The organism is Turicimonas sp. TL08, assembly GCF_054660695.1.
Genome location: NZ_BAAGDP010000012.1, coordinates 55,801 through 105,020, shown reverse-complemented (window position 1 = coordinate 105,020; position 49,220 = coordinate 55,801). Strand labels below are relative to the sequence as shown.

45 protein-coding genes and 1 other RNA gene (1 of these 46 running past the window's edge) are annotated in these 49,220 nt (G+C 45.4%); 30 read left to right on the top strand and 16 right to left on the bottom strand.

The features are described 5' to 3' along the window. Positions 1-392 precede the first annotated feature (392 nt). The 4 genes from dcuC to ACYQ4O_RS07935 all read left to right on the top strand — a co-directional run bounded on the left by dcuC (position 393) and on the right by ACYQ4O_RS07935 (position 4,335). Entirely contained in the window at positions 393-1,658 is a 1,266-nt protein-coding gene (gene dcuC, locus ACYQ4O_RS07950) for a C4-dicarboxylate transporter DcuC (protein ID WP_460175261.1), read from the top strand. A 12-nt stretch (positions 1,659-1,670) separates the two neighbouring features. After that, the gene (locus ACYQ4O_RS07945) at positions 1,671-2,918 is read left to right on the top strand and encodes a M20/M25/M40 family metallo-hydrolase (protein WP_308514784.1); all 1,248 of its coding nucleotides are present in this window, start codon (positions 1,671-1,673) and stop codon (positions 2,916-2,918) included. A gap of 152 nt (positions 2,919-3,070) precedes the next feature. Beyond that, entirely contained in the window at positions 3,071-3,487 is a 417-nt protein-coding gene (locus tag ACYQ4O_RS07940; RefSeq protein WP_460175260.1) for a cyclophilin-like fold protein, read from the top strand. A 5-nt stretch (positions 3,488-3,492) separates the two neighbouring features. Then, the gene (locus ACYQ4O_RS07935) at positions 3,493-4,335 is read left to right on the top strand and encodes a DUF3737 family protein (protein WP_308515096.1); all 843 of its coding nucleotides are present in this window, start codon (positions 3,493-3,495) and stop codon (positions 4,333-4,335) included. A 35-nt stretch (positions 4,336-4,370) separates the two neighbouring features. On the opposite strand, the gene ACYQ4O_RS07930 is transcribed toward ACYQ4O_RS07935, so the two are convergent. Further along, a complete protein-coding gene (locus ACYQ4O_RS07930; RefSeq protein ID WP_308515098.1) occupies positions 4,371-4,535 on the bottom strand; it encodes a hypothetical protein in 165 nt (54 codons plus the stop codon). 67 nt (positions 4,536-4,602) lie between these two features. On the opposite strand from ACYQ4O_RS07930, the gene ACYQ4O_RS07925 reads away from it, so the two are divergent. Then, positions 4,603-5,160, top strand: a complete 558-nt coding sequence (locus ACYQ4O_RS07925; protein WP_308515100.1) for a flavodoxin — start codon at positions 4,603-4,605, stop codon at positions 5,158-5,160. Between the two features lie 35 nt (positions 5,161-5,195). On the opposite strand, the gene ACYQ4O_RS07920 is transcribed toward ACYQ4O_RS07925, so the two are convergent. The 7 genes from ACYQ4O_RS07920 to ACYQ4O_RS07890 form a co-directional block, all read right to left on the bottom strand. After that, positions 5,196-6,851, bottom strand: a complete 1,656-nt coding sequence (locus ACYQ4O_RS07920) for a M20/M25/M40 family metallo-hydrolase (RefSeq protein WP_308515102.1) — start codon at positions 6,849-6,851, stop codon at positions 5,196-5,198. A 64-nt stretch (positions 6,852-6,915) separates the two neighbouring features. Further along, entirely contained in the window at positions 6,916-8,304 is a 1,389-nt protein-coding gene (locus ACYQ4O_RS07915) for an MATE family efflux transporter (RefSeq protein WP_308515104.1), read from the bottom strand. 17 nt (positions 8,305-8,321) lie between these two features. Further along, positions 8,322-10,055 (bottom strand): ArnT family glycosyltransferase, encoded by a 1,734-nt coding sequence (locus ACYQ4O_RS07910; protein ID WP_460175259.1) that lies wholly within the window; start codon positions 10,053-10,055, stop codon positions 8,322-8,324. Between the two features lie 98 nt (positions 10,056-10,153). Next, complete coding sequence (locus ACYQ4O_RS07905) at positions 10,154-10,450, bottom strand: type B 50S ribosomal protein L31 (protein WP_066593479.1); 297 nt, start codon at positions 10,448-10,450, stop codon at positions 10,154-10,156. Between the two features lie 283 nt (positions 10,451-10,733). Further along, positions 10,734-11,996 carry a transcription termination factor Rho gene (rho, locus tag ACYQ4O_RS07900; RefSeq protein WP_066593477.1) on the bottom strand — a complete coding sequence of 421 codons (1,263 nt, stop codon included), beginning with the start codon at positions 11,994-11,996 and terminating at the stop codon, positions 10,734-10,736. 94 nt (positions 11,997-12,090) lie between these two features. Next, positions 12,091-12,411 (bottom strand): thioredoxin, encoded by a 321-nt coding sequence (gene trxA, locus ACYQ4O_RS07895; protein ID WP_308515109.1) that lies wholly within the window; start codon positions 12,409-12,411, stop codon positions 12,091-12,093. 221 nt (positions 12,412-12,632) lie between these two features. Next, the gene (locus ACYQ4O_RS07890) at positions 12,633-13,805 is read right to left on the bottom strand and encodes an MFS transporter (protein ID WP_460175258.1); all 1,173 of its coding nucleotides are present in this window, start codon (positions 13,803-13,805) and stop codon (positions 12,633-12,635) included. 186 nt (positions 13,806-13,991) lie between these two features. Between ACYQ4O_RS07890 and ffs the strand changes: the two genes are divergently transcribed. The 7 genes from ffs (at position 13,992) to ACYQ4O_RS07855 (ending at position 20,245) form a co-directional block, all read left to right on the top strand. After that, an RNA gene (ffs, locus tag ACYQ4O_RS07885) (signal recognition particle sRNA small type) lies at positions 13,992-14,087 on the top strand. Positions 14,088-14,211: 124 nt separating this feature from the next. Then, positions 14,212-16,218 carry a DNA polymerase III subunit gamma/tau gene (dnaX, locus tag ACYQ4O_RS07880; RefSeq protein WP_460175257.1) on the top strand — a complete coding sequence of 669 codons (2,007 nt, stop codon included), beginning with the start codon at positions 14,212-14,214 and terminating at the stop codon, positions 16,216-16,218. A gap of 34 nt (positions 16,219-16,252) precedes the next feature. Next, entirely contained in the window at positions 16,253-16,561 is a 309-nt protein-coding gene (locus ACYQ4O_RS07875) for a YbaB/EbfC family nucleoid-associated protein (RefSeq protein ID WP_066595809.1), read from the top strand. A gap of 4 nt (positions 16,562-16,565) precedes the next feature. Beyond that, entirely contained in the window at positions 16,566-17,177 is a 612-nt protein-coding gene (gene recR, locus ACYQ4O_RS07870) for a recombination mediator RecR (protein WP_308515148.1), read from the top strand. 327 nt (positions 17,178-17,504) lie between these two features. Beyond that, positions 17,505-18,545, top strand: a complete 1,041-nt coding sequence (locus tag ACYQ4O_RS07865; protein ID WP_066593468.1) for an ABC transporter substrate-binding protein — start codon at positions 17,505-17,507, stop codon at positions 18,543-18,545. 60 nt (positions 18,546-18,605) lie between these two features. Beyond that, complete coding sequence (locus tag ACYQ4O_RS07860; protein WP_066593467.1) at positions 18,606-19,418, top strand: ABC transporter ATP-binding protein; 813 nt, start codon at positions 18,606-18,608, stop codon at positions 19,416-19,418. Next, positions 19,415-20,245, top strand: coding sequence for an ABC transporter permease (locus ACYQ4O_RS07855; RefSeq protein WP_066593465.1), 831 nt, complete (start codon positions 19,415-19,417; stop codon positions 20,243-20,245). Before ACYQ4O_RS07860 ends, ACYQ4O_RS07855 begins: the two co-directional genes overlap by 4 nt. Positions 20,246-20,383: 138 nt before the next feature. Here ACYQ4O_RS07855 and ACYQ4O_RS07850 read toward each other — a convergent pair whose 3' ends face one another. Continuing rightward, a complete protein-coding gene (locus ACYQ4O_RS07850) occupies positions 20,384-20,635 on the bottom strand; it encodes a hypothetical protein (RefSeq protein WP_066593463.1) in 252 nt (83 codons plus the stop codon). Between the two features lie 215 nt (positions 20,636-20,850). Here ACYQ4O_RS07850 and ACYQ4O_RS07845 point away from each other — a divergent pair, with 215 nt between their 5' ends. Beyond that, positions 20,851-21,207 (top strand): NirD/YgiW/YdeI family stress tolerance protein, encoded by a 357-nt coding sequence (locus ACYQ4O_RS07845; RefSeq protein WP_066593461.1) that lies wholly within the window; start codon positions 20,851-20,853, stop codon positions 21,205-21,207. A 187-nt stretch (positions 21,208-21,394) separates the two neighbouring features. Further along, positions 21,395-21,754 carry a NirD/YgiW/YdeI family stress tolerance protein gene (locus ACYQ4O_RS07840; RefSeq protein ID WP_460175256.1) on the top strand — a complete coding sequence of 120 codons (360 nt, stop codon included), beginning with the start codon at positions 21,395-21,397 and terminating at the stop codon, positions 21,752-21,754. 60 nt (positions 21,755-21,814) lie between these two features. On the opposite strand, the gene ACYQ4O_RS07835 is transcribed toward ACYQ4O_RS07840, so the two are convergent. From ACYQ4O_RS07835 to ACYQ4O_RS07820, 4 genes are read right to left on the bottom strand one after another with little or no spacing between them, the layout of a single operon-like run. Then, positions 21,815-24,127, bottom strand: a complete 2,313-nt coding sequence (locus ACYQ4O_RS07835; RefSeq protein ID WP_460175255.1) for a RelA/SpoT family protein — start codon at positions 24,125-24,127, stop codon at positions 21,815-21,817. Between the two features lie 44 nt (positions 24,128-24,171). Further along, entirely contained in the window at positions 24,172-24,372 is a 201-nt protein-coding gene (rpoZ, locus tag ACYQ4O_RS07830; RefSeq protein ID WP_066593457.1) for a DNA-directed RNA polymerase subunit omega, read from the bottom strand. 22 nt (positions 24,373-24,394) lie between these two features. Beyond that, complete coding sequence (gene gmk / locus ACYQ4O_RS07825; protein ID WP_460175254.1) at positions 24,395-25,027, bottom strand: guanylate kinase; 633 nt, start codon at positions 25,025-25,027, stop codon at positions 24,395-24,397. Positions 25,028-25,048: 21 nt separating this feature from the next. Then, positions 25,049-25,993: a transaldolase gene (locus tag ACYQ4O_RS07820; protein WP_374041559.1), complete on the bottom strand. Its 945-nt coding sequence runs from the start codon at positions 25,991-25,993 to the stop codon at positions 25,049-25,051. 297 nt (positions 25,994-26,290) lie between these two features. On the opposite strand from ACYQ4O_RS07820, the gene carA reads away from it, so the two are divergent. From carA to greA, 5 genes are all read left to right on the top strand, one after another. Continuing rightward, on the top strand, positions 26,291-27,475 hold the full coding sequence (gene carA / locus ACYQ4O_RS07815; RefSeq protein WP_460175253.1) for a glutamine-hydrolyzing carbamoyl-phosphate synthase small subunit: 1,185 nt from the start codon (positions 26,291-26,293) through the stop codon (positions 27,473-27,475). Between the two features lies 1 nt (position 27,476). Then, positions 27,477-28,070 (top strand): SIS domain-containing protein, encoded by a 594-nt coding sequence (locus ACYQ4O_RS07810; RefSeq protein WP_460175252.1) that lies wholly within the window; start codon positions 27,477-27,479, stop codon positions 28,068-28,070. A gap of 13 nt (positions 28,071-28,083) precedes the next feature. Beyond that, complete coding sequence (carB, locus tag ACYQ4O_RS07805; RefSeq protein ID WP_460175251.1) at positions 28,084-31,305, top strand: carbamoyl-phosphate synthase large subunit; 3,222 nt, start codon at positions 28,084-28,086, stop codon at positions 31,303-31,305. A gap of 48 nt (positions 31,306-31,353) precedes the next feature. After that, positions 31,354-32,358 (top strand): ornithine carbamoyltransferase, encoded by a 1,005-nt coding sequence (locus ACYQ4O_RS07800; protein WP_066593437.1) that lies wholly within the window; start codon positions 31,354-31,356, stop codon positions 32,356-32,358. Positions 32,359-32,500: 142 nt separating this feature from the next. Further along, positions 32,501-32,974: a transcription elongation factor GreA gene (gene greA, locus ACYQ4O_RS07795; RefSeq protein WP_066593434.1), complete on the top strand. Its 474-nt coding sequence runs from the start codon at positions 32,501-32,503 to the stop codon at positions 32,972-32,974. A gap of 67 nt (positions 32,975-33,041) precedes the next feature. Here the strand turns inward: greA and yhbY are convergent, their stop codons facing one another. Then, positions 33,042-33,572, bottom strand: a complete 531-nt coding sequence (yhbY, locus tag ACYQ4O_RS07790; protein WP_308513332.1) for a ribosome assembly RNA-binding protein YhbY — start codon at positions 33,570-33,572, stop codon at positions 33,042-33,044. A 41-nt stretch (positions 33,573-33,613) separates the two neighbouring features. Between yhbY and ACYQ4O_RS07785 the strand changes: the two genes are divergently transcribed. From ACYQ4O_RS07785 to ACYQ4O_RS07735, 11 genes are all read left to right on the top strand, one after another. Then, positions 33,614-34,258: an RlmE family RNA methyltransferase gene (locus tag ACYQ4O_RS07785; RefSeq protein ID WP_460175250.1), complete on the top strand. Its 645-nt coding sequence runs from the start codon at positions 33,614-33,616 to the stop codon at positions 34,256-34,258. Between the two features lie 151 nt (positions 34,259-34,409). Continuing rightward, positions 34,410-37,871 (top strand): DNA polymerase III subunit alpha, encoded by a 3,462-nt coding sequence (dnaE, locus tag ACYQ4O_RS07780; RefSeq protein ID WP_460175249.1) that lies wholly within the window; start codon positions 34,410-34,412, stop codon positions 37,869-37,871. A 212-nt stretch (positions 37,872-38,083) separates the two neighbouring features. After that, positions 38,084-40,123: an ATP-dependent zinc metalloprotease FtsH gene (gene ftsH, locus ACYQ4O_RS07775; protein ID WP_308513335.1), complete on the top strand. Its 2,040-nt coding sequence runs from the start codon at positions 38,084-38,086 to the stop codon at positions 40,121-40,123. Positions 40,124-40,186: 63 nt separating this feature from the next. Then, the gene (gene greB / locus ACYQ4O_RS07770) at positions 40,187-40,756 is read left to right on the top strand and encodes a transcription elongation factor GreB (RefSeq protein WP_308513336.1); all 570 of its coding nucleotides are present in this window, start codon (positions 40,187-40,189) and stop codon (positions 40,754-40,756) included. Positions 40,757-40,924: 168 nt separating this feature from the next. Next, a complete protein-coding gene (gene queA, locus ACYQ4O_RS07765; RefSeq protein WP_282195731.1) occupies positions 40,925-41,986 on the top strand; it encodes a tRNA preQ1(34) S-adenosylmethionine ribosyltransferase-isomerase QueA in 1,062 nt (353 codons plus the stop codon). Continuing rightward, positions 41,983-43,116 (top strand): tRNA guanosine(34) transglycosylase Tgt, encoded by a 1,134-nt coding sequence (tgt, locus tag ACYQ4O_RS07760; RefSeq protein WP_066593418.1) that lies wholly within the window; start codon positions 41,983-41,985, stop codon positions 43,114-43,116. The genes queA and tgt overlap by 4 nt, the downstream gene beginning before the upstream one ends. Before the next feature lie 73 nt (positions 43,117-43,189). Then, positions 43,190-43,534 (top strand): preprotein translocase subunit YajC, encoded by a 345-nt coding sequence (gene yajC, locus ACYQ4O_RS07755; RefSeq protein WP_066593416.1) that lies wholly within the window; start codon positions 43,190-43,192, stop codon positions 43,532-43,534. A 71-nt stretch (positions 43,535-43,605) separates the two neighbouring features. Continuing rightward, a complete protein-coding gene (secD, locus tag ACYQ4O_RS07750; RefSeq protein WP_308513337.1) occupies positions 43,606-45,504 on the top strand; it encodes a protein translocase subunit SecD in 1,899 nt (632 codons plus the stop codon). A gap of 2 nt (positions 45,505-45,506) precedes the next feature. After that, a complete protein-coding gene (gene secF, locus ACYQ4O_RS07745; protein WP_308513338.1) occupies positions 45,507-46,442 on the top strand; it encodes a protein translocase subunit SecF in 936 nt (311 codons plus the stop codon). A 75-nt stretch (positions 46,443-46,517) separates the two neighbouring features. After that, complete coding sequence (locus tag ACYQ4O_RS07740) at positions 46,518-46,970, top strand: DUF805 domain-containing protein (protein WP_460175248.1); 453 nt, start codon at positions 46,518-46,520, stop codon at positions 46,968-46,970. A 141-nt stretch (positions 46,971-47,111) separates the two neighbouring features. After that, positions 47,112-47,507, top strand: a complete 396-nt coding sequence (locus ACYQ4O_RS07735; protein WP_308513340.1) for a hypothetical protein — start codon at positions 47,112-47,114, stop codon at positions 47,505-47,507. A 39-nt stretch (positions 47,508-47,546) separates the two neighbouring features. On the opposite strand, the gene ACYQ4O_RS07730 is transcribed toward ACYQ4O_RS07735, so the two are convergent. Together ACYQ4O_RS07730 and hypE are read right to left on the bottom strand one after the other, a co-directional pair. Then, a complete protein-coding gene (locus ACYQ4O_RS07730; protein WP_217983895.1) occupies positions 47,547-48,209 on the bottom strand; it encodes a response regulator in 663 nt (220 codons plus the stop codon). A 50-nt stretch (positions 48,210-48,259) separates the two neighbouring features. Next, positions 48,260-49,220 carry the 3' portion of a hydrogenase expression/formation protein HypE gene (gene hypE / locus ACYQ4O_RS07725; RefSeq protein ID WP_308513341.1) on the bottom strand. 89 nt of this gene lie beyond the right edge of the window, so only the last 961 of its 1,050 coding nucleotides appear in the window; its start codon lies beyond the right edge, outside the window — the gene reads right to left on this strand; its stop codon occupies positions 48,260-48,262.

Sequence of the window (49,220 nt, the reverse complement as noted above, 5' to 3'; positions counted from 1 at the left end):
TCACATGGTGGAATTCGGGCCAGGCTCACATGAACCTGACCATCAAGAACCGCCGTTTTGCCAGATTAGGGTTGTATTCTCTCCGCTTTATGGCGATTTGTTAGTGAAGCGCCCACTACGGAACCGTACGGTGGGTGCTGTGAGAGGGGGACCGGGCAACCCAACCCTCTACTCGATTTTTTTCGAGATTCGTTTCAGTATTATGAAAGTCGTTTTTGGAATATAGAAAATTAATTATTAAAAAAAGTCAAGGACAAAACAAAATTTCTCCCAAAAAAGGCATTTTTTCTCAGGATAAAGCTCTATATCGACTGAAGAAATATCGGTCTATACTCCTTCGTGATACTCAACCAATAAGACGTTAACAACTTTTTTACTCAAGGAGAAAGGAAATGACCTGGACATTCTGGGTCGCTATTGCCGTTGTAATAGCGACAGTTTACGCATTGATTAAGAGATACGAAACAAGATTAGTGCTCTTAACTTCCGGTTTCGTAATGGCTTTTATCTCATTGCAGCCAATGGTGGCATTCAAGCAGTTTGATAAGTCTATGACAAACGGCAGCTTGATCATCGCAATCTGCTCTGCTTTAGGTTTTGCTGCAGTTATCTCATTAACAAAATGTGATATTCATCTTGTAAGCCTCTTAATGAAGCCTTTGAAGAAATTAGGTCTCTTCTTATTGCCGGCTTGTATGATCGTCACAAGCGTGATTTCTACAGCTATCCCATCTATGGCTGGGTTAAGTGCCGCTGTAGGTCCGACAATGATTCCTATCATGATTAGAGCTGGCTTCAGACCTGCAATGGCCGCGGCTGCTGTCGGCGGATGCATGATGCCCGCATATTTGAACCCTGGCGTTTCTCATAACCCGTTTATCTCTAAGCTGGCTTCCATGGATATCATGGAATTCATCGGCGCCCATGCTTCAACCACTGTAACGCTAGGGTTAATCAGCATTATCTGCATTACGATTACTTGCTTTGTACTGGGTGACTTCTCTAAGGCTGCTGCCAATACTCAGCAGGCAATTGAAAAAGCATCCAACGAAGTTGAACATCCGAACATTCTTTTCGCAATTGCTCCTATCGTTCCTGTCGTTCTCTTGGTTGTTGCTTCTATCTGGTTCAAAGAACTGAAGATGTCCGTCGCAACAGCTATGTTGATCGGTACTTTCTACGCACTTGCCGTTACACGTTCCAACCCTGAAGAAGTAACTAAGAAGTTCTTCGCCGGTATGGGTAATGGCTATGCCAAGATTTTAGGTATCATCATTGCCGCTGGTGTCTTCGCCGCTGGTTTGCGCGCAGCTGGCGTCATCGAAGTGTTCGTTAACTATCTGACCCACGCCAATGAAGTTGCAAAACTCGGTGGTTCCATCGGACCATTCGCATTAGCAGTCTTGACCGGCTCCGGCGACGCTGCAGCTTTTGCTTTCAACGAAGCTGTTACACCTCACGCTGCTAAATTCGGTATGCAGATTGATAACTTAGGTTACTTAGCTATGATGGCTGCCGGTATCGGCCGTCAGGCTTCTCCGTTAGCCGGCGGTATCATTCTTCTTTCCGGTATTGCAGCTGTTTCTCCTGTTGAAGTAGTTAAGAGAACTGCTCCTGCAGCTGTGGTGATGTTAATCTCTGTGTACTTCTTGTGCTAAAAAGGAAGACTTATGACAAATCATCCTCCTATTCTTGAACAGTACACAAATACTATTGCTGCTCTTCTGAAGAATAACCAAGTCGAAAAAGCCTTAGGCTGCATTCAGGACCAAACTGAATTGGCAATGCAGGAACAAGTCGATTTGTGCGAAATCAGCGCTCCTACTTTCCAAGAAGAAAAGAGAGCTGACGAATTGGTTAAACGCATGAAACAGTACGGTCTTACAGATGTCTGTAAAGACGGCATTGGAAATGTGCTTGGACGCCGTAAAGGCAAAACCGGAGCTAAAACGATTGCTATCGGCGCTCATATGGACTCAGTCTTTCCGGCCGAAACCGATGTTAAGGTTCGCCGTGAAGGAAATGTCTATTGGGCCCCTGGTATCGGTGATAACTGCTCCGGCTTAAGAGCACTTCTTCAGGTCTTGAGAGCTTTGAATGAAGCCAATATCGAAACTGATGAAGACATTCTGTTTGTTGGCACTGTAGGCGAAGAGGGCAACGGAGATATCCGCGGTTCTAAGTTCTTGTGTGCTAATACCAAATTAGACGCCTTTATCGCTGTCGATAGCACGGATGTCGGCCGCGTTCTTCGTGGAGCTGTCGGTTCTCACCGTTGGAGAATTGCAGTGGATGGTCCCGGAGGCCATTCATTTGCAGAATTTGGAAAGACTCCGAGTGCTATTCATGCAGTTTGCCGTGCAGGTGCCGATATCGCCAAGATTGAAGTTCCGGAGGATCCGAAGACAACCTTTACTATCGGAACAATCAAGGGCGGTACAACAGTCAACACAATTGCTGCACATTGCGAAGTGGACGTAGATATTCGCAGCACGAGCAATACTGAATTGAAGAAGGTCGAAGACGCCGTTCTGGCAGCTTTTGAGAAAGCCGTTAAGGAAGAAAATGCAAGATGGCCGAATGCTTTGCCGGAAACTCACTTAAAGGTGACGACCACTCAAATCGGAAACCGTCCTGCAGGCTTGCGTCCGCATGATTGTCCTGTTCTTCAGTCTGCCCGCGCAGCCCAAAAAGCTTTGGGCATTGAATTGACGAACTACGGACTGTCTTCAACTGACGCTAACGCGGCGATGAGTTTGAATATTCCTTCAACTTGCCTTTGCTCCGGAGGAAAGGGGATTGGAGCTCATACTTTGAAAGAACATTTTGTTTTTGAAAAGACTGAACTTGGTCCGAAACTGATTCTTCTCACAGCACTGGCTTTGGCAGGAACAACAGACACTAAACCGCTTCTTTAAAGATAGCTAATCCAAGAAAAGGCCGCAGAATTTAACCTCTGCGGCCTTTTGGTAGTTATGCATAAAAATAATAAATACTATCTAAAATAAGTATTTCACATTCTTTGCAGGAAGTCCTAAAATTTTTTCATCCCTCCCCTATGGAGTTGAAAATGAAAACAATCAGATTATTGGTCACCCTGCTTGGTATTCTTATTTTTGGTAATAGTATGGCTGCAGAAATCTACTTGGAATGTGACGGAAAAGAATATTCTGTCAGCTTAAATGACAGTCAAGAAGCTAAAGAATTTTTAAAACAGCTTCCCCAAGAATTGAAGTTTGAGGATTACGGCGCTTTTGAGAGGATAGCGTACTTAACAAAAAAACTAACTCCGGCTGGCGCAGCAAATGGTTTTACTCCATTGACCGGAGATTTGACTTACTACGCTCCTTGGGGGAACCTCGCCGTATTTATCAAAGATTTTTGCCCCTCTACCGGTCTCTATTCTTTGGGAACCTTATCTCCGGAAGCTTTGAAAGCCATAAAGGAATCGGGAAGCAGAAAGGTAAGATTTTTTTCAAAGGATTAATCCTAATGTTGAACCATGAAATAAACGGAAAAAGCTTTGACATGGAAAGAGCTCTGTGCAAGTTGGAAGACACGGCTCTGAGAAACTGTATTTTTGCCGGACCGACCGATGGAGAGTCTCCGCTTAAACATCCTCAAAACATTTTGGTTGAGAACTGTTCCTTCTCCTTGAGATATCCGCTCTGGCATGCTGATCGATTTGAGCTATGGAAGTGCAGTCTTGATGAGAGGGCAAGAGCTGGCCTTTGGTACTGTTTTAACGGCAAAATTTTAGATTCTGTTTTAGGAGGCATCAAAGCTCTTCGCGACTGCCAGAACATTCTCTTAGAGCGTTGCCTTATCAACTCTCCTGAGTTTGGCTGGAAGTGCAGAGGAATTACAGTAAACGATTCGACTTTGGAAGCCGAGTATGTGTTCTTGGATACTCAAGATTTGTACTTGAAGAATGTGAAGCAGAAAGGCAAATATTCCTTCCAATACTGCCGGGATATCGTTATTGAAGACTCTGTTTTAGATACCAAAGACGCCTTCTGGCATAGCGAAAACGTCACGGTAAGAAACTCCGTAGTTAAAGGCGAATACCTCGGTTGGTTTTCTACTAATCTGGTTTTGGAAAACTGTGAAATAGAAGGAACTCAGCCGCTGTGCTTTGCAAAGGATCTTATTCTTAAGAATTGCACGATGAAAAACACCGATCTTGCATTTGAAGAATCATCGGTACGTGCTGAAATCCGTGGCTCGGTTCTTTCCGTTAAGAATCCGCTGTCAGGTTCGATTCTTGCCGATGATTACGGAGAAATCATTGAAGAAGAGCCCGGCCGTGCGTCAATTCTAAAGAGAAAAGAATAACTCTGAAGTTAATAATTACTTCTTCCTGTTCAATCTCAAAGAGGCACAGAAAGAAGTCTTCCGGCTGACGGAGTCAGCAAGCGGTTGCGTAAATTCACATTCATCTCATTTGTAAGACGAAGGATGTGAATTTGGCTTAAATCAAAAGTCGTTTTTAGACGGAGCTGCTGGCCTACGTTAACTCTTCCAAATAAAGACATTAGGCATTTGCCTGATGATGGAGAACTTTTACCTTTTTTCTGAGTAACTCAAGTCAAAGAGAAAATTATGTTGAAGCGAAGACAAGTGATAGGAACGGTTTTTTCAGCGGCGGCTCTAAGCATTCTTCCAGTGTCCGCACAAAACGTCCGCAAAGGAATAATCGTTGTGTACTCGAGAACCGGAAATACTTTCGGTCTAGCTCAAAGAATCCACGAAAAGACAGGATATCCGATAATCCGTTTAGAGCTCGTTAAACCATACGCTGAAAACTACAATGACATGACCTATTTGGCAAGAGATGAGATTCGTTCGGATGCACGAAGAGAAATTGCTACAAAAATTCCGGACCTGAGCGGCTATACAGACATCTACGTCGGCGGTCCATACTGGTGGGGCGGCTTAGATGTTCCAATGAGAACTTTTCTCAAAGATCATCCGTTAGATGGCAAACGAATTCATCCTTTCATCACTTCCGGCAGTTCAAGTCCGAGAGGCGCCATAGAAGATATCAGAAGGCTCTGCCCAAAGGCAACAATCGAGCCGCATTTCTACAGCTCGAGTTCTGAAGTTTCCTCAGCCTTGAACAAGCTGGATAAATGGATTGAAGAGTCTCTCAAAGGTTAAATAACATCCTGAGCTCAAGAATTCCACAACTGGAGTTAGCTTAATTTCTCAATGGCAAATCTAAGCAGCTCTGGTGCGGTTCTTAAAGAATAATCCAGCTCAAGTCTTTCGGTCATCTTATGAGCATCTTTGCCGGAAGGGCCTAAATTAGCAATTGGAATGCTTAGCTCCGTTAACTCTTGAATGGGAATCCAAAAAGTTTCGCCCCATCCCGGAAGATTATCCGCAATGAATTCTAAGTCTTTGGGAGTTCCTTCATATCCAAGATAGGACAAATCAGTGATGCCTCCGAATACCTCTATGAAAGTGCTGTCGGAATCGGCCGCCAAATGATTACTCTTGGCAATCACTTCAAGAAGGAGGTCTTTGATTCTACTTTCTTTTTCATTCCTTCTCTTATTAATTCTCGGCGGATAATAGGGCGGAAGAAAACCAACTACAATTTGAGGCTCACTTGAATGACTCAAAGAGATAATCGCTTCAGTGATTCGGATGGCTTGTTCCCGTTCATCGAAAGAATCTTGTCTCGATGACAGTTCTTTCTTTAACGTCCGATCGAAGGTTTCGTTGTCTTTAAACTGAGCCCTAACTTTATTCAGAAGTTCGGAATAGCTGAGAACTTTTATCTTCGGAAGGGGGCTCGATGTTCCTCCTCTTCGAATAAAAGTTTCTTCGGATGTCTTTAAAGTTTCTAAAGTTGAACTTGCGGCATCTTGGGCAAGCCCCACGCAGAAGGATAAGATTTCTTGAGGAGTTTTTTCTATAGTTAGAAGATTGAAATAGCAAACGGTTCTTTCAGGGAGCGTGACTGAATAACCGTTTCTTCTAATTTCGAAGCCCAGACAGGTAGGAGGAGAAAGAAGCCAACTACCTTGTCCTTCAAGGAAGGCCGGATTCGCTTCCATCTTCGTCACGATTTCTGAAGCTAAGAGAACCGAGTTGAGGCCTTGAAAGTAATCGTTGACGTGCGCTGCCTTCCCGACGCAGTAAAAGAAAGGCATGATTTTTCCCGTTGTGCCGGTGTAATAGGGACGGAATGATTGGCCCGATGCATTGGGAGTGGTCCGGAAACAAGGTTCTCCGGTAAAAGCGGCGAGGACATCCAGTTTCTTTTCTTTGATAAAGGAATTTAGTTTGCGGATAGTGCCTCGCATGCCGGCACTACTGTTCTCTTCATCAGGTACGGCTAGAAACAAGAGATTGACTCCGCAGCCGGATTCTGCATATTCTTTGATCATGGCCAGAAAGAGAGCAAGTCCTCCCTTCATATCCATGACGCCGCGTCCAAAAAGCCAATTCCCAGAATGTAAATCTTTTTTAGCTTCCGGATTAAGCGAACGCTCTCGTAGGAGCTCTGTATACAAGTCCGGTTCAAATGCCTGAGATTTGAGCTCTCCGCAAACATCGGTAGCGACGACATCAAAGTGTCCGGTAAGCAAAATCGTACGCCTCTGAGATTGCGGAGAAGAAAGAAAACCGAGAACAGCTTTTCGATTCCAAGGATCTTTTTCGCAAGGAATTAGTTTTGCTTCTATTGTCTGCGGAGAGGCCGGTTTAATAGACGAGAGATAGTTAAAAGTAAACTCTGCGCATTCATTTTCCTTTTCTGCGTCAGTCGAAACGGAAGCAATTGCACAGAGCTGTTTAGTCAGGAGAAGTATTTCTTCCTTTAAAGCTAATTTGTTGTCCACTTTTTCCTCCTCAGATTTTTCTGATTTTAAGGAAAAAAGCGGACTCAGCTATGAGGAAATTGATTTATTTAAGCCAGACCTTTTTACCTTTAACAGTATTGTTTGCAACCATGACGGCGAGGAATCCGACAACAATACCCGACATCGTCAAACCAATCGTGATAGCACTCCAATAGCCTCTGGCGCCAAGCGGTGCGGCGGTTAATGTATCGGTAAACGTCAAAAGACTTCCTAATCCTAAGCCGATGCCCCAAAGCAATACTCCGTATAGAACCATTGGAGCAACCGTGATGCGATACCCTCTCATGGCAAAAGACCCAATGCAGTTAATGGCGTCAAAGACGTGATAGAACGCGGCAAAAGGAATCAAGAGTGCTGAGATGGCAATGACAGAGGTATTGTCTGTATAGAGTTCTACAAAGAAATATTTGAAGAAATATAGAATCAATGAAACGACAATCGCACAGCAGATGCCGAATTTTAGACAATTAAACGTAGCTCTCCGTGCAGACTCCGCGCTTCCTGCTCCAAGACTCTGTGAGACCAAAACAGAAGCGGTTACGCCGATGGAGAGCGGAAGCATATAGAAAAGAGAAGTTAAATTAGCAACAATCTGGTGACCCGAAACTGTAACCTCTCCTAAACGGGAAATAAAAATTGTCATGAACGTGAATGACGTCACTTCAAAGAATGCCGACAGACCGATAGGAATGCCGAGCTTAAGCTGAGCCGCCATGATCTTCCAATTCGGCAATGAGAACGTTTCCGATCTCATGCGGACATAGAAACTGTCGAAATGCCAAATCCCCCAGAATAATAAGAGGGTGAGCCAAGAAGTAAGGGCAGAGGAGACTGCACATCCGGCGCCTCCTAATGCAGGGATCGGTCCCCAACCGTACATGAAAAGGGCATTAAAGGGAGCTTTTAACGCCAGCATTAGCAGGGAAATCCACATAGCAATCTTCGGACGTGACACTGCAGCATTCAACGCCAAGTAAGCACGTCCAGCCATGGCTCCGGGAAGTCCAATCGCATTGATAATGAGGTATAGGGAAGCAATCTTTGCCGTCTCGCCTTGTGCATTGGTCAAACTCATCCATAACGGCGTATACGTCATAACTAAAACGCCGATGATGGACAGAAAAACGGCAATCCAAAGAGTCTGGTGGAGTTCGGGGCCGATTTTTTCGTGTTTGCCGGCGCCTAAATGGTGAGCTGCAATTGGTGACAAACCTTGCATAATTCCCACTAAACCGACAAAGATTGAGATAGAAACGGCAATACCGATGGCAACACCGGCAAGATCCGTAGGACCTAAGTGACCGGCCATCAAAGTATCGATGGTGCTTCCGCCGACAATTGCTAAATTGGAAACCCAAATAGGCGCGGAAAGCTTGATAATGGACCAATACGAAGTCGATGGCGGCGTTAATCGTGTCGGTGTAACGGACATAAAACTTAAATCAGTATCTAGAAAGGCAAACGTTTGAGAAGCTGATATCGCTCGTCGGAACGGGGACGGCCCGGAACGTTGGTAAGAACTTCCCATTTATCGGTTACGGCACCGGCGGGAGAGCCGCCGAAATCGATTGTCTTTAGTGCGAAAGTGCACTGCTGACCTGGTTTTCCAAACGGAAGATTGGCCAAAGCGTAGAACGCGGCACGATCCGAACTGGATAGGTTAATGGCTTCAATGCAGTCGCCCGGTTTGCTGTTGGCATCAAAAGTTGTCTTGATGGCGGCAACCGTGTATTCCATGGTTCTTGCGCCGTTGAAAATCGGCAGGAAAAGTGAACAAACTACAATAGCAGAGGCTGTCAAACCGCAGGCAGAAAGCCAAGTTCCTCTCCATGCAACCACCGGATGCTTAAATAGTCTCCAGCCGACGACAGCAAGCCAGAAAAGAGTAGCGGCAGCTGCGATTGCTAACAGCAGATACGATGTTCCCGGGGTAACAGCAGGAGCAAGTCGGCGCAAAGAATAAGCCATCTTAGCAAAGTAGCCTGTCGTCCAAGCAAAGTAGTAAATCCAAACGACAATGAGGCCGATGGTAAAGACAATGCCGGAGAACAAATCCAAAATGTTTTCTTTGCTCTTTTTAACGCTGATAATCCCGAAACCTGCTAACACGGCAAGCGATGGAACCAAACAGTACATCGTGGTTCTCGGTTCCAGCCCGGTAAAGAGGATGGAGAACAAAGAAATCGAAAGAAAGCTAAGTGGAACGGAGATTGGTGCACACTTAAGGCTGCCTCTCCATGCGAATACTGCCCAAATGGCAAACGGCCAAGCCGGGAATGTTATCCATGCCATATTCTTTAACAGCCATGGATATTGAGTAATAGATAGAAGAGAAAACTCTTTCGTGCTGGAATGGAGCCAGTTGGTAAACCAGACGGAGGCTTGGTCCGGTACAAAAATGAATACAAATGCAGGCCAAATACAAGTAACGATAAGAGCCGTCACGAAAGTAGTGAGAACGCGTTTTGAGCGGCTGGTATAGTCCGGGGTAAAGATGTAGGCTACCCAAGTCGCAAATGCAAGCCAGATGCTGGCTCCGATAGTCGTTGTTAGGGCGCCGAGGCCGATGCCCAGGCCTGCTAAAAGAGAGCCTCTCTTAAGATCTTCAAGGCTGAGAACAATACCGAAGAAACAAATAGACGCTACAGCCAGAAGGGTAGTTGTCGGAGAAATTTCATGAAAAGGCTCTAACAAGCCGTAAGTACCGATTGTGATCAACAGAGTAATATCCGCCACGACACGACCGTAGTCTTTTCTGGCGGCTTCGCCTCCGAAGGCAAAACTGACGGGTTGAGCTTCGTCTCTCCGGGCTAAAAGATATGTGGAATACCAGATGCAGGCGGTAATAATGGCAAACCAAAGGCCGGAGGTTAGATGAAAAGCACGAACCGGACCGATAATTTGACCAAAAGTTAAGATGCACAATGAACTGACCCAAGAAGTGAGAGGGCCGGTGTCATAAATATACTGGCCTGTGATGTTCGGGATAAGCCAGTCGGACAGGCTGCCGTTGACCATCGTCCAGGCAATGCCGAAACTAGTGAGATTTTTACTCCCTAACAGCTGAGGCGATAAGAGGAAGGGAGCGATGAAACAGATTAAGAGTGCTAGTAAAGCATACCGAGGCAGTTTATGTGCCGCGGCAGCGCTCACAACAGCTGGAGAAGAGCGTTCACTGAGCATATGACTCGAATCTCACAAGTTAAGAATATATAAATTACTAACTATATATAAAAAATAAGGCAGCCGTAGCTACCTTATCGGAACTTTCCGCCGCTAAATTACTTCTTAGCTTTGGCTGCCTTAGCCTGCTCAGCAGAAGCGTTGAGAGCGGCATTCTTAGCAGCAAATTTCTGACGGAATTTTTCTACACGGCCGGCTTCGACGATACGTGTCTGAGCACCGGTGTAGAAAGGATGAGACTCGCTGGATGTATCGAGCTTGACCTGAGGATATGTAACACCATCGATTTCGATTGTTTCACGGGCATCAGCTGTGGAGCGGATGATGAAAGTCTTGCCGATGGACATGTCTGTGAAGGCAACTTCACGATACTGCGGATGAATATTGGTTTTCATTGTTAACCTTAAATAAATCGGTCGCCACTCGCCTTACGAAACCGCTGACCATTGCCAGTCTTACGCTAGGTATGCCAGAACGTGCCTAAAATGAATAAAAACAAACGCGAATTATCTCTCTTTCCTGGAAAAAAGGCAAGTTTAAAAACAGAGTTTCGCAGAGAAAAATCAAATTGATAAGAAAAATTGAAGCGGCTGTCGGGGCCGAATTCCTTTGGTCCTCTGCAGAATTTGTTCCAAAATAAAAAGCTGGAACACATCAGTTCCAGCCTTTGGTATTCAATTAACCTCGTCTGCCCATCATTTCAAAGAATTCGGCATTGTTCTTAGTTGGTTTCATACGGTCAACCAAGAATTCCATAGCCTGGATTTCATCCATTTCGTAAAGAATCTTACGAAGGATCCAAGTTTTCTGCAGAACTGATGGTTCAAGAAGAAGTTCTTCACGGCGTGTACCGCTCTTACGGACGTTAATAGCCGGATAAACACGTTTTTCGGAAAGGTTGCGGTCAAGATGGATTTCCATGTTGCCGGTACCTTTAAATTCTTCATAGATAACATCATCCATTCTGCTGCCGGTTTCGTTAAGAGCCGTAGCAATAATGGTGAGGGAACCGCCTTCTTCTAATTTACGGGCGGCGCCGAGAATGCGTTTCGGTCTTTGAAGAGCATTGGCATCCACGCCGCCGGTTAAAACCTTGCCGGAAGTTGGGACAACGGTGTTGTAGGCGCGGGCCAAACGTGTAATGGAGTCGAGAAGAATGACAACGTCTTTTTTGCTTTCTGCCAAGCGTTTGGCTTTTTCGATAACCATCTCGGCCACTTGAACGTGACGGGTTGCGGGCTCATCGAAAGTGGACGCAATAACTTCGCCCTTAACTGAACGTTCCATTTCCGTAACTTCTTCCGGACGTTCATCAATCAGAAGAACCATTAGAACAACATCCGGATAGTTGGCGGTAATAGCATGTGCGATGTGCTGCATCAAGACTGTTTTACCGCTCTTCGGAGAAGCCACTAAAAGAGCGCGCTGGCCTTTACCGATCGGCGCAATGATGTCGATGATTCTGCCGGTGAGATTTTCTTCGCTTCTAATATCTCTTTCAAGTTTCAGAGGCTCATCAGGGAATAACGGAGTCAAGTTCTCGAAAAGAATTCTATGCTTGAGCTCTTCCGGAGGAAGACCGTTTACTTTATCGACTTTAACTAACGCAAAGTAGCGTTCTCCGTCTTTTGGCGTTCTGACTTCACCTTCAACTGTGTCGCCTGTATGCAGATTGAAGCGGCGTATTTGAGAAGGGGAGATGTAAATGTCGTCAGGACTGGCGAGATAGGAAGAAACCGGAGAACGTAAAAAACCGAAGCCGTCCGGTAAAACTTCTAAGGTACCGTCACCAAAAATTTGTTCACCAGCCTTTGCTCTTTTTTTCAAGATTGCAAACATTAATTCTTGTTTGCGAAGACGGCTGGCATTTTCAACATCTAATTCCAAAGCAATGTCTAATAGCTCGGAAACGTGTTTCTGCTTGAGTTCTGAAAGATGCATTATCTGAAACGAAATCCACAGATAGATTTCGAGGTGTTGTTAAAAGGAAGGGAGTGTTGCGGCTTAATAGAGAACTTAAGCCGCAGGCAGGATTTTATACGAATTGTTTTAAGAAAGCGGCAAATTGAGCAGAATTCATCATGCCGGCTTGCTGGGCGAGGAGCTGGCCGTCTTTATAAACGGCAAGAGTAGGAATACCACGTACTCCGAGTTGCTGAGCAACGCTTTGGGATTCGTCAACATTGTATTTAACGATCTTGACGTGTTCCGGCAGAGTTTCTGCTGCTTTTTCAAGAACTGGTCCTAACATACCGCATGGACCGCACCACGGAGCCCAAAAATCAACTACTACAACGCCTTTTGCATTCAAAACTTGGTCAACGTAGCTGGCGTCATCAACACTTTGTAAGCCCATAATTTATTTCCTTTTTTAAAAAAACTAAATAGGGTCAGCGAAGACTGGTTGTCCTCGGAGAGATAGGGTAATCCTAACACTGATATCAACCGACCCGTTTCCTGACTCCCCAACATGGGAGGCAGAGTGTTCTGCATAAATTAGCATACTTAGAAATACTACACGGTTCGTTTTTGTTTTTATTTATTAACGAAGTTGAAGAAATTAATCGCATTCTGTGCTCAGCGACCTGTCAGCTGATTCGTTCTTTTTCGGCTATAGAAAAAAATACTGACGAATAGAACGGCGGAAGCAAAACCTAGAACGCTGGCGGGGATGGCACATGTTATTGAGGAGTCTGAAACTTTGATAGCTTCTCCTCCCAGCCAAGCACCGATAGCGTTAGCGCTGTTATAAGCGACTTGACCAAGGGCGGCGATAATAATCTTCGCATCTTTAGTGCCTTGAATGATCAGAGCCTGCATCGGACCGGCTAAGAAGTAGTACCCGAATGCGGCTAATGCAAGGAAGAAGACGGCGGTGTACTTGTTTGCGGAAAAGAAGAGGGCGCATAAAGTTGCGATAACGATGAGAGTCTGCCCGAACGCTACTAGGGCTTCATCGCTGAACCGTTTGGTTAAAGGGGCAGAAGCCAGATTACCGAAGAACATGGCGCCCCCGGCAACAATCATCACTAATGTCATTTCTTCAGCAGGCAGGTGCGTAATGGTCTCCATAATTGGATCGGCATAAGAGTAATAAGCATAAAAACCGCCGCTGCCAAGCGCTACACCTCCCAAAATGATCCATGGCCACGGATGCTTGAGAGGTTCGATTTCTCGGGTGAGAGGCTGCTTTTTTACCGGGAGAGACGGAAGCCAAAAACAAAGGGCAACTATGAGAACGGCTGCAAGCGAAGCTATCCCTATAAAAATAAAGCGCCAGGAAAAAGCAAAGCCTACCCAGGCGCCCAAAGGAACTCCTAAAAAGTTTGCCGAAGTCTGCCCGAGGACCATCAAGGTAACATCTCGAGACGCTTTTCCCGGTTCGGCTAATCTTTCACAAGCAACGGCTCCTAGAGCAAAGGAAATCCCGTGAGGCATTCCGGAGACGAAGCGTGCTCCGAGCATCTCAATATCACTTTGCGCAAAGCTGGCGCCGAGATTTCCGCAAAGAATAAGACAGGCTGCGATTAATAAATTTATTTTTATATTAGCGTCCCGTCCGAAGAGCAGGAGGCCGATAATTCCGCCGCAGACGCCTGCAGCATAGGCCGAAACGTACAAACCGGCCTGAGGAATCGTCACATGAAGATCCCGGGCGATATCTGCAAGTACGGGAACAATTCCAAGCTCTGCCGCGCCGAGACAAAAGGTTCCGATAGCAAGTGCAGCGATGTGTTTATCAAAGGCCATCTCGATAATTTGTAAATAATTTTTCTTCCGATGTACTGTATCGGTCCTCGTCGAAGGTGTGGAAGAGAATCAATCTAATTCGGGAAAATGCCTTGGAGAGAAGAAGAAAAACGGAACGGAGAAGGAGATAAAAGTGAAATTTGAGCTGCACTTTCCTTTTTTTTGAATTCTGTTAGAATCTCGCTCTGCGGGCCCCCTCGCATGTGAATGTCGTGAACCTGGTCAGGTCGGGAACGAAGCAGCCATAACGATCCTAGCAGTGCCGAGGTGTGGTCCGCTTTTCGTTTTCTTTCCTTTTTCTTCGCTTGCATAGCGCTCAAATTCATCTAAAATTCTTCAATTCGGAACAGTTTTACCTCCTGCGAAACGATTTGGTTGCGAACCGAATCTTTAAGAGATTTTTTCCATGGCTTATCAGGTTTTAGCTAGAAAGTGGCGTCCACACGATTTTTCTACATTGATCGGGCAAGATCACGTTGTCCGTGCTTTGACTCATGCTTTGACAGAAAATCGTCTTCACCACGCTTATTTGTTTACGGGAACTCGCGGTGTAGGTAAAACAACAATCTCCAGAATTTTGGCCAAGTGTTTAAATTGTGTAGGAGAAGACGGGAAGGGCGGTATCACCGCTCATCCTTGCGGTGTGTGTGAGGCTTGCAGAGCCATTGATGAAGACCGTTTCGTGGACTATATCGAAATGGACGCGGCTAGTACGCGCGGTATTGACGATATGGTATCTCTCCTTGAAAGAGCGAAGTACGCACCTACAAATGCCCGTTTCAAAGTCTACATGATCGACGAAGTTCATCAGCTGACCACCCAGGCATTTAACGCCATGCTTAAAACCTTGGAGGAACCTCCCGAGTACGTCAAATTTATTTTGGCGACAACCGATCCGCAGAAGGTACCGGTTACCGTTCTTTCTCGCTGCCTGCAATTTAATCTTAAGAGCTTGTCTCCGATGTTAATTTCAGGACATATGGAAGAACTTCTTAAAAAGGAAGGATTCCCTTACGAGTTGCCGGCATTACGGATGTTGGCAACCGGAGCACGCGGTTCCATGCGCGACGGCTTGTCTTTATTGGATCAAGCCATAGCCTTCAGTGCCGGTAACCTGACCTTAGAAAACGTCAGAGAGATGCTGGGAACAATTGATTCAACAACCTTGATTCGATTGTTGGGAGCTTTAGCGAATCGAGACCCTGTTCAGGTCATGCAGGTGGCCGATGAGATTGGCGCCCGCAGCTTATCCTATACCCAGGCTCTCAAAGATATGGCATTGCTGTTCCATAGAATTTCTATGGTCCAAATGCTGCCTGCTTCTCTAAACCCGGAAGAACCGGACTCGGACGCTGTCAAATCTCTTGCTCAGGCTTTTGCACCCGATGAAGTTCAGCTCTACTATCAGATTGCTATCCATGCTAGAAACGAGATAAGTCTTGCTCCGGATGAATACTCTGGTTTCACAATGGCTTTAATGCGCATGATGGCATTTGCGCCTGCAGAAACCAAAAATTCGAAAAAACCGGTGGTTGCCCCGATGAAGGGACTGGAGGCCCCCGCTCCTCGGTCGCCGGAAGCTCCGGTTTCAACAGCTCCTGCGGCTGCGGCTCCTAAACCGGAAGCCCAAGTAGCATCTGTCTCTCCGGTGCCCCCTAAACCAACTTCGGTAATGTCCGTTCCGGTTGCGAGCAAAGATCCCGGAGATATTCCTCCTTGGGAAGAAAGTCCTGTGTTAACAGGCTCAAAAAAAAAATTAATTGAGGACAATTCTCCCGCTTCCGCTCCAACCCCGTCAGAGGAAAAGTCTGCGGTTTCAGCTCGAGGTTCTTCCCCGCAGCTTCAAGAGAGTCCGAAAGAACTTCTTCCGCAAGATGATCAAGATGATGTTCCTTGGTCCTATGATGATTATGTATCCGAGGGGGGAGCAGGAGAAAGCGGGGAAGATGAATATATTCCTCAGAAGAGAACCATCGTTCAGGAACGAGATGAGTTTGAAGGTGTGCCTGTTCAGATGAATCCGTGGCTCGAAGCTGCAAAAAAAATAAAGCTCATTGAATCTTCTCAGCCTTTAGTTGATCTGTCCGAACTCGAAAGTTTTGACGGGTCTAACATGGTTCTGACCACAACATTGGAAGCATTGACGCATGAGGAACATGTTTCAGCTCTGCAAAAGGAACTTCAGAAACATTTCGGCCCTCAGCTTCAGCTGAAAGTTAAATTTGTTTCCAAAGGAAAAGGGCAAACACTCAAAAGGCTCAGAAAGCAAGAATTCATAGAAGAAAAAATTGAAAAGTTGGATAGAATCTCGAAAACAAAATTAGTCAAAGAGATCTTGAATACTTTTGGTTCTACGATTTCGATTGACAATGTCACGTTGTATGACAAAAACGACACGCCCCGTGTTATTTGATTTAAAGGAAATATAAATGCGTAATTTCGGTGGAATGGGCCAGATGGGCCAAATGATGAAACAGGCTCAGATGATGCAAAACAACATCAAAAAAGCCCAGGAACTGTTAGCAACTATCGATGTTACCGGTGAAGCCGGCAACGGTGCCGTCAAGGTAACCATGAGCTGCAAGAATGTTTGCAAGAGAGTCGAAATTGATGACTCCCTCGTAGGCAGCGTTGAAGACAAAGATATGCTCGAAGATCTTTTGACTGCTGCTCTTAACGACACTCAAAAGAAAATCGAAGCTGAAGTTGAACAAAAAATGGCTGCTGCAACCGGCGGCATGAAGCTTCCTTTCTAATCTCGTGGCTTCAGTTAGTACCATAGAAGAGCTGATTGATTCTTTGCGGCAGCTGCCCGGCATCGGCCCGAAAGCTGCCCAGAGAATGGCTTATCAGCTTTTAACCTCTGATAAAGAAACGGCTTCTCGATTAGGCAATGCTTTGCTCAACGCGGTGAAGACCGTTAAGCGCTGCCCGCGCTGTAATAATCTGACCGATAAAGATATTTGCAAATATTGCTCCAGCATTCACAGAGATGATTCTCTTCTGTGCGTGGTTGAAAATGTTGCAGATATGATGGTCATTGAGCAAAGCTTATCTTGGAACGGCAGATACTTCATTTTGATGGGCCGTCTTTCACCTTTAAACGGCATCGGACCCAATGAGTTGGAGTTAGGCCATTTAATCGACAGAGCCTCTGAGCCTGAAGTTAAGGAAGTCGTAATTGCCACTTCTTTTACGGCCGAGGGGGAGGCAACTGCCCTTGCAATTACAGAATTGCTGGCAAAACATGCTCCACAGGTCAAAGTAACCCGTATTGCTAAAGGAATTCCCGCCGGTGCGGAGCTCGAATACACCGATGTCAATACGGTAGCTCAGGCGATGCTTAACCGTCGTATACGGGAAAATAATTAGTCAAACTTCTGAAAATCAATAAATTTCTAGGTATTCTGTTACTTAGTTAAACAAATTTATTGGATCTAAAAGTGAATCACACTATTGCGACAATGAGCAGCTCCGGAATGACCGCCGGCGCAGCTATGCCGTGTTTCGTGGGAAACACTGGCGTCGCATTTTCAATGAATTCTGTTTGCAGCGAAAACGGTTTGGGCCTTTTGCTAGGTTTGTTGCGACTTACTTTGCGCAAAAGACGGCTGTTTTTGTAATCCTAGTTGGAAATTGAAATAAAAAGTGGTAGCAGAAACAGTCCGTGAAAACGGACTTTTTTATTGAGGAAAAATTATGAAGTTCACTCGACGTACGATTATTGCAGCCGCAGCAGCCGGAACATTTGCCATGATGGCCCCTGGTATGAGCACTGCTTTTGCAGCAGAAAAAACTGACATCACCATTGCTGTTGGAGGAAAGAGCCTCTACTACTACTTGCCTTTGACAATTGCCGAACAGCTTGGTTATTTCAAAGATGAAGGCCTTAATGTCAAGATCGTCGACTTCCAAGGCGGTTCCCGTGCCCTTCAGGCAGTCGTGGGAGGCAGCGCGGACGTAGTATCCGGCGCATTCGAACACACAATTTCCATGCAGGCCAAGAAACAGGCGATGACCGCTTTCGTTCTTCAAGGCCGAGCTCCTCAGTTGGCAATGGTTGTTTCTACAAAGAAAATGCCGAATTACAAACAGCTTAGCGATCTGAAGGGCAAGAAAATCGGCGTAACCGCCCCTGGCTCTTCTTCTCAGATGGTAGCCAACTATATTTTGGCTAAAGGCGGCCTCGGTCCGAAAGATGTTGCCTTTATCGGCGTAGGTTCCTCCTCCGGTGCCGTTGCTGCTTTGAGAAGCGGTCAGATTGATGCTTTGATCAATTTGGATCCGGTTATCACTCTTCTTACTCGTAACGGCGACGCAAAAGTGGTGGCAGATACACGTAAAGTTGCTGAGTCCGAAAGCTTCTTCGGAGGCACTCTTCCAGCCGGATGCTTATATGCTCCGACTTCCTTCGTAGAAAAGAATCCGAAAGCAGTTCAAGCATTGACAAATGCTATTGTCCGCGCCGACGAATGGTTGTCTAAGGCCACTCCGGAAGATGTCGCAAAGGTTGTTCCTGAATCTTACTTGATGGGCAACAGGGATGTATATTTGGCAGGCTTCGAAGGCAACCGCGAAGCACTCTCTCCGGACGGTAAATTCCCGGAAGGCTGTGCAAATATCTCCTTGAACGCATTGAAGACTGTTAATGACAAAATTGATCCGGCCAAGATTGATTTAAGCAAGGTATATACCAATAAATTTGTTGAAGAAGCTTTGAAAAAATACCCTGCAAAATAATTAAGATATTGGGATCGCACCTGCGATCCCAAGAGTCCTATTAAATTAATCTAAAAGAAAATGAATCATCCTGCTTTGGAATTTACAGAGGTAACGTGCAGTTTTGTTACACCTGACGGGAATCATTACACCGCCGTCAGAGACGTTAATTTAACGATTGGTGACGGTGAGTTCGTTAGCGTAGTCGGGCCGACCGGCTGCGGTAAATCCACTTTATTGAATATGTCCGCTGGACTGCTCTCTCCTTCCAAGGGAACCGTTAAAGTTTTCGGAGAAGAACTTACCGGCCTTAATAAACGTGCCGGCTACATGTTCCAGGCAGAAGCGCTCATGCCTTGGCGTACGGCAATAGCAAATGTTTCAGCGGGTTTGCAGTTTGCAGGGAAACCTCAGAACGAAGTAAAAGAAATGGCCGAGCATTGGCTGGCCAGAGTCGGTCTGAGAGGTTTCGAAGACCGTTACCCGCATGAATTGTCCGGAGGCATGAGAAAAAGAGTCGCTTTAGCACAGACTCTGATTATGGATCCGGACATTATTCTTATGGACGAACCTTTCTCAGCCTTGGATATTCAGACTCGTCAATTAATGGAAAATGAGGTTTTGGATCTCTGGGCTCAAAAGAAGAAAGCCGTCCTCTTTATTACTCATGACTTAGATGAAGCCATCTCTATTTCTGACCGAGTTGTCGTCATGTCAGCCGGTCCGGCTTCCCATCCAATCGGTGAATTCGTTATTGATATCGCCAGACCTCGCGATGTTGCCGAAGTTAGAGTAACTCCAAGATTTATTGAATTGCACAATGCTATTTGGGCTGACTTACGTGAAGAAGTTCTCAAGGGCTACGAAAATCAAAGAAACAAGGTGAAAGCATGAAGAACTCAAGCATCCTTCAGTCAAAAACAAAATTAACTGCCTGTCAGCTTCTTTTGCTTGTTGTCATTTTCTTCTTTTGGTGGTTAATGACCAAACCGGGTCTAATCCCGCCGTTTGTATTTGAAGATGATAATCAGGCTGCTTTTTTCTTCGGAGAGCCTGTACAAATCTGTCAAGTAATTTGGGATTGGTTCTTTGTTAATCTGGAAATTTATCCCAACTTGGCCGTTACGCTGACGGAAACTGTACTTGCCTTTGTATTCGGCACCGTAGCCGGTCTTATCGTCGGTTTATGGCTTGCCTTGGCTCCTACGGCCGCTGCTATCTTAGATCCGTATATCAAGGGCCTTAACTCAATGCCTCGCGTTATTTTGGCTCCTATTTTCGGTGTTTGGTTCGGCTTAGGAATCGGTTCTAAAGTTGCTCTTGGTATCACTCTTGTATTCTTCATCGTTTTCTTCAACGTTTATCAAGGCGTTCGTGAAGTTAGCCCTAATGTTCTGGCCAGCGCCAGAATGCTCGGTGCCAACAAGAGCCAACTCTTGCGCTACGTTTATCTGCCGAGTGCTACAAGCTGGGTGTTCTCCTCTCTCCACTCTTCTGTGGGTATGGCTTTCGTTGGTGCGGTAGTCGGTGAATACTTAGGTTCTGCTATGGGTGTCGGTTACTTGATTCTTCAAGCGGAAAGTACATTTGATATCAACACCGTGATGGCCGGTATCCTAGTGCTGACATTCTGTGCTTTGATTTTGGACCTGATTGTTTCTTTTGCTGAGAAATACGCCATGAAATGGCAGCCTAAGGGCGGTCAAAGCGAGAAGCTCTAGTAGCTTTTAATGCAAAAAAATCGGCTGTCAGCTTTCAGGAAGATTTCCTCGAAACTGGCAGCTGAAATTTTTTTTCGATACAAAAACAAAAGGTTTGGACGACGCCAAACCTAAGTTGTTAAGTCAAATCTGGAACTTCTACACTGTTCCTGTATTTTCGCCTTCAAGAACAGAGGGAAAATCAGAAACATCAATATGTCTCTTATCATGAGGGTAGAAGAGCTTTAATCCGGTCTGGTAAGCCAGCAACAGACTTTGGATATCTTCATCATCAAGGTCTGTATCAACAAAATCTTCTTTGCTGAAAACAAAGCGATAGCCCATTTCGGATTTTTCGAGGAAACGGACTGATTCGAAGTTAACAATCTTATGTTGAAGAATAACTAACATTTATCGTCCTTGGAAATCTTTTTAATTTTGATTGAATTCTGGCAGCAAGACCATTAAAAAGAAATTATAGCTCGAGAAATTTTTTGGCTGACTGAGGTGTTTAGAAGTCGTGAAATTTTTGATTTATTTAACTCAGATTGAGAGTTAACCCGCAATCTTTAGTCAACTATAGAGTACATTGAACTTAACACCATTTTTTAGGAGGGTTATACGAAATGATTTCTAAGACTGTTTTAGCAGCTTTGGTCGCAGGTTCTTTTGCTTTCGGATTACCTGCCGCACAGGCTCAATTCACAGGCGCCGGTGCAAACGTCACTCCTGTGGAAAAGATCCTTTCTCAAGGTAAAGATGATCAATACGTAGCCGTCGAAGGCTATATCGTTCAGAAGGTTGGCAATAAGGACTATATCTTCAAAGATAAGACCGGTGAAATCCGTGTTGAAATCAAAGACAGAGTTTTTGCAAATCAGCCGGTTTCTCCGACGACTAAAGTCTTGTTGGAAGGCGAAGTTGACAAAGACTGGACCGGCCCAATGGAAATCGATGTTAAGAAGCTTACAGTTGTGAAGTAATAACTCTTAACATAAACAAAACCGCTCTGCCGTCAGAAATCCCGTCCGGCCGAGCGGTTTTTCTTTTAGTATCAAAGATGTTTCTAATCTTTTTCTCCTGCCTGAAACGGGGTGATTTAAGAGCTTGCAGTGCGCAATGAGGCTACAGTGAAAACATCAAAAGATTATGTATATAGGAGATTTTCCGATGGTTTCAAAGAAGGTTTTAGGCGCTCTTGCAGCTAGCGTATTCGCTTTTTCTATGGGTGCTGCACAAGCTCAGTTCACAGGTGGCACTCAGCCGCAAGTTACAAGCATTGCTCAGGTTATCAACCAGGCCAGAGATAACCAGTATGTTTCTGTTCAAGGCTATTTGACTCAGAAGGTCGGCAATGAAGAATATATCCTCCGTGACAACACCGGTGAAATTCTTGTTGACATTGACCATCATGTTTTCAGAGGCCAGCAGGTAACACCGCAGACACAGGTTCTCTTGCACGGTGAGGTTGATAAGGACTTCGGTCATCAGGCTGAAATTGATGTTGACAGCCTGCAGATCGTTAGATAGTCAAATCTAGATAAGAAAAGGCGCTCTAATCCGGCGCCTTTTTTAGTGGGCAGAAAAAGTCTATTCTTCTTCTTCGACGTCAACCGGCTTCATAGCTAAATCTTTTTCAAGATGTCTGCTAACCAGTCTTACGGCAGGAATTGCGCGAAGAGCGTTAATGATCTTCTGCAGATGTTTGCCGTCTTTGATTTGTATAGTTAAAGTAACCTTCGAGACCGTAGGACTCAATTCGGTTAAGGAGAAACCGCTGATGCTGGATTGAGCCTTAGCAATCTGACCGGTAATTTTTTCGAGGGTTGCATGAGTCTCCGTAATTTCCGCATCTAGTTTGGCACTGAAAGTTTCTTTGCACGTCGGATTCCACGACATTTCCTGCCAGTTTTCCGGGTCCACACGATATCCTCTTTGACAGTGAGAGCAATCGCTTCTATGGATGTGAACGGTATTCGTAGCTTTAATGAAGTGTCCTTGGATAGGATCCTCCGGAACGGGCGTACAGCACGGGGCAAGATTGTATTCTCTGCCGTGAAGATCGAGTACGGCGGGTTGCTTCTCAGAAGGATCTGAACGTCCTAAGGTAATGGAAGAAGTCAGCTGATGGGCTATCAGCGAGGCATCCTTTAAACCGCGGCCGACAGCTGAAAGCAGTTCATTCTTAGATTCAAAACCATTGCTCTTGCAAACACGCAGCCAATCATGATCAGTGACCTGAGCTAACGGAAGTTTTTGCTGCTTGGATGCATTAGTCAGAAGAATATTGGCCGACTTCACGCTGCCTTCCTCGGAAAGTTGTCTGAGGAACTGACGAATCTCCGCTCTTGCTCGGCCGGTTCTGACTGAGCTGAGCCACTGAGGATTCGGAGAAGGAGTTGGTCCGGTGATGATTTCAACCATTTCTCCGTTCTTCAGCTCTCTGCTTAAAAGAGCAGGTTCGCTGTTAATGCGGCACCCGATGCAAGTGTTTCCCACATCCGAGTGAATTTGGTAGGCAAAGTCAACGGCAGTGGAGCCTTTCGGGAGCTGAAGAATCTTGCCTTTAGGCGTAAAGACATAGACGTGTTCCGGAGAAATATCAACTTTGATGTTCTCCATGAATTCCAAAGAAGTGCCGCTCTGGCGCTGAATTTCCAGAAGGCTTTCAAGCCAAGATTGAGTAGACTTCTGCAGAGAAGAAGATTCGCCGCGATCTTTGTAAAGCCAATGCGCGGTAATGCCGTCTTCACAAATATGATGCATCTCTTCCGTGCGGATCTGGAATTCAACAGGAAGACCTTTGGGACCTAAAACTGTTGTGTGAAGGCTTTGATAACCGTTCGCTTTGGGAATGGCAATAAAGTCTTTGAACCGTCCCGGGACCGGCTTGTAGAGGGCGTGAATCACGCCTAACGCACGGTAGCAGTCATCTCTGGTGGGAACACAAAGCCGGAAGCTGTGAACGTCTAAAACTTCACTGAATTTGATCTTGCGCTCTTTCATCTTCGAATAGATGCGCCACAGACCTTTATTCTTGTCTTGAACGTCGCCTCGGATTTTGTTTCTGGCCAGTGCATCGCTGACTTCATGAGAAATCTGCTCTAAAGCCTGTTTTCTTCGTGCTCTGGATTTTTCTACGGCCTCTTTCAGTACTCGATGACGAATCGGGTACATAAAAGAAAAGCTGACGTCGGCAAGCTCACGATAGACGGAATAAAGTCCCAATCGGTTTGCGATCGGAACATAAATTTCCATCGTTTCTTTGGCAATTCTGAATTTTTTGTGAGGTTTGACGGCGCCTAACGTGCGCATATTGTGAATGCGGTCGGCAAGCTTAATCAAAATGACTCGCACATCGCGGGACATCGCCAGAAGCATTTTGTGAAAGCTCTCTGCCTGGGCTTCCTCATTCGAAGAAAACTTAAGTTTGTCAAGTTTGGAGACACCGTCAACGAGTTCAGCTACTTTAATACCGAACTTTTCGCTCATCTCAATTTTGCTGATCGCTGTGTCTTCTAACACGTCATGCATCAGTCCGGCCTCAATAACTTGAGCATCCATATGCCAGGAAGCAAGAATTTCCGCAACGGCGATAGGGTGAGTGATGTAGGGAGCTCCGGAATTTCTAAACTGACCGAGGTGCGCTTGGTCAGCGTAGCGGAAAGCTTCACGGATTTTGTTGACGTCGGAACTCGACAAATAAAGTCTGCAACGCTCGGCCAATGCATTAGCCGAGGCTACAGGATTAACTTTTTCAGCAGGGATGGCTTCCGCGGGGGGAGCCGGCTGAGGCTCAGGTTTCTTCGGTGTATCCAGACCAACGGCTCTTTTTATTGCGTCAGCCGTCTTTTTTGCGAAACTAAAGGTGTTGTCTTGAACCGAAGAAGCAGAGACGCTCATGAATTATCCCCTTGGCTGAATTTTTGATGTTTAGTTTTATTGTCTTACTTTATCTTATTGAGCATCTCTAAACCGGTTACGCCCTCAGCAATTTCTCTTAGAGCGGCAACACTGGCTTTATCCTTGCATTCAATCTTAGGAGCATGGCCTTGAGACAACTGACGTGCTCTGCATGCTGCTACCAAAACCATTTGGAAACGGTTAGGGATCTTTTTTAAACAATCTTCAACGGTGATACGTGCCATTTAATCAATAGTCCAATAAAAATTAGCTTGGGATACCAAGCTGAATGAAAACATCAGTCCGGCAAGCATACTGCTTCTTAAAGCGAAGTCTGCTTCCGATAACGACAGAACGGAACTCATCAAGAGCCGTTTCAAAAACTTCATTAATTATAACGAACTGGAAGTCCTTAGCATGCACCATTTCAGCACCTGCACCCAACAGTCTGCGGGTAATAGTGTCTTCGGAGTCCTGTCCGCGCTTATGGAGCCTTTCCTCCAACGACTTGATGGAAGGAGGAAGGATAAAAATTGTTACCGCTTCAGGGAAGATATCCCTAACCTGGAAGGCGCCTTGCCAGTCGATTTCAAGAAGAACGTCGGTTCCTTCCTTCATTTTGTCTTCAATCCACTTTTTGCTGGTGCCGTAGTAGTTTCCGTGAACCAATGCGGATTCAAGGAATTCTCCTTTTTCTTTAGCTTCTAGAAATTTTTCAACGGTTGTGAAGTTGTATTCGCGGCCGTCGACTTCACCCGGACGCGGAGCGCGGGTCGTTGTAGAAATGGAAAGTTCAATGCCTTTAACTTTTTCTAAAAGTGCATTGACTAAAGAGGACTTTCCGGCTCCGCTCGGTGCGGATACCAGAAAAAGGGAGCCCTTCATATCAGCTGGAAACATATCTTTCCTCAATTAAATAAATTAATCCTGCAGCGTTAAGAGCAATTCTTTCAGCTTTAAGGTATCGGCTACGAAAGCACAAATTCCTTCGTTAAGCTTTTCAGTTGCCATTTTGTCTGCGCACATTGTAAAGAGGAAATTAGCATGGCTGATTTCTTCGCATTTCAATGAAGGGACTGCTTCTTTGAAGATTCTCTGTTCGACCGGAGCAGAACAATTTTCCAACTCTGAAATTAAAGCAGGAGAAATGGTCAGTAAATCGCAGCCGGCAAGAGCAAGAATCTGTTCCTTATTTCTAAAGCTTGCTCCCATAATTTCTGTCTTAGACCCAACACCCTTGAGTCTTTCAAAAATTAATTTGACGCTCTTAACTCCGGGATCTTGTTCACCTTTGTTGGCTTCTTCATCCCAGTCAGCTCCGGCATTCTTTTTATGCCAGTCATATATGCGGCCGACAAAAGGTGAAATTAGAGTGGCTCCTGCTTGGGAAGCTATTTCTGCTTGCACGACGGAAAAAATTAACGTCAAGTTGCAGTGGATGTCTTCAGCCTGCAAAATCTTTGCTGCCTGCACTCCCTCCCAAGTAGCGGCGATCTTGATTAGCACTCTGTCAGGATCGACTCCGGCTTCTTTGTAAAGCGAAATCAGCTTTCTGGCTTTTTCAACAGTTTTGTCAGTATCGAAAGACAGGCGAGCATCGACTTCGGTCGAGACTCTTCCGCGGACGTATTTCAGAATTTCAGTTCCGAAGTTGACGAGAACTCGATCTGCAGCATCTTCAATATCTTTGCCTTCTTGAACAGCTCGAAGAAGTAATTTTTTATAAGCCGGGTTTTTCGCTGCTTTAAGAATAAGAGAAGGATTAGTAGTCGCATCCTGCGGTTGAATTTTGGCAATGGAGTCAATATCACCGGTGTCGGCAACAATAGTCGTGTACTGAGATAAAGCTTGTAACTGATTCATGATTATTTTGTCTTTTATCAAGATAGAAACTAATCTTTTAATTCTAAAACTTAGAGAAACTCTTTCAGTATGTCAGCAACAAAATTGGGTCTCTTACCGCCTCTCCCCGCTGGGAAAACGCGGAGTGATTAACCTGCAAAGGTCTCGGGAAAATTCTTAGTCGAGAAAAAGGGTTAGGAGGGACCCATTGATATAATCGAAAGGTTTATAAGGCATCCCTATGCCCTATGAACTTTAACAAAATATTTTTATCCTGCGACCGGGACCGAAACGGCGTCTCGGTGGCATTACGGAGTCATGGTGAATAACAAATTAATTAATGACACCCGACCTGAAGCTGCCTTAGTGCTTGCGGACGGAGCTGTTTTTAAAGGAAGGTCTATCGGTGTTCCTGGTATGACGATTGGCGAAGTCGTTTTCAACACTGCAATGACCGGTTATCAAGAAATTCTCACGGATCCTTCTTACAAGGGTCAGCTCGTTACCCTCACTTATCCGCATATCGGCAATGTCGGCGTCAATCAGGACGATGCTGAATCCCGAACCATCTTTGCAAGCGGTTTGATTATCCGTGACGAATCTTCTGTAGTTTCTAATTGGAGAAGTCAGAGAAGTCTCGGAGAGTATTTGAAACAGCATGGAATTGTTTCTATTGCCGATGTTGATACCCGACGTTTAACCCGTATTCTTCGTACTAAAGGGGCTCAACCCGGCTGCATTGTCGCAGCCTCAGAAGGAAAGCTCACGGACGAAGAGCTTGACGCAGCCCGCAAAGCTGCTGCCGATGCCCCTGTGATGAACGGCCAGGATTTGGCCAAAGTGGTGACAAGTGATTACCGATATCAATGGTCCGAGGGCACTTGGCAAATTGATAATGGCTGGGGACGCCCGGGCATGAGACACTTAGATGCCTATCCTTACCGAGTTGTTGCTTGGGATTTCGGCATTAAAGAAAATATTCTTCGTTTGTTGGCAGATCGCGGCATCAAGGTCACCGTTGTGCCGGCTCAAACAACCTTCGAAGAAGCAATGGCATTGAATCCGGACGGTATCTTCTTATCTAACGGTCCCGGAGACCCGGCACCTTGCGACTACGCTATTGAAGTAGCGAAAAAAGCTATCGAAGCAAAACTTCCTTTATTCGGTATTTGCTTAGGTCATCAGATTCTTGGTCTGGCCTGCGGCGGAGACACTCGGAAGATGAAATTCGGTCATCACGGCGCAAACCATCCTGTCGTTGATGTTAAAACCAATAAGGTATATATCACCAGCCAGAACCACGGTTTCATGGTCGATGAAAAAACGCTTCCGGCAAATGCCAAAGTTACCCATAAATCTTTGTTTGACGGTTCCTTGCAAGGTTTTGAACTGACAGATGCTCCCGTCTTCTGCTTCCAGGGACACCCTGAAGCCAGTCCCGGACCTCATGACATTCAAGATCTCTTTGATCGCTTCTTAGACCTTATTAAGCAGGCAAAAAATTAAGATGACAAGCCAGTTAGATACAGTCAAAACAGCGTTAGCTGAGGCAAAAGAGGCACTTGATAATCTCGTTGCAAATGAAAGTGTTCAGCAGGAGATTGTGAGAGCAGCTCAGGTAATGATTGAATCGCTCAAACACGGAGGAAAGATTCTCTCTTGCGGCAATGGAGGTTCTCTATGTGATTCCATGCACTTTGCTGAAGAACTTTCCGGTCGATTCCGCTTAGATCGCGACCCTATCGGAGCGGTATCTATGAGCGACCCTTCGCATATGTCTTGTGTTGGTAACGACTACGGTTACGAAGAAGTCTTCTCTCGCTACTTGAGAGCTGTCGGTAGAAAAGGTGATGTTCTTCTCGCCATCACTACCAGCGGTACAAGTAAAAACGTGGTAAGAGCCGCCGAAGAAGCCCGTAAGCTCGGAATCAAGGTCGTTGCTTTAACAGGAAAGCCTGACAGTCAGATTTGCAGATTGGCTGATGTCGCTGTCGTAACTCCCGGCGGACGATTCGCCGACAGAGTTCAGGAACTGCATATTAAGGTCATTCACATTCTTATCGAATTAATCGAAGGCGGATTAGCCTCAGCAAAGAATTAAGGAATAGAAAATTATGCCAAAGCGCACAGACATTAAGTCTATTCTTATCATCGGTGCCGGTCCTATCGTGATCGGCCAAGCCTGTGAGTTCGACTATTCAGGTGCTCAGGCTTGTAAAGCTTTAAGAGAAGAGGGCTATCGAGTTATTTTGGTCAACAGCAACCCGGCGACCATTATGACTGACCCTCAGACAGCTGATGCAACATATATCGAACCGATTACTCCGGCTGTCTTAGAGAAAATTATTGAAAAAGAAAGACCGGATGCCATTCTTCCGACCATGGGCGGCCAGACAGCCTTGAACTGCGCCATGGAACTTTCTAAATCCGGTGTTTTGGAAAAATACGGCATCGAACTTATTGGTGCTTCTCCGGCCGCTATTGAAAAGGCCGAAGATCGTTTGAAATTTAAAGAAGCGATGGATAAGCTCGGTCTCGGAAGCGCCCGCTCCGGAATCGCTTACTCCTTGGACGAAGCTCTTAAGGTTCAATCCAAGATCGGATTCCCTGCCATTATCCGTCCGAGTTTTACACTCGGAGGCTCCGGCGGCGGAATTGCTTACAACATGGAAGAGTTCGTGCAGATTTGCACACGCGGGTTGGAATTGTCTCCGACTCACGAACTTTTGATTGAAGAGTCTCTTCTCGGTTGGAAAGAGTATGAGATGGAAGTCGTCCGCGATTCTAAGGATAACTGCATCATCGTTTGTTCCATTGAAAACTTAGATCCGATGGGCATTCATACCGGTGACTCTATTACCGTTGCCCCGGCCCAAACGCTGACTGATAAGGAATATCAGATCATGCGTGACGCCTCTATCGCCATCCTTCGGGAAATCGGTGTAGACACCGGAGGATCTAACGTTCAGTTCGCAGTCAATCCCAAAGACGGCCGCTTGGTTGTCATCGAAATGAATCCTCGTGTTTCCCGCTCTTCCGCTTTAGCATCTAAAGCAACCGGGTTCCCGATTGCTAAGATCGCAGCGAAATTAGCCGTCGGTTATACCTTGGATGAACTGAAAAACGATATCACCGGCGGCTTAACTCCGGCATCTTTCGAGCCGACTATTGACTATGTCGTCGTCAAAGCTCCTCGTTTTGCTTTTGAAAAATTCCCGAAAGCAGATAAGCGCTTGACTACGCAAATGAAGTCCGTCGGTGAAGTCATGGCCATCGGCCGTACTTTCCAAGAATCTCTCCAAAAAGCATTGAGAGGCTTGGAAACAGGTAAAGACGGGCTTAATGAGATTTCAACCGACAGAACAACCATCCATCACGAAATCAGCGAACCCGGACCTGAAAGATTATGGTATTTGGCAGATGCTTTCCGTCTCGGCTACAGCGTCACCGATGCCTACCACGCGACAAAGATCGACCCGTGGTTCCTCGCTCAGATTAAAGAATTGGTAGATATCGAAGGAAGAATCAAAGAAACTTCTTTGGATCAGATTACCAAAGACGAAATGTACTTCTTGAAGAGAAAAGGATTCTCTGACAGAAGACTGGCTAAGCTTCTTAATGTTAAAGAAGACGATGTCAGAAACTATCGTCATTCTTTGGGCATTCGTCCGGTATACAAGCGTGTTGATACTTGTGCCGGAGAATTCCCGACGGATACCGCTTACATGTACTCCACTTACGAGGAAGAAAATGAAGCGAATCCGACAAACCGCCGCAAGATCATGGTGCTCGGAGGCGGTCCTAACCGCATCGGACAAGGTATCGAATTCGATTACTGCTGCGTTCACGCTGCAATGGCTCTCCGCGAAGACGGCTATGAGACCATTATGGTCAACTGCAATCCGGAAACAGTCTCCACTGACTACGATACCAGCGACAGACTCTATTTCGAACCTGTCACTCTCGAAGATGTGCTGGAGATTATCAATATCGAAAAACCTGAAGGAGTTATCGTTCAGTACGGCGGACAAACTCCGCTGAAATTGGCTCGTGCTCTGGAAGCTAACGGCGTCAAGATTATCGGAACAACACCCGACTCCATCGATATTGCTGAAGACCGAGAGAGGTTCCAGCATCTTCTCCAGCAATTGGGACTCCGTCAGCCGCCTAACAGAACGGCTAGAACCGAAGATGAGGCTATCAGAATGGCTGAAGAAATCGGCTATCCCCTCGTCGTTCGTCCAAGTTACGTTCTCGGCGGCCGAGCCATGGACATCGTTCACGAAAGAAGCTCGCTTGAACGTTACATGAGAGAAGCTATTAAGGTTACTTTTGATTCTCCGGTGCTTCTCGACAGATTCCTGGATGACGCAGTCGAAATGGATATTGATGCGGTCTCCGACGGCAATGAAGTAAGAATCGGCGGCGTAATGCAGCATATCGAACAGGCAGGCGTTCACTCCGGTGACTCCGCTTGCTCAATTCCTCCGTATTCTTTAGATCCGAAGATTGTGGAAGAAGTTAAGCGCCAGACGCGCGTTATGGCCAAAGCACTGAATGTGGTTGGATTGATGAATGTTCAATTTGCCATTCAGAATGCCTTTACCGACCATCCGGAAATTTATGTTCTTGAGGTCAATCCGAGAGCTTCCAGAACCGTTCCCTTTGTTTCTAAATCTACCGGCCAGCAGCTAGCCAAAATTGCAGCCCGTTGCATGGTCGGTCAGACATTAGAAGAACAGGGCAAGCCGGTTGAAGTCGAACTGGACCACTACAGCGTTAAAGAGGCCGTATTCCCGTTTGCCAAGTTCTTGGGCGTTGATCCGGTTCTTGGGCCGGAAATGAGGTCTACCGGTGAGGTAATGGGTGTTGGTCAGTCTTTCGGACAGGCTTTGTTTAAGAGCCAGTTAGGAGCTGACTCTGCCATCCCTCGTTCCGGAACGGTGTTTATTTCCGTTAAGGATTCGGACAAACCTCGTTTGCCGGAATTGGCCAGACAATTTACCGAAGCCGGATATAAGCTTGTTGCTACAAGAGGAACGGCTAAAGTAATTCAGGATTCCGGTTATAAGTGCGAAATCGTGAATAAGGTTTCCGAAGGCCGTCCGAACGTTGTGGACGAATTGAAGAACGGCACAATTCAAATGGTTATTGCCGTCGCCGCTGAAAATACCACTGAAATTGCGGATGCTTCCGCAATCCGTATTGCGAGCCTATCGAACCATGTGACTTTCTACACCGCCATGGCTAACGCATTAGCTGTAGTAGAAGGTATTCGCCATATGCACGAGCAGGATGTTTACTCCTTGCAGGAATTGCATAAGGACAGACTTTAATTTTTGTTAATCGAGGACGCTCTTGCGTCCTCAAAAGAGGATATACCCATGCCATCAAGTTTAAAGAACCGCAGCTTATTGAGCCTGGTAAACCACACACCGGCTGAAATTGATTATCTTATTGAATTGGCAGCTGATTTAAAGCGTGCAAAAAGAGCAGGGACTGAAGTCAGACAGTTAACCGGCAAGAGCATCGCTTTGATTTTTGAAAAAACATCCACTCGTACAAGAAGCGCTTTTGAGGTTGCTGCCTACGATCAAGGCGCCCACACAACCTTCTTTGACCCGTCCGTCTCTCAGATCGGCCATAAAGAAAGTATTAAAGATTCCGCCCGTGTTCTCGGTTCTATGTATGACGCCATCGAATACAGAGGCTTTTCTCAGGAAGTTGTTGAAGAATTAGCTGAGTACTCAGGCGTTCCTGTCTTTAACGGTTTGACCGATGAATGGCATCCGACTCAGATGCTCTGCGATCTGTTGACAATGAAAGAAACTTGCCAGAAACCATGGAAGAAGATTAGCTTCGCTTATCTTGGCGATGCCAGATTTAACACCGGCAATTCTTTGCTGATGATCGGAGCGAAGATGGGGATGGATGTAAGAATCGGTGCTCCTAAGGAATATTGGCCGAACGAAGAACTCTTGGCTTTGTGCCAGAGCTTTGCGGAAGCATCCGGCGCCAGAATTCTTTTGACTGAAGATCCTGTCGAAGCCGTCCGCGGTGTTGATTTCATTCACACTGATATTTGGGTTTCGATGGGCGAACCGAAAGAAGTTTGGGACGAAAGAATTAAAGCTCTTCTTCCATACCAAGTTAACCGCCAATTGATGGAAGCTTCCGGCAATCCGGATGTTAAATTCATGCATTGCCTGCCGGCTTATCACAACACTGAAACAAAGGTTGGCAAATCCGTTATCGAAGCTTATCCGGAACTCAAGGACGGGATCGAAGTCACGGAAGAAGTATTTGAGTCTCCTGCTTCTATTGTGTTCCAGCAAGCTGGCAACAGACTTCCGACAATTAAAGCTGTGCTCGTTTCTTCTTTAGCATAGTTAACAATTTTTAACGGCTTCTCCTTTTTGGGGAAGCCGGTTTCATTTTCTCAGGCTCAACTCTCCAAAGAATGGTTTAATATTGGGCTATCGAAAATATAAGAACTGGGCGATTGACGCCCAAATTTTTTGGAAAACGAAAATGCCTATACCAATTACCGTAAGAGGAGCTCAGTTGTTGAAGGCAGAACTCAACAGACTGAAGACCCAGGATCGTCCCGCTGTTGTCCAGGCGATTGCGGAGGCCCGTGAGAAGGGCGACCTCTCTGAAAATGCTGAGTACGATGCAGCTAGAGAGTCTCAGGCTTTTATTGAAGGAAGAATTGCTGAGTTAGAGAGCAAAATCTCTCAGTTTCAGATTATTGATCCGGCAGCTTTGGAAGGTACGGAAAAAGTCGTATTCAGTGCTACCGTTACCATTGAAGACGTTGAAACCGGTATCCAACAGCGTTTCCAAATCGTCGGTAATGATGAAAGTGATACAAAGAACAATCGCATCTCTATTGCCAGTCCGATTGCACGCGCAATGATCGGCAAGACAATCGGCGATGTAGCTGAGGTTCAAGCTCCGGGCGGAGTCAGCGAATACGAAATCATTGACATCGAATATATCTAGACAATTGAGATTTCACGCAAATGAAAACGGCATTCACTCGAATGCCGTTTCGTTTAGGTTAAAGAAATTACTTAGAGAAGCCTTTTCTGGCTAGCCGTTTTCCAAGAGGAGTCCCTTTTTCGCCGACGGCTTTAACCTGTCCTTTCGGAGTTTTGCCTTTCTTTACCGTGGAGGCCCAGGGCAGACTCTTTGCTTTGCCTTTCTTTTCAGCCTGAATGATTTCAGTCAAACGTTTTCTTTGGTTTCTGGCCTTAGCGCCGGTTTTTCTTTCTTTTTTCTCTGCTGGGGCTTTTTCGGCCGGCGCTTCTTTTTTGTCTTTATCCGGGTTCGGACGATAAAGAACAAAAAGTTTGCCGATCAATTGGACTTTTGCAGCGCCTAATTCTTCTGCTAATGTTTCGTAGATTTCTACACGTTCTTCGCGATCATCGCTGGGTACACGAACCTTGATCAGTTCATGAGCATCGAGGGCACGGCTAACTTCTTTTTTTACTGCTTCTGTCAGGCCGGAGGCACCGAGTAAAACTACAGGGTCTAAATGGTGAGCAGCCGCCCGAAGTGTGATACGCTCATCGCGAGGTAACTTTAATTGTGCCATGATAGTCACATCTCCTATGAATTTTTTTAGAGTGTAAACCGATGCCTGTCTCAGAAAAAAAACTTCGTTCTAATCCTGCCTGGATTAAACGTCATATCAATGATCCTTTTGTAAAGCAGTCAGTAAAAGACGGTTATCGGGCACGCTCTGTCTATAAATTAATTGAACTTAATGATAAAGATAAAATCATTAAAAAAGGAATGACGGTTGTCGATTTGGGAGCCGCTCCGGGGTCTTGGAGTCAAGTTGTCAAAGAAAAACTCATGGGTCCTGACGGAAAAATTCAAGGACGCGCCATCGCTTTGGATATTCTGCCGATGGACCCAATCGAAGGAGTGAACTTTATTCAGGGAGACTTCCGTGAACAGGAAGTTGCAGATCAGCTTACCGAACTTCTTCAAGGAGAAAAAGTTGATGTTGTACTTTCTGACATGGCCCCGAATCTTTCCGGCGTGGCAGCTGCAGACGCCGCACGTTGTTTGCTTCTGAACGAATTGGCACTCGATTTTGCCAAAGAAAATCTTAAGAAAAACGGAACATTTGTCTGTAAAGTATTCCAAGGAAGCGGATACTCTCAATTCGTAGAACAATGCAAGAAGTTGTTTAAGAAGGTTGCTTCTCGTAAGCCGGAAGCGTCCAGAACTTCTTCTGCGGAAGTTTATATCGTTGCGCGGGACTTAAAGTAACTAGACCTTAGCAGCCTGACGGCCGGCATTGACGCCGGCTTTTTGCTTATCGCTGAGTCGTTTACCTTGTCGGATCGATTTTGCTAAACTCCTTTTCCTAAGAAAAAGCTACTCTTTTCTTCATTCTCCATCTTCATTGGATTTTTGTTTTATGAGCCAAGATTTCGTTCATCTGCGCATGCATTCGGAGTATTCCTTTCGCGACAGTACCATTCGCCTGAAACAGGTGGTACATAAAGCGACGGCCGCAGGAATGAAAGCTTTAGCATGTACGGATGCAGGATCAATTTTCGGCGGCGTTACCTTTTATAAGGCTTGTCTGGGGCAAGGTTTAAAACCAATTATCGGTGTAGATGCATGGATAAGGAACCCATCGGACGCTCATCATCCGTCCAAACTTCTTTTGCTTTGTGCAAATGCACACGGTTATCACACCCTTTGTGACTTGCTGACAAAAGCTTGGTTAGAAAATCAGGTTGATGAAAAAGGGCTGATTGAAGAAGAATGGCTGACGGAAGAAAACTGCGAAGGGCTTATTGCTATTTCCGGATTTCATGAAGGCGCAATCGGACGTTCTTTACTGAACAATAAAAATTTCTCGGCAGAAGAAGAAGCGGAAAAACTTCACTCTATTTTCAAAGACCGGCTTTATCTTGAACTTCAAAGAGCAGGGCGCAAGTTTGATGAGGAGTTAGTCACCGAGACGATTAAACTGGCAAATAAGCTAAAGCTTCCCGTGGTCGCCACGCATCCTATTCAGTTCCAAGAAGCAGACGGATATCTTGATCACGAGATCCGCTGTTGCATTGCTCAGGGGACAACGCTGGCTAATCCTAATCGAGTAAAAGAATATACGGAAGAACAGTATTTCAAGACCAAAGAAGAAATGCTGGAGCTCTTTAAAGACATCCCCAGTGCGATTGAAAATACCGTTGAAATAGCCAAACGCTGCAATTTCATGATGAAACTCGGTAAGCCTCAGCTTCCGTTGTTCGAAACGCCTGACGGGATTTCTTTAGACGACTATATGGCGCAGCTTTCCAGAGAAGGCCTGGAAATGCGCTTGAAGATTCTCTATCCGGATGAGGCTAAGAGAGACGCTGAAAGACCAAGATATGTTGAGCGCTTAGAAAGAGAAATCGGCGTTATTCAAAAGATGGGTTTTTCCGGTTACTTCCTTATCGTTCAGGACTTCATCCGTTGGGCTAAAAGTCACGGCTGTCCGGTCGGTCCGGGCCGCGGATCAGGAGCCGGCTCTCTGGTTGCTTTTTGCTTGGAAATTACGGACTTGGATCCTCTCGAATTCAGTTTGCTGTTTGAGCGATTCTTGAATCCTGAACGCGTCTCCATGCCTGACTTTGACGTGGACTTTTGCCAGAATAACCGTGGCCGAGTAATTGAATATGTCAAACAGAAATACGGTTCTGATGCGGTAAGCCAGATTGCGACATTCGGTACCATGGCAGCAAAGGGCGTTATCAAGGATGTCGGCCGTGTTCTTGACTTTCCCTATAACCAATGCGACTTGCTGACACGTCATATTCCTTCTAATCCCGGACAGCAAGTTTCTTTGGAACAGGCCATTGAAAGTGAACCCGAATTCAAAGCCATTATCAGCAACTCTCCCGAGCTAAAACCTTTAGTGGCTTCTGCTATTAAGCTCGAAGGCTTGTGCCGAAATATCGGTATTCATGCCGGTGGCGTGCTGATTGCTCCGGGAAAACTCACCGACTTTTGTCCTCTTTATGCCGCTGATATGCTTCCGGAAAACGTCATCAGTATGTATGACAAAAAGGGAGTGGAAGAAGTCGGTCTGGTTAAGTTTGACTTCCTTGGTTTAACCACTCTTACCATCGTGGCAAGAGCATTGGATTACATCGAAAAAAATACGGGCAAACGTCCTGATATCGAACATTTGCAGCCAACGGATAAGAAGGTTTACGACAAAATCTTTAAACCTGCGGATACCGCGATGGTATTCCAGTTTGAATCACCGGGCATGCGCGACATTATGGTCCGTTCCGTTCCGACTAAGCTTTCTGACCTTATCGCTCTGAATGCTCTTTATCGCCCGGGTCCGATGGCTTTGGCAGATGACTTTATTGAGCTCAGAAAAGGCGGCGAGAAGAAGCCGGAGTATGCAGATGATCGACTGATTCCTGTTTTGGAAGAAACGGTCGGAATCATGATTTATCAGGAACAGGTGATGCAGGTCGCGCAGATTATCGCCGGCTATTCACTTGGCGGTGCTGATATTCTTCGCCGTGCCATGGGTAAGAAAGACGCTGCGGAAATGGAACGGCAGTCTAAGATTTTCTTGGAAGGAGCTGTCAAGAACGGGGTAAAAGAAGAGGTAGCCGAAGAGCTCTTCAATAAGATGAGGAAGTTCGCGGAATACGGTTTCAACAAGTCTCACGCTGCTGCTTACTCTTACGTGGCTTACCAAACCGCGTGGCTTAAATGCTATTACCCGGCAGAATTTATTGCCGCTAACCTTTGTGAAGTCATGTTGAACTCCACGAAGTTATTTGATTACATAGCAGATGCCCAACGTCATGGCATAAAGGTTCTGCCGGTCGATATTAACGCAAGCGAGTTTTACTTTACCGCTCCTGATTCCAAGACTATTCGTTTTGGAATGGGCGCATTGAAAGGCATGGGAGAGGGTCCGGCCAATGCGATTGTGGAAGAGAGAACCAAGAACGGTCCTTTCAAAGACATGGAAGATCTGGTCAGCCGATTGGGAACTAAAGTTATGTCTCGAAAGGTTTTGGAAGTTCTGAGTACGATTGGAGCGTTCGATTCAATCGATCCGAACCGCAGAATGTGGCTGGAAAACGTTCCGCAGATTTATCGGTCGGCTCAAGAAAATGAAGAAAATGCCGATCAGATGGGTTTGTTCGGGGAAGAAAGCTCTGAGATGAGCACCGAGTTGGTTCAGTACAAGCCCTGGGACACGCTCGAGAGAATGAAGAAAGAAAAGAGCATCATCGGTTTCTTCTTTACCGGCTCTCCGATGGATGCTTGCCGGGAAGAAATCAAAGACCATTTCGGCGGTCTGACCATTAAAGAATGTCCTCTGGATACTCAAACCAAGTTCAGTAACTTTAAAGGCTTCGGAGTAGTTTCCAGCATCAATTTCGGTGTCAGTAAAACCGGCAACCACTTCTGTAAATTAAATATCGATGACGGATTGCATCGTTACGAAATGAGAACTTCGCAGGAACTCTATGAGTTCTGCAAGAAAGAGGTTTCAGTCGATGAAGTGTATATGGTCGAAGGAACGGTCGTCTACAACGATCAATCTAATGTTTTCTCTTGGAATCTGAAATCCATGCGTCCGATTAGTGAAATCAGAGCATCTCACGGAGCGAAGCTGCAGCTGGTTCTAGATAAAAAGGGAAAAATGAGCGAGTTAAAAGCACTGATTGAAGAACTTTCCGTTCATCCGTCTTCTTTGAGAACTACTCCGATTGAAATTAAAGTAAGAGAAGGTGACACAGAAGTCTGCATCCCGTTGCCGGCCAACTTCTCTGCGCTATTATCAGGAGCGAACCTTTCAAAAGTTGAAAACTCGGATTTGATAAAACAGGCGAAGATTAACTATAAGTAGTTTGCAAAAATTCATCTCCTAATTCGAGGCTGGATCTTGAAAAAGCCTCGGACAACCACAACATAATTACAAGTGGGATATTTCTTGCTTTGTGTTGATAGATAGAATTTTTCGATAATGTTATTGTCATAATCTTTTGTTAGTTTTTGATGTAACGATTGAATATCTTCATTAAATCGAAGCAAGCAAGCTTCATTGTTTGAGGTGAAACTTTGAATAATAAAAATTTATTTGCGAAGGCAGCTATCTGGATTGTCATCGCTTTTGTGTTGTTTACCGTCTTCAAGCAGTTTGACGGCGCAAAACGCCTTGCGTCCTCTGAGCAGACTACAAGCTACACCCAATTTATGGATGAAGCTAAAGACGGCAAGATTAAACGTGTCGACGTCCAAGGAAGAACTCTTACAGTAACCCCCGTGGAGGGAGCCTCTTATAAGATTACGGCTCCGGGAGATCTCTGGATGGTCGAAGATCTCAGGAAGGCAGGAGTCCAGGTTTACGGACAGCCGGATGAGGAACAGAGCTTCTTAGCGACTCTCTTTATTTCTTGGTTCCCAATGCTTCTCTTGATCGGCGTGTGGATTTTCTTCATGCGTCAGATGCAAGGCGGCGGAAAAGGCGGTGCCTTCAGCTTTGGTAAGTCCAAGGCTCGAATGCTCGACAGCACCAACAATAATATTACCTTTGCTGATGTCGCCGGCTGCGATGAGGCAAAAGAGGAGGTTACGGAGCTTGTAGACTTCCTAAAAGACCCGACCAAGTATCAAAGGCTCGGTGGAAGAATTCCCCGCGGTGTTCTTTTGGTTGGCTCTCCCGGTACAGGTAAAACGTTATTGGCAAAAGCTATCGCCGGTGAAGCAAAGGTTCCGTTCTTTACGATTTCCGGCTCTGATTTCGTGGAAATGTTCGTCGGTGTGGGTGCCGCTCGTGTCCGCGATATGTTTGAAAATGCCAAGAAGAATTCTCCCTGCATCATCTTCATTGATGAAATTGATGCGGTCGGCCGTCAGAGAGGTGCCGGTTTAGGCGGCGGCAACGATGAAAGAGAACAGACACTTAACCAGATGCTTGTGGAAATGGACGGCTTCGATACCGGTTCGGGTGTTATCGTCATTGCTGCAACCAACCGTCCTGACGTTTTGGATCCGGCTTTATTGCGTCCGGGCCGTTTCGACAGACAAGTTGTAGTTCCGCTTCCTGATATCCGTGGCCGTGAGCAGATTTTGAAAGTTCACATGAGAAAAATTCCTGTCGGTGCTGATGTGGACGAAGAAATTCTTGCCCGTGGAACCCCCGGGTTCTCCGGCGCTGACTTGGCTAACCTTGTTAACGAAGCTGCCTTGTTCGCCGCACGCAGAAACGGTAAAGTCGTTGCCATGGAAGACTTCGAACGCGCCAAAGATAAAATCATGATGGGTGCCGAAAGAAAAGGCATGGCCATGAACGAGGAAGAGCGCAAAAATACGGCTTACCATGAAAGCGGACACGCTTTGGTTGCCCGTTTAATGCCGAAGAGCGACCCTGTTCATAAAGTTACGATTATTCCGCGCGGAAGAGCTCTTGGTTTGACCATGCAGCTTCCGGCAGAAGACCATTACTCTTACGATAAGCAGTATTTGCTTACTCGTATTGCCATTCTTTTCGGCGGCCGTATTGCTGAAGAGGTCTTTATGCATCAAATGACTACAGGTGCCTCTAATGACTTCGAAAGAGCGACTCAGATGGCTCGCGATATGGTTATGAGATACGGCATGAGCGATGCTTTGGGACCAATGGTTTACGCAGAAAACGAAAACGAAGTTTTCTTGGGACGCTCCGTTACTCAGACTAAGCATGTTTCTGAAGAAACAATGCGCAAGGTTGATGCTGAAGTTCGCCGCATCATCGATGAACAGTATGCGATTGCCAGAAAGCTTATCGAAGAAAACCAAGATAAGATGCACAAAATGGCCAAAGCCCTTTTGGAATGGGAAACTATTGACGCTGCACAGATTGACGACATTATGGACGGAAGAGATCCGAGACCCCCTAAACAGCTTCACAAAAAAGCTGCTAAGAAGGATGACGATGTTATTGATGCTGAAGCAACCGAAATCAAAGAGCCCGTATCTGAAGCTTCTTCTGAGACTGTTTCTGAAACTCCTGCGGCTTCTGGAGCCGGAGAGGAGAAAAAGCCTGAGGCTTCTGATGCACCGAAGTCAGCAATTGAAGAGCTGGCTGACGATGATAAAAAAGATCAGCCGAACAAGTAAAATTGTCTTAACTTAGATTCAGGAGGCTGCTAAGGCGGCCTTCTTTTATTCGTGATGAAAGAAATGGCAGAAGAATTCCTAACTGACGAAGATGATGACGAGGAAGAAATAAAAATTCCGGAAATCAAAGGTTCGAAGAACTACATGACGCCGGCTTGCTATCATCGTTTGCTTGATGAGAGACAAAGGTTAGTTAAAGTCGAGCGACCGGAGGTTGTTCAGGTGGTTTCTTGGGCAGCTTCCAACGGAGATAGAAGTGAGAACGGAGACTACCTTTATGGCAAGAAGAGACTTCGTGAAATCGATCGAAGAATTCGGTTTTTGAATAAACGTTTGGAAAACAGCGAAGTTGTCGATCCGGCTACGCGGCCGCCGACAGATCAAGTATTTTTTGGCGCCACGGTGCTGTTTAGCGATGAAGACGGCAACGAATCAAAAATTAGAATCGTTGGAATTGACGAGGCCGATGCGACTGTGGGAGATGTGTCTTGGATTTCTCCGATTGCTCGAGTTTTCTTGAAAAAATCAGAAGGAGATACTGTTTTACTGCCTACTCCTAAAGGAGTCAAGAAACTCGATATTCTCGAGGTAACCTATGTAGGGAATCCTCCGGGAACGCCTCACCAGCTTTGATTTGAGCCAAAAACCGGCCTTTAAGATGTCGGTTTTTGAAACTGAAGAAATACGAAAATTCAATAAGTTGTAACTGTAAAAACAGTTGGACTCATCCATTTTTGTTCTAGAATTGCACGGTCTATAAAGGACCTTTATTTTTTATTTTATGGAGTGGCCGGTAAAGCCATGGAAACAGAACAATATTTATCAGACTTTGACTTTGAGCTTCCCGAAGAGCTCATTGCGCAATTCCCGCTCGCAGACCGCACGGCATCTCGACTTCTTCATGTTTCCAAAGACGGAAAGATAGAAGACTTAACTTTCAGAGATATCTTAAAGTTGCTGAGAAAAGACGATCTTCTCGTGTTTAACAACACTAAAGTTATTAAGGCTCGTCTTAACGGCAATAAAGAATCCGGAGGTGCGGTCGAAGCGATGCTCGAAAGAATCCTCGGAGAATATGAAGTTCTAACAATGCTTCGTTCAAGCAAGTCTCCGAAACCCGGCACGAAACTCTTTTTTGTCAAAGATGGAGTGGAAGGAAGGGCAGAAGCAGAGGTCACGGGCCGTCAAGGGGAATTCTTTCTCCTGAAATTTACCGAGCCTGTTCTCGATGTTTTAGAAAAATTCGGAAAGGTGCCGCTGCCTCCTTATATCACGCATGCAGCTTCTAAATCGGACGAATCCAGATACCAGACGGTCTATGCAAAAGAGCCGGGAGCGGTTGCTGCGCCTACCGCAGGACTTCACTTTACGGATGAACTGCTTAAAGACATCAAGGCTTTAGGATGTGAAGAAGTCTTTGTGACCTTACACGTAGGGGCCGGAACCTTTCAGCCCGTTCGTTCAGAAAAATTATCTGAACATAAAATGCATTCCGAGTGGTATCACATTGATCAAAAAACAGCAGATGCCATAAACAAAGCACTTAAGGAAGGAAGAAGAGTGGTTTGCGTCGGCACAACAAGTTTGCGCGCTGTTGAATCAGCTGCTGCACTTGAAGAAGACAACCAAGTCAAAGCTGGAATACACGAGACGCGCCTCTTTATTAAGCCCGGGTATAAATTCAAAGTATGCGGAGCTATGGTCACGAACTTCCACTTGCCCAAATCAACCCTCGTGATGTTGGTCAGCGCATTATCCGGAAAAGATGAAATTTTTAAAGCTTACAAGCATGCCGTAGAAGAAAAATACAGATTCTTCAGTTACGGAGACGCTTGTTTCTTGGAGAAAAAGGAAACTGTATGAGTTTGACTTTTCATTTACATAAAACTCATGGAAAAGCCCGAAGAGGCGAGATGCATTTGAACCACGGGGTGGTCCAAACTCCGGTGTTCATGCCTGTAGGCACTTACGGTACCGTCAAGGCTATGTCTCCTCTTGAATTAAATGAGATCGGCTCCCAAATTATTTTAGGTAATACCTTCCATCTGTGGCTGCGTCCCGGTCTGGAGGTCATCGAACAGCACGGTGGCCTTCATAAGTTCATGGGTTGGGAAAAGCCGATTCTTACTGACTCAGGCGGATTTCAAGTCTTTTCTCTTGGCAAATTGAGAAAAATTACCGAAGAAGGCGTTAAGTTTGCTTCTCCGATTAACGGTGAAAGACTTTTCTTAACTCCGGAAGTCTCGATGGAGATTCAAAAGGTCCTCAATTCAGATATCGCAATGATTTTTGATGAGTGTACGCCATATGAAATCGACGGCAGACCCGCAACTGAAAAAGAAGCTGCGGACTCTATGAGACTTTCTTTGAGGTGGGCCGAGCGCTCCAAGAATGCTTTCGTAAAACTTCAGAACCCTAATGCACTTTTCGGCATCGTTCAGGGCGGAATGTTTGAGAAACTCAGAGATGAATCTCTTGAAGGCCTGATGAAGATTGGTTTTGACGGTTACGCTATTGGCGGTCTTTCTGTCGGAGAACCTAAGGAAGATATGATGCGCATTCTTGACCATATGAGCGAAAGAATGCCTGCAGATAAGCCGCATTATCTGATGGGGGTCGGAACACCCGAAGATTTGGTAGAGGGCGTCAAGAGAGGAATTGACATGTTTGACTGCGTTATGCCTACACGTAACGCTCGTAACGGTTGGCTTTTCACTCGCTACGGTGATATTAAGCTAAGAAATGCCCGCTATAAGAATGATTTGAGACCTTTGGATGAAACTTGCGACTGCTATTGCTGCAGAAATTTCTCACGGGCATATTTGCATCATTTGCAGAAGGTCAATGAAATTTTGGGGGCACGTCTCAATACGATTCATAACCTTCATTTCTATCTCAATCTTATGCAGGAAATCAGAGACGCATTGGATAACGATACGTTTGACGAATGGTGCGAAAAATTCGCAGAGGATAGAAAGAGAGGAATTGAATAATTTCTAATTAACTCAACTCCTTTATAATTCCCAAGTTAATTATTAATGCACCAGTCGGTGATGGAGATTTAAATTGTTTTTTATTAGTGATGCATATGCCCAAGCAGCCGGAGCTCAGCCTGGTGGCCTTGAAAGCATGATGTCCTCTTTCGGCGTAATGCTTTTGATTTTTGTTGTTTTCTGGTTCTTGCTCATCCGTCCTCAGCAAAAGAGACAAAAAGAACATAAGAAGATGATTGATGCTTTGACCATTGGTAATGAAGTTGTTACAGCCGGCGGCATCATGGGTAAGATCGTTGAAGCCGATGAAAACTATCTTGTTCTTCAGATCGCTTCCGTCGACGACAAACCTGTGACTATCACTTTCCAGCGTTTAGCTGTTCAAGCAGTTCTTCCTAAGGGAACAGTCAAGTTCTAAAAGCTGCTCACTCAGCCCTCGAATGAGGGCTTTTGTTGTATTTATTTTTAGTGGTCTAATCCCTCCCAACCATGAATCGATATCCTATTTGGAAGTATGTTCTGATTGCGGTGATCCTTATTGTCGGTTTGGTTTACACCTTGCCGAACTTTTATGGTGAATCGCCTGCCGTTCAGGTAAGCCCAGGCAAGGCAACTGCAAAAGTAACGGAAAATACTCTCAAGACTGTTGAAGACGCGTTAAAAGCGGCTCAAATTTCTCCTAACGGTGTGTTCTTCGAACAAGGTGCTCAGCAAAACTCCATCAGAGTTAGATTTGCGCCGACTGAAGGCGAGCTTCAGCTCCGTTCCAAAGAAGTTATTGACAAAGCTCTTAACCCCGATCCAAAAGATCCAACATACATTGTTGCTCTTAACCTTGTTCCAAACACTCCGCAGTGGCTCTTAAGTATTAATGCTTTGCCGATGTACTTAGGCCTTGACCTTCGCGGCGGTGTTCACTTCCTTTTGGCTGTCGATATGGAAGCAGCCGTTTCAAAGAGAATTGAAGCTGCAGTCGGCGATGTAAGAACATTCTTAAGAGAAAAGAAGATTAGACACGCCGGTATTACACGCAGCGGAAATAACATCGAAATCCTCTTCAGAAGTGAAGCAGAACAAAGAGCTGCTTACGATGTACTGAGAGACCATGCGTCCGATATGCAGTACGAAGAACTGCCGGGAAGCGGTAATCGTTACATCATTCGAGGAACAATGTCTCAAAAGGCAATGTCTGACGTTCAGGAATATGCCTTGAAGCAGAACGTTGCTACTCTTCATAACAGAATTAATGAACTTGGCGTGGCAGAGCCTGTAATTGCTCAGCAGGGTGCAGACCGTATTGTCGTTCAGCTCCCGGGCGTTCAGGATACAGCAAAGGCTAAAGACATTCTTGGTCGTACAGCTACTTTGGAAGTGCGTATGGTCGACGATAGTCCGGAGGCAATGAACTCTCTAGCCCAAGGAACAGTTCCTTTCGGTACTGAAAAATACAAAGATCGAGAAGGCAGAGAAATTCTCGTCAAGCGTGAAGTCATCCTCACCGGTGAAAACTTAAATGACGCTCAGCCGGGATTCGACAGCCAGACTCAAGAACCGACGGTTAACTTGACCTTAGACAATAAGGGCGCAAGAAAGTTCAAAGACGTTACTCGTGAAAATGTCGGTAAGAGAATGGCTATCATCCTTTTCGAAAAAGGTAAAGGTGAGGTCGTCACCGCTCCGGTTATTCGTCAGGAAATCGGAGGCGGACGCGTCCAAATCTCCGGAAGAATGACCACTGTTGAGGCAACGGATACTGCTTTGTTGTTAAGAGCCGGTTCTTTGGCTGCTCCGATGGAAATCATTGAAGAAAGACTGGTTGGTCCGAGCCTTGGTGAAGAAAATATTAAAGCTGGCTTTAAATCTACTTTATGGGGTTTCATCGCCGTTTCCGTCTTCATGATTATTTACTACCATTTGTTTGGTGTAATTTCCGCAATAGCTTTGACCTGCAACTTATTCTTGCTGGTTGCCATCTTGTCTATGCTCCAAGCAACTCTAACGTTGCCGGGTATTGCCGCTATGGCCTTGACCCTTGGTATGGCTGTTGACGCTAACGTGCTTATTAACGAACGTATTCGCGAAGAACTGAGAGTGGGACGTACACCTCAACAGGCAATCTCCGAAGGTTACGGAATGGCTTTTAATACCATTTTGGACTCCAACATTACGAGCTTGATTGCCGGTGTTGCGCTGCTGATCTTTGGTTCCGGTCCGGTCAGAGGCTTTGCGGTTGTTCACTGTTTAGGTATTCTTACTTCTATCTTTACTGCCGTGATGGTATCTAGAGCAATTGTTAATCTCTACTATGGTCGCCGTAAGAAACTTACTAAGCTTTCAATTGGTCAGGTTTGGATCCCTGATGCAGAAAAAACTAAAAAGGGAGCCTAATCATGGAGCTGTTTAAGATTCATAAAACGATTCCATTCATGAAGTATTCAAAAATTTTGAATGCGATATCGTTTATTTCATTTTTTATTGCAGTTGCTCTTCTGGTCATTAAAGGCTTAGCCTTCTCCATTGAGTTTACGGGCGGTTTGGTAATGGAAGTTAATTACCCGCAAGCTGCGCCGATTCAGCAAATCCGTACGGATTTGGAAAAAGTCACGGGCGGTGAGGTTCAGGTTGTTAACTTTGGTACAGCCAGGGACGTTCAAATTCGTCTTCCTCTGAAAGGGGATAAGACCTCTGCACAGATGAGCGCCGAAGTTATGGAAGTGATTCATCAGCACGATGCTAAAGCCGAGTTGAGACGAACTGAATTCGTCGGTCCTCAGGTTGGTGAAGAATTGGCAACTGACGGCTTAACAGCACTCTTGCTTGTGATAATCGGTATCATGGTCTACTTAGCGTTCCGTTTTGAATGGAAATTCGCTGTGGCAGCCATTATCGCTAACTTCCACGACGTGATTTTGGTGCTTGGGTTCTTCTCTTTATTCCAATGGGAGTTCTCCTTGCCGGTGCTGGCTGCGGTACTGGCCGTTCTTGGTTACTCCGTTAACGAATCCGTAATTATTTTCGACCGCTGCCGAGAATGCTTCAGAAAGATTCGAAAGGGAACACCGGTAGAAATTGTTAATACGGCTATTACCCAGACTATATCCAGAACGATCATTACTCACTCCTCGACATTGATGGTGACTTTAGCGATGTTTTTCTTCGGAGGTCCTGCGCTCCACTACTTCGCTTTAGCTTTAACTATTGGTATTTTGTTGGGTGTGTACTCTTCAGTATTCGTTTCTGCGGCTATCGCTCTCTACTTAGGAGTTAAGAGGGAGGACTTAGTCAAGAAAGTCAGAAAAGACGAAATTACTGACATGGTTCCATAATATTTGATACCCACTTCGTTTTTAAAAGGGAGGCTTCTGCCTCCCTTTGCGCTATTGTGAAGGAACGGAGGATTTATGAGAACAGGGCTGAGATGGTTCAAATTTGCAATAAGCAAAATTTCTGATTTCAAAGGAAGGGCAGGGAGATCAGAATTTAATTGGTATGTATTGTTCTTTGTTCTCTTTGCGGCCTTATGCTTTGGCCTGGATACAATAGTTTCGGATTATCCGATTATCGTTTCGATTTATTTTGCCCTTGCCATCGTGCCCTCAATTCTCTTGGTTATTCGCCGACTCCATGACATAGGACACTCAGGTTATTGGTGCATTGTGTTTTTTATGTTTCCTCCGCTAATGCTTTATCTAATGTTCGCACCTTCAGATAAAGAACCAAATCAATTCGGTTTTACGGAACGGTTAGTCAATGACTCTCCTAAACCTTTTAAGCCATTGGATGAAGGAAACGGATTCGAAGAACTAACAGATAACGGGTCGAAAAGAAAAAACGGAGAGCCTTATCAGCCTTAAAGCTGTTTAAGAGTCAGTTCAAGAGGTAATCTGACTTCTTATTCCGGAACGAAGGAAGCGTGTTGTTCTTCGGGTAAAATCCAATAATACCTATAACTCAATGCAATAATATTTTCTCAATATCAAGTGACGGAGGGAATTATGTCTAAGAAAAAAGATATTTCCAAAAAAGAAATCAAAAAAAGAATTAAGTTAGAAGACAAAATTTTTAAACTGATTCTTAAATCACGCTCTAAAAAGCATCCTCTTGATGAACAGCTGTATGCTGTAATCGACTTTCTTGAACAGCTTCAGTACAGCCTTAAGGAGTTGGTTAAAGAGGATGAACAGAAAGAGCAAGCTGAAACTGAAAAACTCATCCAAGAGGAACTTCCTGAACCGGAGGCGAGAGAAGAAATCAAGGAAGAGCCAAAAGCCGAAGTTAAAGAAGAAGTAGTTGAGGCTGCCCCGTCTGCAGAGACGCCTGCAGCGGCAGTCAAAGAAGTTAAGAAGTCTTCTAAGAGAAAAGGAAGAAAACAGATTAGAAGAAGAAAGTAGAATATAAAAAATCCGCCGATTTGGCGGATTTTTTATGAGTTAATCTACATTGAAGCCGTTTTTACGTGCTGCTATGAGGGCCTCAGTCCTATTTTTGGCATTAAATGCTCGGTAAATAGCTGCGACATGAGTCTTAATGGTTCCCTCGGAGAGTTCCATTTTTTTGCAGATAGTCTTAATTGAATCTCCTTGGCTAAGCAGTTTAAGAACTTGACATTGCCTTGGAGTTAAGTGCACGGAGGAGCTCGGGTTTTCAAGCGGCTGCTGAGGATTCATTCCTACAGACTGCTGTTGAGAGAGAACTTTGGATGGGATATAAACACCGCCTTCAAGCACAAAGCTAATTGCATGTTTAAGGAGTGTAGCATCCAAGGATTTAGGAACGTAACCTGCAGCACCGGCCGATAGGCTCTTCAAAATACTGTCCGGATCGACTACCCCTGATAACACAAGAATTTTCAGAGCAGGATATTCAGATAATAATTGTTCAAGTAATCCGGTACCGCTTGAGTCAGGTAAGCATAAATCTAAAATCATCAAGTCTGCGGAATCACCAAATTTGTTTGCTAACTCACGCGCATCTCTTGCCGAAGATCCTGTATAAATTTGGACTTCCGGGTACATGCTTTTTAATAACGCGCTCATTGCTGTGGTGATCAGAGAATGGTCATCTACCAACAACACCAAATGAGGCTGTTTCATAAATACTTTCTCCTAAATATGCGTGATAGGAACGATTATATAGTAGTGGACTAGCAGATTCTTGGTAACTGTTCTCCGCTTAACCAATCCACCATTCTAGTTCCACCGAACGGCGTTTCCATCTGAACAAAACAGTTCTCATCCTCTACGCAAGTCCCGATTATCTGAGCATTCTTTCCTAAGGGATTTGCACGCATAATTTCCAGCATTTTTTTTGCGTCTTCGGGTCCGCAAATTGCGATAAGCTTTCCTTCATTGGCAACAAATAAAGGATCGAGACCGAGGAATTCACAAGCAGCGGCAACCTGTTCTTTCACCGGAATCTTAGCCTCTTCAATTTTCATTCCGACTTTAGATTGAGTTGCAAGTTCATTAAGTGTGGTACCAAGACCTCCTCGTGTCGGATCACGCATACAGCGTAAAGAAGGAATCTCTTTGACTAATGCTTCTGTCATGGAATTGAGACTTGCGGAATCGCTTTGAATTTCGGTCTCAAAGCCTAAATTGGCTCTTTGACTCATAATGGCAACGCCGTGGTCTCCAATGTCGCCTGACACGGCAATAACGTCGCCTGGTTTGCAGTTTGCTCCGGAAAGGTGAATACCTTTAGGTACAACGCCAACGCCCGTAGTGTTGATGTAAATGCCGTCTCCTTTGCCTTTTTCAACTACCTTGGTATCACCGGTCACAATATAGACTCCGGCTTTCTTGGCCTCTTCGGCCATGCTCTTCACAATCTTTTCCAGATCGGCTAAAGGGAAACCTTCTTCGAGAATAAAACCTGCGCTTAAGTAAAGAGGTTTCGCACCGCACACGGAAACATCGTTAACGGTTCCATGAACGGATAATGAACCGATATCACCGCCGGAGAAAAAAATGGGAGAAACGACATGAGAGTCGGTCGCCATCACGATGTGACCCTCAGGGGTTGGAAGATATGCCCCGTCATCGCCTTGCATGAGATATTCATTATTGAAGTACTTGGCAAAGAGTTCGGAGATTAGCTGTGCG

Bases quoted from the DNA above. Each gene is read 5' to 3' on its own strand.
- ACYQ4O_RS07850 (WP_066593463.1), bottom strand. From the start codon at position 20,635: ATGTTAGTTATTCTTCAACATAAGATTGTTAACTTCGAATCAGTCCGT.
- ACYQ4O_RS07940 (WP_460175260.1), top strand. From the start codon at position 3,071: ATGAAAACAATCAGATTATTGGTCACCCTGCTTGGTATTCTTATTTTT.
- ACYQ4O_RS07905 (WP_066593479.1), bottom strand. From the start codon at position 10,450: ATGAAAACCAATATTCATCCGCAGTATCGTGAAGTTGCCTTCACAGAC.
- ACYQ4O_RS07855 (WP_066593465.1), top strand. From the start codon at position 19,415: ATGAAGAACTCAAGCATCCTTCAGTCAAAAACAAAATTAACTGCCTGT.
- dcuC (WP_460175261.1), top strand. From the start codon at position 393: ATGACCTGGACATTCTGGGTCGCTATTGCCGTTGTAATAGCGACAGTT.
- ACYQ4O_RS07835 (WP_460175255.1), bottom strand. From the start codon at position 24,127: ATGAGCGTCTCTGCTTCTTCGGTTCAAGACAACACCTTTAGTTTCGCA.
- yhbY (WP_308513332.1), bottom strand. From the start codon at position 33,572: ATGGCACAATTAAAGTTACCTCGCGATGAGCGTATCACACTTCGGGCG.
- ACYQ4O_RS07915 (WP_308515104.1), bottom strand. From the start codon at position 8,304: ATGTCCGTTACACCGACACGATTAACGCCGCCATCGACTTCGTATTGG.
- ACYQ4O_RS07890 (WP_460175258.1), bottom strand. From the start codon at position 13,805: ATGGCCTTTGATAAACACATCGCTGCACTTGCTATCGGAACCTTTTGT.
- rpoZ (WP_066593457.1), bottom strand. From the start codon at position 24,372: ATGGCACGTATCACCGTTGAAGATTGTTTAAAAAAGATCCCTAACCGT.
- ACYQ4O_RS07800 (WP_066593437.1), top strand. From the start codon at position 31,354: ATGCCATCAAGTTTAAAGAACCGCAGCTTATTGAGCCTGGTAAACCAC.
- ACYQ4O_RS07930 (WP_308515098.1), bottom strand. From the start codon at position 4,535: ATGTCTTTATTTGGAAGAGTTAACGTAGGCCAGCAGCTCCGTCTAAAA.
- ACYQ4O_RS07875 (WP_066595809.1), top strand. From the start codon at position 16,253: ATGGGCCAGATGGGCCAAATGATGAAACAGGCTCAGATGATGCAAAAC.
- ACYQ4O_RS07935 (WP_308515096.1), top strand. From the start codon at position 3,493: ATGTTGAACCATGAAATAAACGGAAAAAGCTTTGACATGGAAAGAGCT.
- ACYQ4O_RS07810 (WP_460175252.1), top strand. From the start codon at position 27,477: ATGACAAGCCAGTTAGATACAGTCAAAACAGCGTTAGCTGAGGCAAAA.
- ACYQ4O_RS07840 (WP_460175256.1), top strand. From the start codon at position 21,395: ATGGTTTCAAAGAAGGTTTTAGGCGCTCTTGCAGCTAGCGTATTCGCT.
- ACYQ4O_RS07910 (WP_460175259.1), bottom strand. From the start codon at position 10,055: ATGCTCAGTGAACGCTCTTCTCCAGCTGTTGTGAGCGCTGCCGCGGCA.
- rho (WP_066593477.1), bottom strand. From the start codon at position 11,996: ATGCATCTTTCAGAACTCAAGCAGAAACACGTTTCCGAGCTATTAGAC.
- ACYQ4O_RS07735 (WP_308513340.1), top strand. From the start codon at position 47,112: ATGTCTAAGAAAAAAGATATTTCCAAAAAAGAAATCAAAAAAAGAATT.
- ACYQ4O_RS07945 (WP_308514784.1), top strand. From the start codon at position 1,671: ATGACAAATCATCCTCCTATTCTTGAACAGTACACAAATACTATTGCT.
- carB (WP_460175251.1), top strand. From the start codon at position 28,084: ATGCCAAAGCGCACAGACATTAAGTCTATTCTTATCATCGGTGCCGGT.
- dnaX (WP_460175257.1), top strand. From the start codon at position 14,212: ATGGCTTATCAGGTTTTAGCTAGAAAGTGGCGTCCACACGATTTTTCT.
- secD (WP_308513337.1), top strand. From the start codon at position 43,606: ATGAATCGATATCCTATTTGGAAGTATGTTCTGATTGCGGTGATCCTT.
- dnaE (WP_460175249.1), top strand. From the start codon at position 34,410: ATGAGCCAAGATTTCGTTCATCTGCGCATGCATTCGGAGTATTCCTTT.
- ACYQ4O_RS07785 (WP_460175250.1), top strand. From the start codon at position 33,614: ATGCCTGTCTCAGAAAAAAAACTTCGTTCTAATCCTGCCTGGATTAAA.
- ACYQ4O_RS07845 (WP_066593461.1), top strand. From the start codon at position 20,851: ATGATTTCTAAGACTGTTTTAGCAGCTTTGGTCGCAGGTTCTTTTGCT.
- gmk (WP_460175254.1), bottom strand. From the start codon at position 25,027: ATGTTTCCAGCTGATATGAAGGGCTCCCTTTTTCTGGTATCCGCACCG.
- trxA (WP_308515109.1), bottom strand. From the start codon at position 12,411: ATGGGCTTACAAAGTGTTGATGACGCCAGCTACGTTGACCAAGTTTTG.
- ACYQ4O_RS07925 (WP_308515100.1), top strand. From the start codon at position 4,603: ATGTTGAAGCGAAGACAAGTGATAGGAACGGTTTTTTCAGCGGCGGCT.
- ACYQ4O_RS07730 (WP_217983895.1), bottom strand. From the start codon at position 48,209: ATGAAACAGCCTCATTTGGTGTTGTTGGTAGATGACCATTCTCTGATC.
- ACYQ4O_RS07740 (WP_460175248.1), top strand. From the start codon at position 46,518: ATGAGAACAGGGCTGAGATGGTTCAAATTTGCAATAAGCAAAATTTCT.
- greA (WP_066593434.1), top strand. From the start codon at position 32,501: ATGCCTATACCAATTACCGTAAGAGGAGCTCAGTTGTTGAAGGCAGAA.
- queA (WP_282195731.1), top strand. From the start codon at position 40,925: ATGGAAACAGAACAATATTTATCAGACTTTGACTTTGAGCTTCCCGAA.
- secF (WP_308513338.1), top strand. From the start codon at position 45,507: ATGGAGCTGTTTAAGATTCATAAAACGATTCCATTCATGAAGTATTCA.
- ACYQ4O_RS07860 (WP_066593467.1), top strand. From the start codon at position 18,606: ATGAATCATCCTGCTTTGGAATTTACAGAGGTAACGTGCAGTTTTGTT.
- ACYQ4O_RS07865 (WP_066593468.1), top strand. From the start codon at position 17,505: ATGAAGTTCACTCGACGTACGATTATTGCAGCCGCAGCAGCCGGAACA.
- tgt (WP_066593418.1), top strand. From the start codon at position 41,983: ATGAGTTTGACTTTTCATTTACATAAAACTCATGGAAAAGCCCGAAGA.
- greB (WP_308513336.1), top strand. From the start codon at position 40,187: ATGGCAGAAGAATTCCTAACTGACGAAGATGATGACGAGGAAGAAATA.